Origin of the sequence: Flavobacterium jejuense, from assembly GCF_006491595.2 — a bacterium.
GTDB lineage: Bacteria > Bacteroidota > Bacteroidia > Flavobacteriales > Flavobacteriaceae > Flavobacterium > Flavobacterium jejuense.
In genome coordinates, this window is sequence record NZ_VEVQ02000007.1 from 115,344 (window position 1) to 173,014 (window position 57,671).

Here is a 57,671-nt window from a genome sequence, read left to right on the forward strand (position 1 = left end):
CCGAATTAGTGAAATGGAATTTTGATTTTATTATAAGTAGAGCAGTAACAAATATGCCAGATTTTGTGAACTGGGTTTCAGATAGAACAATTAAAGAGTCGAGACACGAGCTCAAAAATGGAATTTTATATTTAAAAGGTGGTGACTTGACCGATGAATTAGCTTCTTTTCCAAATGCAACGCAATATAATTTATCTGATTTTTTTGCTGAAGAATTTTTTGAAACAAAAAAAGTGGTGCATTTGCCATTGAAGTATAAGAAATAGCCTCAAAAAAGAAGTTGTTACTATGTAAAATATATTTCAAAATCAAATAAAGCAATTTAGGATTGTTTTTAAGGAGCATAAAAAATATTATTTCGAAGAAAATAACACCTGCTATCCGTTATATCTTTTCTTTTTTTTCAAAAAAAGAAAAGGATGTCACTACTATCAGGGCTAAAAATGAAGTTTTAATTTTTCAGACACCATTCCAATTGAAATAAATTGGACATAGAATCATGAATAGAAAAACGCTATCAAGTAAATTTTGATAGCGTTTTTATTACTAATTTCGTATTTCTATCTTCTATTCTCCTAAGAAAGGATATCTGTAATCTTCAGGAGTTACAAAAGTTTCTTTTATGGTTCTTGGAGAAACCCAACGCAATAAATTTAAAATTGAACCTGCTTTGTCATTTGTTCCAGATGCTCTTGCTCCTCCAAATGGTTGGCAACCAACTACAGCACCTGTAGGTTTGTCGTTGATATAGAAATTACCAGCACAGTTTTGTAATGCTACTGTTGCTTCTTCAATAGCATATCTATCTTGGCTAAATACAGCACCTGTTAAAGCGTATTCTGATGTTTCATCTACTAGTTTTAATGTATCAGCCCATTTGGCATCTTCGTACACATATATAGTTACTACTGGACCAAATAATTCGGTTTCCATAGTAGTGTATTTTGGGTTCGTAGTTAAGATAACTGTCGGTTCAATAAAGTATCCTTTTGATTTGTCATAGTCTCCACCAAAAATTACTTCAGCATCAGTATCTTTTTTAGCTTGATCTATAAAAGAAGCTAATTTGTCAAATGAACCTTCATGAATTACAGCAGTAATAAAGTTAGACATGTCTTCAGGAGAGCCCATCTTCATTGATTTTAAATCAATTTCTAATTGGTTTTTAACAGCAGGCCATAAACTTTGAGGAATATAAACTCTTGAAGCAGCACTACATTTTTGTCCTTGGAATTCAAAAGCTCCTCTGGTTATTCCAGTTGTAACTTGTTTAGCATTTGCAGATGGATGAGCAATGATAAAGTCTTTTCCACCAGTTTCTCCTACAATTCTAGGATATGTTTTGTATTTATTAATATTGTTTCCAATTTTCGACCATAAATCTTTGAAAACATGAGTTGAACCTGTAAAGTGTATTCCTGCGAAATCTGGACTAGCTAAAATTGTATCTGTAATCATAATAGCATCTCCAAAAACTACATTAATAACACCATTTGGTAAACCTGCTTCTTTGAAAATATCAATAATTACTTTGGCAGAAAATACTTGACTGTCACTTGGTTTCCAAACCACAACATTACCCATCATAGCTGCACTTGCTGGTAAATTTGCAGCAATAGCAGTAAAATTAAATGGTGTTACAGCATATACAAAACCTTCTAGAGGTCTATGTTCTAAACGATTCCAAGTAGAAGAATCTGATCCTGGTTGTTCGCTATATATTTGAGTCATATATTCTACGTTGAAACGTAAAAAGTCAATCAACTCACAAGAAGCATCAATTTCTGCTTGATGAATTGTTTTTGATTGTGCAATCATGGTTGCAGCGTTTATTTTTGCTCTGTATGGTCCAGCAATAAGTTCAGCAGCTTTTAAAAAAATAGCAGCTCTACTTTCCCAAGTCATTGAAGCCCATTTTTTTCTGCTTTCTAAAGCGTTTTCAATAGCTTGAGTAACGTGAGTTTTTTCAGCAAGATGATATGTTCCTACAATGTGATTGTGATCGTGTGGAGCAGTCATGTTACGGGTGTTGCCAGTTTTTATTTCTTGATCACCTATGTATAATGGAACGTCAATTTTTGAATTCCACATCTCTTTATAAGCGCTTGCTACTAAATCTCTTTCTTTAGAACCAGGAGCATAAGTTTTTACGGGTTCATTTACCGCTTTTGGAACGTTAAAAAATCCTTTTAACATAGTATTGTTTTTTAATGAATTATTAAATGTTGTTTGGCAAATTTAAGAAAAAAATAATGGATAAGGAGCAACAATTGTTGTAGAATAATTGTGCTAAAATATTAATTTAGAGCAAAAGGGGCACTAAATTTGAAAGTTGGTATAATAACTCTAAAGCTTTTCGTAGTAGTAAAATTGACCATGCTGTAAAAACCTTTCATGGCTCCAATAGGTGAAGATAATAAACAACCAGAAGTGTAAGTGTGTATCTCTCCAGGTTTTAAAACTGGTTTTTTACCAACAACTCCTTCTCCATCAACAATTTCTTTATTGTTTAAGGCGTCATAAATTTCCCAATGACGAGTGTTTAACTGAACGGAATCTTTACTGTGGTTTTCAATTTTGATCTCATAACTAAAGGCAAAGTGAATCTTGTAGTTTTTGAAGTAAGTTCCTTCAAAACTAGTTAAGACTGAAATTTTAATTCCTTTTGTTATTTGTGTTACCATAAATCTAAAACAAAATTATTCCTAAGAATATCATTACTAGCATAGAAATGAATAAAAATATCCCAAATAATGGATTCAAAAGTATGAATTTTAAAATAGTTTTCCAACGATTTTGCTCATAAAAATTCCTTAAGGATTTGTAAAAATAAATTGGTAATATGAATACAAAATAAATAAAAGTAGTTGTTTCAAATAAATTCTCTGAAATTTCTCCAATGATATTGAACAAAATCATGCACAAAAATAAAAAAGTAAAGTAGGTGTAAGTAAAAACTAAATGTTCTGTATAGTTTAATTTTTTTGAATAAAAGACAAGCCAAAATATGATGGTGATGATAGGGAGTGATAAGAAAATTAAAAAAGGTAGTTTTTGATAAAAATATTCTGTTAATTCATTTTTGATATCGTTTGTTTTAAAAAGAATGGATTTATTGAATAAAAAACGATTGAATTGTGTGTTTTCGTATTCTAATTCCTTAAGGGCTTCACCAGCTGTTTTGTTAGGATGTTTTTTGTTGAAATTTCTAAAAGAACTGAATTCATAATAAAAACCTATTTTACTTTTCTTTAATTGAGATTTGGTATAGATGGAGTCTTTGTTTAGATTTCTGAAAGCATTAATTTGGTCCTTTATGTCTAACTTATTTACATTTGGGATACTGTCGTTTATTTGTTCTAAGCCTTTATTTAATTTATCTGAATTAATAAAATTAGTGCTGTTGATTTCTTGAGTATTGCTTGAATTTTTTTCACTTAGACTAAAGGTAAGAAATAGTATGATGGAGATGCTTAAGAATAAACGGAATGGATTGGCGTATTTTTGTCTTTTACCTGCATTGAACTCCTTGGCTAAAACACCTGGTTTGGTTACCATGGAAATTATAGAATTTCTTAAACGTGAGTCATAGGCATAGAAGTTGGATAAAAATTCTTCTATAAAATCACTAATGGTTATTTTTTTTGTAGAATTTAATTGGCCACAATGATGACAATATTTTTCACTAATATCTATTGGTGTTTCACAGTTTAAACATTCAATACCTCTATACTGTTTGAATTTTCTTTTAATCATTAGTTTCTAATTCCTTCACTATTTGTGTTTGTTATGCCAATTACTCTATCATAACGATCGCTATTTCCTCTGTAATACACTATAATAGTATAGTTGTTTTCAGTTTGATAGAAGTTCCCATCTAAAGCTTCTTTGTAGTCTATGTTTTTATTTTTATCCAATAAAGTATAGTGGTAATTAGTGTATCCTTGTTTTATTAGTATTGCTTTCTCGTAAAATCCAGATTCTTTATTGTATGTCATTTTGTTTTCTTCATTAGTAGCGTAATTATTAAACATACCTGTTACGTATATGGTTTCATTGTTGAATAGATTTGGTGCATTTAAAGTAAAATAAACCCATGAATAATCAGCTTCTACCTCGGAGTTTTCTGAGTTGCTATTTAATACTATGAAATTTCCATTGAAATCTGGGAAATATGTATAAATGCCATTTTTTCTAGCATTATTGGTATATAAGTGTGAATTGTAAATGTCTCCAGATGTAACCCTTGAAACGCTATTGTTGGTCACTCTTATTTGAGAATTGTCTAGTGTGTAAAATTCATTCCCAGCCCAAAATTGGGTTTCTTTGTTGTATTTATATATTAATTCTGTACCAATAGTGTATTGAGGTTTTATGTTTGAAATTTGTTCTTTCCAATTTCCGTTTTTGAAAATAGATATTTTTACGTTTTTTATTGGATTTTGTAGTATTAAATCTCCATAATTAATTGAAAGTTCTATGTTTTGTTTTTCATTTAGACTTTCAAAGTCTCTAGCACGTCTTACTTCAGAAGCTACACTTACTGATTCATTGTAGATTATGAATTTTCTTGAAAAAACAATCTCTTGTTCATCATTAAAAATTTTCAAAACATAATTTCCTGTTTTTGTTATTCTGTTGTATTTGTTTGGAAATTGCTGTTTGTAATGAGAGTATAGTTGAAGTGTATTAAATGAATTTTCATATGTAATGATTCTTTGGTTATCTATTCCATTTAGATACTCCACTTTCGCTAGATTTGTTGGTGTCCAATCGTAGTTATATTGAGTTATGGTGTAGTAATAATCAGCTTCGTTGCCATATAAATCATCAAATTGTAATTCAAAAGATTCTCCTAATTTAAAAAAAGGTAATACATTTTTATTGTTTTGTACAAATGATATTGTTTTTATGTTATAAGGAGGCTCTACTTCGTTTTCAATTTGAGCGTAAACTATTGAAATTGAGAGTATAATTAATGTTAAAAATGTATTTTTAATCATGGTGTTTTCCATTGTTTTTGTAAAAATAGTAATTCTATAAATAGTTATGCAAATTTTGTGCAGCAAAGGTTGTTTTTTTGTAATTTAGAATCGGTATAAATAATAAAAATCAGTTGCTATATTTTTGGAGTAGTGTTGCTTAATTAATTAAATTTGCACGTTTTGTAAAATAGTACTAACCATATCTTCAATAAACATGTCAAAAGACATTCGAATTAAAAAAGGTTTAGACCTTAAGTTGAAGGGTGAAGCAGAAAAACAACTTTCTGATGTTGCCCGATCGAAAGTCTATGCTATTAAACCTTCTGATTTTCACGGGGTTGTCCCAAAAATGATTTTAAAAGAAGGGACTACTGTAAAAGCAGGTGAAACGATTTTCTTTTCGAAGAAAGACGAAGCTGTAAAGTTTGTATCACCAGTGAGTGGAACCATTCAAGAAATTATTCGTGGAGAGAAAAGAGTGATTCTAGAGATTAGAATTCTAGCAGATTCTCAAGATGTCCATTTAGAGCATAGCAAGAAAAATCCAAAAACTTTATCTAGTTCTGAAGTGAGAGAACATTTATTAGCTTCTGGTTGTTGGCCATTTATAAAGCAACGTCCTTATGATGTTGTGGCAAATTCGGTAGATGAACCAAGGGCTATTTTTGTTTCGGGTATTAATTCAGCACCTCTTGAAGGAGATTTAGACTTTGTTTTAAAAGAAAAGAAAGAAGTGTTAGAAGCTGGTTTTTCTGCACTAACAAAATTAACATCGGGTAAAGTACATGTAACTGTTTCTCCTAAGTCTGATTTTATGCCTTCTGTTGAAGGTGTAGTGATACATAAAGGGAAAGGAGTTCATCCTGTTGGATTGGTTTCTACTCAGATTGCTAAAATTGATCCAATTAACAAAGGAGAAAAAGTTTGGACTGTCCAAATAGAAGACGTTGCTATCATAGGAGAATTGTTTTTAACGGGTAAATTTAATCCAGAAAGAATAATTGCTTTAACTGGAAGTGGTTTCGAAAAACCGTCTTATGTAAAAGCCTTGATAAATGCTCAAATCAATGATGTAGTTGCTGGAAACTTGAAAGAAGGTAATTATAGGATAATAAGTGGAAATGTGTTAACGGGAGATAAAAAATCAAAAGAAGATTCTTTAGGTTTTTACCACAACCAAGTAACTGTTATTCCAGAAGGAGATGATTATGATTTCTTTGGTTGGAATATTCCAAGACCAAATAAGTTTAGTGTATATAGAGCTAATATGTTTTCTTTCTTAACACCAAAGAAAAAATATGATTTAAATACTAATACGAATGGTGAGCATAGAGGATTCGTTTTAACGGGAGAATATGAAAAAGTTTGTCCTTTAGATATTTATCCAATGCAGTTGTTGAAAGCGATTTTAGTAAAAGATATAGATCAAATGGAAGCTTTAGGAATTTATGAAGTAGCTCCAGAAGATTTTGCTTTAACTGAATATGTTTGTGTTTCTAAACAAGATCATCAAAAAATCGTAAGAGAAGGATTAGATATAATGATCAAAGAAGTTGGATAATCTTTCAAAGAAATTTTAAAATCACAAAAAATGGGATTAAAACAAAATTTACATAATTTAAAAGAAAAGTATAGAGGAACTAAGTTTGAGCAAGGTTTCAATGCTTTACATACTTTTCTTTATTTGCCTAACATTACGACTCATTCTGGGGCGCATGTTAGAGATGCTGCCGATTTGAAGCGTGTAATGAATACAGTAATCATGGCAATGGTACCTGTATTGATTTTCGGTATGTTTAATGCTGGTTACCAACATAATTTAGCTATCAATGGAGTAGCTGAATTTTTAACAATGGATAACTTTGTTGTTGGTTTAAAAAAGATTCTTCCTTTGTTGGTTGTTTCTTATGGTGTTGGTCTTGGTATTGAATTTATTTTCGCTACAGTTAAAAAACATGAAGTGGAAGAAGGATATTTAGTAACAGGTATGCTTGTGCCATTAATTGTGCCAATCGATTTACCATTATGGATGCTTGCAGTTGCTGTAGCATTTGGAGTAATTATTGCTAAAGAACTATTTGGTGGAACTGGAATGAATGTATTAAATCCAGCTTTAACAATACGTGCTTTCTTATTCTTTAACTGGGCAGCTTGGATGTCTGGAGATAAAGTTTGGGTTCATGGCGCAGTAGATGGAATTACCAAAATGAATGGAGTTGATGCTATTTCAGGAGAAACTATTCTAGGAACTTTAGCAGCAAATAGACCAGTCACATATTCTCTACAAGATATGTTTTTTGGGTTTATTCCAGGTTCAGTAGGAGAAACATCAACTTTTTTGATTTTATTAGGAGGAGCTTTCTTAATATTTACTGGAATAGGAAGTGCTAGAATTATGATTTCTTCCATAGTAGGAGCTATTGTAATGGGTATTATTTTTAATAGTCTTGCTGGAACTTTAATGCCAGCTTTAGGAATGGGGGAAGCTGTTAGTGGAGTTATTGGTACTGGAAGTAAATTCTTTGGATTAATGTCATTTCCTTTTTGGCAACATTTAATGGTAGGAGGATTAGCTTTTGGTATTGTTTATATGGCTACTGATCCTGTTTCTGCTTCACAAACTAATAGAGGTAAAATTATATATGGTTTTTTAATAGGATTTTTAAGTATTTTAATACGTGTATTTAATCCTGCTTATCCTGAAGGTGTTATGATGGCTATTCTTTTAATGAATGTGTTTGCACCAACTATTGATCATTATGTAGTTCAAGCTAATGTGAAGAGAAGAATGAAACGTTTAAAAACTCAAACTGCTTAATTATGTCAACAAAACGTACAGATAAAGCCTCTTATACTATAATCTTTTCTATTATTCTTGTGGTAGTAGTAGGGTCATTATTGGCATTTTTTGCTAATGCAACTAAAGAATTGCGTGTTAACAACGATAAAGTAAAGTCTCAAATGGATATTTTATCTTCAATGGGTATAGAGTCTACAAGAGCGAATGCTACTGAAATGTTTAACAAATACATCACAAAACAATATGTAATTGAAGGTGTAAATGCAACAGAAAACCCTGAGGCTTATTTAATAGATATTAAAAAAGAGCAGAATAAAGCTAAAGAAGGTGGTGTTCAAAGATTGCCATTATTCGTTGGTGAAAAAGAAGGTGAAAAAATTTATATTGTTCCTGTAAGAGGAAATGGATTATGGGATGCTATTTGGGGTTATGTAGCTTTAAATGGTGATTTAAAAAGTATTTATGGAGTTTTCTTTGATCATAAAGGAGAAACACCAGGACTTGGGGCTAATATTACAGAACCATTTTTCAAAGATGATTTTAAAGGAGAAATGTTATACGATGCTTCTGGAGATTTTAAATCAGTTGAGATTTCAAAGTCAAATGGAGATCCAAATAATGTAGATAAAACAGATAATCAAGTTGATGCAATTTCTGGTGCAACTATTACCGGTAACGGAGTAGGGACTATGCTTAAAAAAGATATCAGATTGTATTTGCCTTATTTCGAAACATTAAAAAAATAAACTATGGCAGATAATAAAAACATAGAAAAAGAACCTTTATTCTCCAAAAAGAATATTGGTTTAGTGATGGATCCTTTAACTGATAGTAATCCAATTACTGTTCAGGTATTAGGAATTTGTTCTGCACTTGCAATTACAGCAGAATTAAAAGCTTCTGTAATTATGGCATTATCAGTAATGTTTGTTTTAGCAGCTGGTAACGTAGTCATTTCTTTATTAAGGAATGTTATTCCATCTTCAATACGAATTATTGCACAACTTGTAGTTGTTGCAGCTTTAGTAATTATTGTAGATTTAACTTTGAAAGCGTATGTACCAGATTTAGCTAAAAAATTATCCGTATTTGTAGGTTTAATAATAACCAACTGTATTATTATGGGACGTTTTGAAGCTTTTGCTTTAGGTAATGGTCCATGGAAATCATTCTTGGATGGAATTGGTAATGCAGCTGGATACGGTTTAATACTAGTAATTGTTGGATTCTTTAGAGAATTATTAGGTTCTGGAAAATTATTTGGTTTCCAAATTTTTGGAGACCCAGTAGAGAAAACAGGCTTATATGCTTTAGGATATGAAAATAATGGTTTTATGTTATTAGCACCTATGGCTCTAATCACGTTGGGATTAATTATTGGGTTCCAACGTTCAAGAAATAAAAGTTTAATCGAAACAAACTAAGAAATGGAATTATTACAATTATTTTTAAAGTCAATTTTTATTGATAATATGGTATTCGCTACCTTCTTAGGAATGTGTTCGTACTTAGCGGTTTCTAAAAAGGTGTCTACGGCTGTTGGACTTGGTGCTGCAGTTATTTTCGTAATGCTAGTTACAGTACCATTAAATTATTTATTAGATCAATATTTACTTCGTCCAGGAGCATTAGTTTGGTTAGGAGAAGAATATGCAGAATATGATTTAAGTTTCTTAACATTTATTTTATTTATTGCAACTATTGCAACAATGGTTCAACTAGTAGAAATGATAGTGGAGAAGTTTGCTCCAGCATTATATAATTCGTTAGGTATATTCTTACCGCTTATTGCTGTAAACTGTGCAATACTTGGAGGATCATTGTTTATGCAACAAAAAGAGTTTAATAATATTACTGAAGCAACTGTTTACGGTGTAGGTTCTGGAATAGGATGGTTTTTAGCAATTTTAGCAATTGGTGCTATTCGTGAAAAAATTAAATATTCAAATGTACCACCAGCTTTTCGTGGTTTAGGAATCACATTTATATTAACAGGTTTAATGGCTATTGGTTTTATGTCTTTTGGAGGAATGTTAACTGGTGGTGATGAAGCTCCTAAGAAAGAGGTAGTTGAAAACATTGTTCCTGCGGAAGTTAAAGAAGAGGAAATGCAAGAAGAAGTTTTAGATTCAACTTCGGTTGAAATAGTAAATGATTCATTAACCGAAATAGTACAAAATTAATATGATAGCATTAGAAGTAACTACTACTGGTTTAATCAGTACGACAGTAATAGCCTTTTTAATTTTATTACTGGTCTTAGTAGCTATTATTTTGTTTGCAAAGGCAAAATTAGTTCCTTCTGGACCTGTAAAAATTAAAATTAATGGAGAGAGTGAAATTGAAGTTAGTTCGGGAAATACTTTATTATCAACATTAGGATCAAGCAAAATATTTTTGCCTTCTGCATGTGGTGGAGGTGGAACATGTATCCAATGTAAATGTATTGTAACAGAAGGTGGAGGTGAAGCTTTACCAACTGAAGTTCCTCATTTTAGTAGAAAAGAACTTGCTGAAGGTTGGAGACTGGGATGCCAAGTGAAAGTAAAAAACAATATGGTTATCGAAGTTCCAGAAGAAGTATTTGGAATCAAGAAATTTGAAGCAAAAGTATATTCTAATTATAATGTGGCTTCTTTTATAAAGGAGTTTATTGTTGAATTACCAGATGATATGCATTATGAAGCAGGTGGGTATATTCAAATTGAAATTCCTAAATGTGAAATCAAATATTCGGACATTGATATTACTGCTCATCCTGAAGAACATCCAGGTGAACCAGAAAAGTTCAAAGCAGAATGGGATAAATTTAATTTATGGCCATTAGTAATGAAGAATAGTGAATTGGTTGAAAGAGCTTATTCTATGGCCTCTTATCCAGCTGAAGGTAGAAAAATAATGTTGAATGTGCGTGTTGCTACTCCACCATGGGATAGAAATATTAATGGTTGGGCAAAAGTAAATCCAGGTATTGCATCTTCCTATATATTTTCAAGAAAAACTGGAGATCCAGTTGTGGTTTCTGGACCTTATGGTGAGTTTTTTATTAATGAATCTGAAGCGGAAATGTTGTATGTAGGTGGAGGAGCTGGTATGGCACCAATGCGATCTCATTTATATCATTTATTCCGTACCGTAAAAACTGGAAGAAAAGTGACTTATTGGTATGGTGGTCGTTCTAAAAGAGAATTGTTTTATACGGAGCACTTTAGAGCATTAGAGAAAGATTTTCCTAACTTTAAATTTTATTTAGCATTATCTGAACCACAACCTGAAGATAATTGGAAAATAAAAGAGGGAATTGAAGGTGAAGGTGATGGATTCGTTGGATTTATTCATAATGTTGTAATTGATAATTATTTATCTAAACATGAAAATCCAGAAGATATTGAATTGTATTTCTGTGGCCCACCAATGATGAATAAAGCAGTACAAAAAATGGGAGAAGACTTTGGTTTAGATCCTGAAAACATAAGATTTGATGACTTTGGAGGATAATCTATAGTTTATAAAAATAAGTAAAAACCGATTCAGAAATGAATCGGTTTTTTTATTTCTATTAAATCAATTCGTACTTTTGTATTATGGAAGAACTAACGGAGCAAGAATTGCATCAAATTGCTATGAATCATGTGGGAAAAGATTTAGAAAATAAAGGATTTGAATTCATAGCTATTAATAGTCAACTACGAAAACATCCTCAATTTGTTTGTGTTGATAAAAAAACAAATACTTTACATTTTGTAATGGTTCAAGCTGTTCCATATCCAATAAATCCTGACGAGCCCAATATTTTATTTGTAGAAACTTTCATCAATCACGCAAAATCTAAAAAAGCAAAAGTACTTTTTGCTGGTGTTGGTATTGCTAATGCAGATGATTTTGAAAAACCTGTTAATAAATCATCAGATTATATAATTAATTACAATGGATACAAAACACTTTTATAGCCTTCTCTTTTTTTTTGTACTTACTATCTCGTGTCAAAAAAAGGAGAGCCAATTTTACACAATACAAGGAGAAGCTCAAGGAAGTACTTATAGCATAAAATATATTAGCAGTCAAGAACTGGTTGCCAAAAATCAAATAGATTCGTTGTTGACTAGTTTTGATTTATCGCTATCAACTTACAGAACTGATTCCAAAATATCGAAAATTAATGCAGGTGATTCAACTATCACAGTTGACGATTTTTTTATAAAGACATATGAAGTTTCAAATAAAATTTATAAAGAAACCAATGGCCTTTTTGACCCAACTATTGGTGTTTTAATAAATGCTTACGGGTTTGGTCCTTCAAAGAAACACAATAAGCTTTCTCAAGTTGAAATTGATAGTCTCTTGCAGTTTGTGGGTTTTAATAAAGTGAAATTAAACTCCAACTTGACAATTTCAAAAGAGTATCCAGAAACTTTTTTTGATTTTAATGCCATTGCACAAGGGTATTCTGTCGATGTTGTGGTTGATTATTTAAAGAGTAAAGGAATTGAAAATGGTATCGTTGAAATTGGAGGAGAATTAGTTGGCTTTGGAAAAAATAGTATAGATGATAAAAGTTGGGTAGTAGGAATTGATGATCCTTTACAGAAACCAGATGAGAGAAAGTTAATAGCTACAATTGAACTTGAAAATTTAGGAATGGCTACATCGGGTAATTATAGGAAAGTGATAATTGACTCTCTAACAGGAGAGAAGTTTGTTCATATTATTAATCCTAAAACTGGAAAGAGAGAGAAAAATACAATACTTAGTGTTACGGTTTTAGCTCCAACTTGTGTTTTGGCTGATGGATATGCAACGGCTTTTATGTTAATGCCTTTGGAGGAGGTAAAGCAATTTCTAGAAGTTCATAAAGAGTTAAAAGTAATGTTGTTGTATATGGATGGAAAAAATGAAATGCAACGCTTTACTTCGGGTAATTTTAAAGCATTAATTTTGTGAAAAAGTTAATTAATTTATAATAATTATTCTTTTTCGTTGTTATATTTTAGATTTGAAAAAAATATAACTTCATGAGAAAAATTAAACAATTACTTTGTTTCTTGATTGCAACACCTGCTTTTTTAGTTGCTCAAGAGCTAAAAATGGACAATCCTATTCCAATGGATCCTTCTGTTAAAACAGGAACATTAAAAAATGGATTAACATATTACATTAAGAAAAATGGAAAACCTGAAAACAAGGTTGTTCTAAGATTAATGGTAAATGCAGGTTCAATTCTAGAAACAGATGAGCAACAAGGGTTAGCTCATTTTATGGAACACATGTGTTTTAATGGTACAAAACGATTTCCAAAGAATAAATTAGTGGACTACCTTCAAAGTATTGGTGTGAAATTTGGGCAACATTTAAATGCTTATACTAGTTTTGACGAAACCGTTTATTTTTTGCCAATTCCATCTGATGATAAAGAAAAAGTAGAAAAAGGTTTTCAAATCATAGAAGATTGGGCTTTCAATACGACACTTACTTCAGAAGAAATTGATAAAGAAAGAGGAGTTGTTTTAGAAGAATATCGTCTAGGATTAGGTGCTGATAAAAGAATGATGGGGCGTTATATGCCAAAAATGATGTATAATTCGCATTATGCTAAACGTTTGCCAATAGGTCAAAAAGAAATTCTGGAAAATTTTACTTACGATAAATTAACTAGTTTTTACAAAGACTGGTATCGTCCAAATTTAATGAGTGTTGTTGTTGTAGGTGATATTGATGTAGCTGAAATGGAGAAAAAAATTAAAGAACATTTCTCAAGTTATAAAAATCCAAAAAATGAAAAACCTAGAAAAGTTTTTGATGTACCGAATCATAAAGAAACTTTTGTAGCAATTGAAAGTGATAAGGAAGCTGCTTTTACACAAGTTCAATTACTATATAAAGATGATGTATCACCTAAAAAAGTGATAACAATAGGAGACTATAGAGATGAAATTGTTGAAGGTTTGTTTACTACGATGTTAAACAATAGATTAGAAGAAAAACAAAATTCATCTACACCACCATTTACTTTTGGTTATACGTATCACGGAGGAACATTTGCAAGAACTAAAGAAGCCTTTCAATCTTTTGCTATGGTTGCTCAAGACAAACAATTAGATGCTTTAAAAGTATTAGTAGAGGAAAATGAGAGAGTAAAGAAATTTGGTTTTACTGAAGGTGAGTTAGAAAGAGCAAAATCAGAATTTTTAAACCAAATCGAAAGACAATATAATGAAAGAGATAAGACAGAATCGGATCGATTTGTAGGGGCTTTGCAAAGTAATTTCTTGGAACAAGAGCCTGCTCCAAGTATTGAATGGGAATTTAAAACAATGAAAGCACTTCTTCCTAATATTTCTTTAAAAGAAACAAATGAATTGATTTCAAAGTATATTAAGGAAGAAAATAGAGTGGTTATTTTAACAGGCCCTGAAAAAGAAGGTTTGGTATTGCCAACAGAAAAAGAAGTTCTTGCTGCTATTGAAGTTGATGAGAGTACTTTAAAGCCTTATGAAGATACTGAAATGGCAACTAGTTTATTGAGAAATACACCTAAAAAAGGAAAAGTAGTCAAAACAGAAAAAAATGAAAAATTAGATGTCACTACTTTAACACTTTCAAATGGCGCAAAGGTAATTTATAAGAAAACAGATTTCAAAAATGATGAGATTCAGTTTCAAGCGATGAGTTTTGGTGGAACCAATTTAGTTTCTAACGAAGAGTATTTAAAAGCATCTCTAGCCATGAGCGGTTTAACAGAAGCTGGTTTTTCTGGAATGAACAAAAACGATATTAATAAATTCATGACAGGGAAAATTGTTAGAGTATATCCTTATGTAAGTTCAACATCTGAGGGAATGCAAGGTTCTTCTACACCAAAAGATTTTGAATATTTGATGCAAATGATTCATGCCTATTTCACAGATTTGAATATGGATAAAGAAGCCTTTACTGGTTTTGTAACTAAGCAAAAAGGTTTTATGACTAATTTATTATCGCAACCTGCAACTTATTTCTCTAATGAGTTTTATACTTTTTTAAATAAAGAAAATCCAAGATACAGAGGCTTTCCTAAACCTGAGGATTATGATAATGCGGATTATGAATTGGCTTATAAAATTTTTAAAGAACGTTTTGCTAATGCAGCTGATTTTAATTTTTACTTTATTGGAAATGTAGATGATGCCAAACTGATAGAATATTCAGAATTATATTTAGCTTCTTTGCCTTCTACTAAAGAAAAAGAGAAAATGGTTGATTTAGGATATCGAATGATAAAAGGAGGACATAAAAAAGTAGTTAATAAAGGGAAAGATCCTAAAAGTACTGTAAATATTATGTTTTATGGAGATTGTAAATATGATAGTGATGAGGCTTTTGCTTTAAAAGCTTTGGGAGATGTACTAACAATTAAATTGGTTGAAGAATTAAGAGAAAATGAAAGCGGTGTTTATGGAGTAGGCGCTAGAGGTAGTATGAATAAAGTACCTTACGGAAGTTATTCTTTTTCTATTAGTTTTCCTTGTGGACCAGAAAATGCGGAAACTTTAACTGCTTCGGCTTTAAGAGAGTTAAATAAAATTATAGAAAAAGGTCCAGAGCAAAAAGATGTAGATAAATTCATGGAAGCTGAGAAGTTAGATTACAAAGAAAAAATGAAAGAAAACCGTTATTGGATGACTAATTTAACTCGTGCTTACATGAATGACTCAAATCCTGAAGAAATGTTGAACTATGTAGAGAAAGTAAAACAAATTACTCCAAAAGAAATTCAAGCAGTGGCTAAGAAATACCTTTCTAAAGATAAAGTAATTGGTATGTTAATGCCAGAAGAATAAAATGAAAAATGTAATTCTTATTAAAAAAAATCTCGCTTTTGCGGGATTTTTTTATTCTAAAATATAATCAATACGATTTAAAACTTCTTCTGGTATTGAGTTTTCTATAATACTATCTGAAATGTCTTTTTTAGTTTGTTGTAATTGATTGATTTTTTCTTCAATAGTATCTTTAGCAATGAAACGAATTACATTGACCTGGTTTTCTTGCCCAATGCGATGTGCTCTTCCTATCGCTTGTAATTCTGCAAAAGGATTCCACCAAGGATCTAATAATATCACATAAGAAGCTTTTGTTAAGTTAAGACCAACTCCACCAGCTTTCAATGAAATAAAAAATAATAACTTGGAATCGTCTTTCTGAAAATTATTGACTTGGCTTTCTCTATCTTTTACATTAGTATTTCCTGTTAGTAAACTATAAGGAGTATTATTGGCATCACACCAATCTGTGTAAATTTTTAAATGTGATGTGTAGGAGCTAAACACTAATATTTTTTGTTTTGCTTGTAATAAGGTTTCCACATAAGCCGAAACGTCCGTGAATTTCCCTGAAGGAATTTCTTCTCCTATCATTACTGGATGATTGGCTAATTGTCTCAGTTTTGAAAGAGCATTTAAAATGGATATTTTTGAATTTTGCTCTATCCTATTAATCTGTTTGTCTATTAAATAATTTCTAATTATAGATTTTTCATTTTCATAAAGTTTAGCTTGTTCTTCAGCCATTTCTGAATAAAATATTTGTTCTGAAATTTCGGGTAAATCTTTTGCAACTTCACTTTTTGTTCTTCTTAGCAAATAAGGATTAATCAATGATTTTAACTCTTTTACCTTCTGGGTATCAAATAGTTTTTCAATAGGTTTTTTAAAATGGGATTCAAAAAAAGAATATGTACTCAGTAAATTCGGGTTTATGAATTGCATTTGGCTCCATAGATCACTTAATGAGTTTTCAATAGGTGTTCCACTCAAAGATACTTTATGCTCAGCATTAATAGTATTTATAGCTTTGTAAATCTTAGAATTCCGATTTTTAATTTGCTGACTTTCATCTATAATTAAAAAATTGAAATGCAATATTTTTAATAGATTAATATCCTTTAAAAGAGAACTATAAGATGTGAATACCAAATCCACTTTCTCTAATTTCTTACGTTTTATTTTTCGATCAATACCTGTATAATTTAAACGAGTAAAATGAGGAGCAAATCTTTTTGTTTCATTAAACCAATTATAGGTTAACGAACTAGGAGCAACAACTAAAGCTTTAAGTCTCTTTGTCGTTGTAGGTTGATTGCTACTAAATAAATCTAATGAATCAGTTGATTCTTCTGTTATTATAAAATTATTTTCAAAATGTGTATATACAAAATCTAAGTAAGCTAAAGACTGAATGGTTTTACCTAAGCCCATATCATCTGCCAAACATGATCCTAATCCTAATTGGTAATTTTTAACCAACCAATTAACTCCTTCTTCTTGATAATTTCTTAATGTCGCTTTTATATTTCCTGTAGTTTTGTATGGAATAATTTCTTTATTGAAAGAACTATTTTCAGTTGCAATACCAGTTTCCTCTAAAAGTGTAAACTGATTTTTTTGAATTTGAATGGTGTTATTTTGGGTTTTCCCAAAAGCAGCCAATGACTTATAACGACTGAACCATTCTATTGGAATTAGAAAAAGACTTCCATCTGGTAATTCATAAACCCTATTTCCTGATTTTAAATGAGGAATAATAGTTGAAAAAGGAAATTTAAAAGTGCCAATTTCAATAATCATTTCAACGTCAAACCAATCTTTTTTCTCAATAAAGTTGGATGAAATAGTCGAGTTAAGCGTATTGATTGTTTTGTCATTTAACTGTAAATCAATAGTTATAGAAAGTTCTTTGATCTTTTCTTGAAGATTAATAAGTTCAGTTATGTTGAAATACTCATCGATTTCAGATAAGTTACTGTTAAATGTAGCTAATTTATTATTCAAAAATTCAAAACCGATACTTTCAAGTGTTTTGATAATGTTTTTTTCTACTTTTGAATCTCTTATGGTTTGAAGAACGGTAAATTCATCTAAATCATTATGATTAAGGCTAATGTGTTTTGTTTTTATATCAGTAATAGAAAAAGTATATGCTTCATAAATAAAATGAACTTCTAAAAGGTACACTTCTTTTAAAATAGATAATGTAGGTTTAATTAGGCAACCTTTGCAATTGCTGTCTGTAACAACACTAAACCCTTCCGCTTCTATAGGAACTTTTCTAACAACATTTTTAATGAACTTATTAAAATATTCAATGCTATTTTTATTAGGTATTATAACTTCTTTTTTACTAAGAAAAGGCTTTGTTTTGTTTGCATTTATATGATTAATAGAATATATAGTAGCATCGAAATAAATCCAAGAAGGCTTATCTAGTAAGATTTTAAAATTATGTTCAAAAGGGAATAATTCCTTTTCTTCATTGAAAAGACTTAATCGGTAAATTATGTTTTCAGCTGTTTTTGAAAAATGTAGCCTCGGTTCTAATTCTATATTGGAAAAAGAAACTTGCTGTTTGTGAAAAACATCTTTTTTATTTAGATCAACTGAAAGTGGAATACTTGTTTTTGAAATTATTTTAAAAAAGGATTCTAGAGAAAAATCGATAAAATGGGTGACTACTTTTTTTATTTTGCTATCGCTTAAAAGTAACTCTAAGCTTTTAGCTACTTTATTTTTTATTTTATACTTTGTAAGTATACTTTTTGTATTTAGCTTTTCACAAATGGTAAGCAGTTGTTGTTCATTTGAATCGAGTTCAATTTGAAACTCTTCAATAGTTTTTGAATTAGCTATTTTTGTTATATAGTATAACGTGCTATCACTTTGCTCTACAATGAAAGCATTAGGCAAGTAAGTATCTAAGATGTTGTCATAAGATAAATCAAAAACTAATGCTTGGTTAGCATCTTTTGAAACAGGCATAATTAAAATTATTTATAGCAAACAGGAATGATTTCATCTTTGGCTAAACAGTATTTTTCCACTAAATCATTAGAAATTGTATTAGTATAATCTACCTCTTCAACTTTGAAACCGATACTTCTCAATTTATCAAAATAATCACGCCCATAAACTCTTACATGATCATATTGGCCAAATATTTTAGCACGTTCTTTAGCATCTGTTATAGTGTTATCTGAAAAAGTAGTCGCTCTTGATAAATCTTGCGGAATTTGAAAAATTCCCATTCCACCAAGCTTTAAAATACGATATAATTCTTGCATAGCTTTAGTATCATCAGGAATGTGCTCCAAAACATGATTGCAAAAAACAATATCATATGTATTATCCTTAAAAGGAAGGTTGCAAATATCAGCTTTCACATCTGCTAACGGAGAAAGTAAATCAGTTGTTGTATAATTGATGTTTTTTTGTTTCTTAAACCTTTTGTAAAATTCTTGCTCGGGAGCAAAGTGTAATACATCTAATTGGGTTTCAGAAGTAAAAAAATCAGTCTCATTTTGTAAGTAAAGCCATAATAAACGATGTCTTTCTAATGACAGAGTACTAGGAGAAAGTACATTGTTTCTTTGGTTACCATAACCATAAGGTAGGAACATACTAAAACTTTTCCCATCAATAGGATCGGTAAATTTATTGCCTTTTAAAAAAAAAGCTAGTACAGGACGAACTACAATACTTAAACGGATAAGAATTGGTCTTGGTATGGTATTTAGGATGAATTTGAATATGGATTTCATTAAATTGATTTTACACAGATTTTACTAATTAGCACAGATTATATTTATAGAATAATACATTTGTTTTTTAGATTTGTCTTCTCCAAAATCAGCAGAATATTTTCTTGGTTAAAAAAATCTTTATATTCAATTTTATAAATCTGTTCTCTTTCAAAATGGATATTGTTTATTTTAAATTCATATTCTAATGCATCTTTATAAACTACTCCACTATGACCTTTGCCTAATATTTTAGGAACTTCCATACAAATCCTTATAATTTTATAGGTTTCATCTTTTAAATAAAAACCATCCATAATTAATCTGTGCTAATTAGTAAAATCTGTGTGAAATTATAAAACTAAAGCATTCTGTCTTAGTCCATCTTCTTCATTACTCACAATTCCTAAAGCGTCATAAATATAAGCAAAAGTAGAAAGTAGTTCAGGTTTGCCATCTACAATAGCTACATCGTGTTCAAAATGAGCACTTGGTTTGCCGTCAGCAGTTGTTATGGTCCAGCCATCTTTATGTTGAACTATATTTTTAGTACCCATATTAATCATTGGTTCAATGGCTAAAACCATTCCATTAGCTAATTTTTTTCCACGACCTCTTTTTCCATAATTAGGAACTTCAGGGTCTTCATGCATTTTTCTTCCTAAACCATGACCACATAGTTCACGTACTACTCCATAACCTTGTTTTTCACAATACTGTTGAATAGCAAATCCAATATCTTCTACACGGTTTCCAACTTTAGTAGCACGAATTCCTTCATATAAGGATTCTTTTGTGATTTGTAATAATTTTTTTGTAGCAGCATCTACTTCACCTACTTGAAAAGTATAAGCATGATCTCCATAAAAACCATTTTTATAGGCACCACAATCGACAGAAATGATATCACCTTCTTTTAAAGGAGTTTCATTTGGAATACCATGAACTACTTGAGTATTTGGACTCATGCAAAGTGAATTGGGGAAACCATACATGCCTAAGAAACCAGGTTCTGCATCATGATCACGAATATATTCTTCTGCAATTTTATCTAAATGTAAGGTAGTTACACCAGGTTTTATCTCTTTTGCAATAATTCCTAATGTTTTTGAAACGATTAGCGCACTTTCACGCATTAATTCAATTTCTTCTCTTGTTTTTATAATAATCATAATAATAATTGAATTCAAAAAAACAAAAATACAATTTTAAACGGAATAAAAGGAGTACTAGAAAGCTACTTTTAAAGATAAAGCTGTTATGATTATAAGTTTTTTTAAAATTATTTAGCCGAATGAGATTTATCATATTTTAGTTCTTTGAGACACTGTAAATTTGTACAAAAATCATGGTATGAGTAAATATGTTTCAGCTACGGAAGCTGTTAAAGTAGTAAAATCAGGAGATAGAATATATGTTCAAGCTGCAGCGGCTACACCAACATTGTTAACAAAAGCCTTGGCAGAAAGAGCTTCTGAATTAAAGAATGTAGAAATTTGTCATTTGCATACAGAAGGAGATGCTCCTTATGCAAATCCAGAGTTAGCAAAAAGTTTTCATGTAAATTCTTTTTTTATTGGTAAGAATGTTAGACATACATTAAAAGCAGGAAATGGTTCATATACACCTGTTTTTTTGAGTGAGCTTCCTTTTCTTTTTAAGAAGAAAGTACTAAAATTAGATGTGGTTTTTATCCATGTTTCACCACCAGATAAACATGGGTATTGTTCATTAGGAGTTTCAGTTGAAGCTTCTATTGCAGCTATTGAAAATGCAAAAACGGTGATTGCACAAGTAAATCCACAAATGCCAAGAACCTTTGGTGATGGTGTTCTTCATCTTTCCGAAATAGATTATCTTGTAGATGTTAATTTGCCTATTTATGGACATGAAGTTGTTCCGTTTACAGAAGCTGAGGAGAAAATAGGTGCTTATATTGCTTCTTTAATAGAAGATAAGAGTACCTTACAAATGGGAATAGGTTCAATACCAAATGCAGCCTTATCTAAATTAACGAATCATAAAGATTTAGGATTGCATACTGAAATGTTCTCAGATGGTGTTATTGATTTAATTGAAAAAGAGGTTATAAATTGTAATTATAAAGGAACTTTTACAGGAAGAGCATTGGCTACTTTTTTAATAGGGTCAAAAAAGTTATATGATTTTATTGATGACAATCCATTTATAGAAATGAAAGAATCTTCAATTGTAAATGACACAGCTCGTATTCGGAAAAATCCCAAGATGGTAGCTATTAATTCCGCAATTGAAGTTGATGTTACAGGACAAGTTTGTGCAGATTCTATTGGGGCTAAAATGTATTCAGGTGTTGGTGGTCAAATGGATTTTATACGTGGAGCATCATTAAGTGATGGAGGAAAAGCTATTATTGCTTTGCCGTCAATCACCAAAAAAGGAGAAAGTAGAATTGTACCTTATTTAAAACAAGGAGCAGGAGTTGTTACTACTCGTTCTCATATACATTATATAATTACAGAAAATGGAATTGCAGATTTGTATGGAAAATCATTAAAACAACGCGTAAATGAGTTAGTTAAAATTGCACATCCTATGCATCAAGAATGGATTGATAAAGCCTATTTTGATTTAGCAAATAGTTTGTAAACCAGTATTTTGCCATTTTATACGTTATTTTTGTGTAAACATTTGAAAATAAATAAAATAAAATAAATTTGTATTCATTAAAAGATTACCTTTGTTGTAATTATAATATATATTTATGAACATTTTTGTAGGAAGTCTTCCATTCAGTATTGAGGAAGCAGATTTAAGAGGTTTTTTTGAAGAGTATGGAGCTGTTGATTCAGTTAAAATTATCTCTGACAAATTTACTGGAAGAAGTAAAGGATTTGGATTCGTTGAGATGCCAAATGACGAAGAAGCTCAAAAAGCTATCGACGAGTTAAACGGTGGTACTGTTGAAGGTAGAACTATCGTTGTAAACAAATCTGAACCAAAACCAGAAGGTGAAAGAAGATCTTTCAACCGTAATGGTAATGGTGGAGGAGGAAGAGGAAACTTTTCTAACAACAGAGATAACAATAGAGGTGGTCGTTACTAATTATCTGTAGTGTTATAAAAACAGAATCCCGATTTTTATCGGGATTTTTTTATGTTTGTACTTTTCTACTCTGGATTAGCAACAGTTTTGAATAGTCCTAAAGTGGCATTTAAAAACGAATTTTCAAGAGCAATATTTGTTAATTGAGTGCTTACTAATTTATTTTCTCTTGAATTTATTAAAAATAGGGAACTTTCACCCATTTGAAATAAACGCTCCTCGGCAGCTAGCATTAAATTATAATCATTGACTAATTCGTTATTGATAACTCTTTGTTTTTTATAAGATTCAATTTCTTGTTTTTGAGCTTCTATTTTATTACTGATGTTCTTTCTCTCAAAGTTTAAACTCAATTCAGTATCTTGTACTTTTAGTTTCGCTAATTTTAAATTGGCTCTTTCTTTTCTTAAAAAAATTGGAAACGAAAAATTGACACCTATTTTATAATCTTCAAATCTATAATTGTCAAATGCACTTGGCTCAGAAAGATAATTATAATTGACATTTAATTTAGGTAAAAGACTATTGGCATTTAATTGTCTTTCTATATTTAAAATGTCAATTTTTGATTGTAAAGCATTTAGTTTAGGATGATTTTCTATGTTTACTAAAGAGAAGTCATCAATATTTAAACTCGTTAAAATTGTTTTTTCAATGTTTTTATCAGGAAATAAAGAGTCATCAAGCTCTAAAGGAACATTGCTTTCAGTCCAAATGAAATTAGATAATTCTAGTTTGCTTTTAGTTAATTTTAATTGTGCATTTTCTAAATTAAGTTTTCTTGTTTTTACGGTAATTCCAGCTTCAATACTGTCTATTCCAGCTTTGTCACCTTGTTCTATTAATTTTATAACGCCACCGTATCTAATAGTGGCATTTTTTAAATAATTGTTATATAATTGAACTTCATCATAACTTCTTTTCCAGTTGATATAACTCAAAGCAGCTTCATAAATTATAGTTGTTGCCGCTAAATCTCTTTCAGCTTTATTTAATTTTTGATAGAATTTTGCTTTTCTTAAATCAGACATTCTTTCATTTATCCAAAGACCTTGTCCTATTGGAACACTAATTCCTAATGAAGTTAAACCTCCATTTGGAACTGTGTTTTCAGGATTTACATAAATACCTTCATTATTATCAAAAGCGGCTTTTATTTCAATACCATACCATGTAGGAATTTTAAAGCTTCCATTAAAAAGTGAATAATAATTTTTATCTGTATATTCTTTCTTAGAAAAATCAGCTTCAATTTTAGGATCGAAAGCACCTCTCGCTTTCATTAGTTTAGCTTGTGCTTCAGAAATTTTTAAATCAGCTTGTTTTACTAAAGGATGGTATTTTTTTACGTATCCTAAATACTCTTCGAAAGTAAATTCTTTTGAAGAATTTTGTGAGTAAATGGTACTTCCAAAAAACAATAAGAAAAAAATAATTTGATTCTTCATGCTGTTTTATTTTTTCTCAGATTTAGATTTAGATCCTTCAGGTTGGTAGAAATTAGGTGGAAATCCGTTTAAAGTTCGCCATATTTCAAACCAAATAGGTACATCTTCTAATAATGCTACAGATTGTGTTCCTGCTCCAATACTTAATTGTTCTGGCCATTTTTTATCTTTAGGATCTGGAGCAATTAACACACGATATTTTCCGTTTTCACTAATGAAATTTTCTTTAGCCATAACAATACCTCCAAAAGTCCCATAAGAAGCACCTGGCCAACCGCTAAAAACTATTGTAGGCCAACCGTCAAACCATACTCTTATTTTGGCACCTTTGTTAATTAAAGGAAAATCAACAGGGTCAATATAGGTTTCTACAGCTATTTCAAAATTGGAAGGCATAATGCTAACGATTGATGTGCCTTCTTTTATCGTTTCTCCAATTCCAGATTGAATGGCTCTATTGATGTACCCATCTTGTGGAGCTGTTATATAATATAATCCATTCCTTATTTGATAATTAGCATATTGGTTTTTTAATTTATTTACCTGAGCTTCAGTATTATATTGCGTGCTCAAAGCGGTTTGTTTGTCGCTACTTGCTTTGGCACTTTTTTCGGCATATTCTGCTGAGATACGATTTAACTCCATTGTAGCATTCAGGATTTCATTTTGGCTTGCTAAATATTTATTTTCTTGTGTAATTATTTTGGCTTGCATTTCTTGTAATTTTACTTTTTTCTCTTCTACGTCCGTTAAAGGTTTCAGACCTTCGTTATTTAAATTAACAGCACGATTGAATTGTGTTTCTGCAATTTTTAATTGTGTTTTTATAGCCTGTAAATCAATACTGTCACTTTTTACTTTTAAGTAGGCTTGTTTTAGTTTATTTTGTGCTTGCTTGTACTTTAAGTTTTTTTCGTTTTCAATAGCACCCATTTGAGACTCTAAGGCTCTAACTTTTGAGGCATACGAAGTAACTGCATTCTCTTTGGCTTTTACTTGATTTCCAGTGTTTTCAACTAAATTAGGATCTAAATAATTTTCTTTGATTTCAGATATGAATAAAATAGTATCACCTTTTTTTACGAAATCACCTTCATTTACAAACCATTTTTCTATTCGTCCTGCAATGGCAGATTGAATTTTTTGAGGCCTTTGGTTTGGTTTTAATGTGGTTACAAAGCCAGAGCCAGAAATGTTTTGTGTCCATGGTAGAAAAAGAAAAATAAGCACTAAAATAGCCATAGCTCCAATTAGTCTTTTTATAAAAAGATATCCTTTGTTTTCTGCAAAAACTATATTTGATTTGTATTTTGATAAATCTATTGAATCATCAACTCTGTTTTTTGTTATGTTTAGCATTGTATGAAATTAAGAGTTAAACAATTTGACCATTTTTTAAAGTAATTGTGGATGAAGCATGTTTTTCCCAATTATCATTTCCAGCTGAAACTACTAGTGTCCAAGGGTTGTTTTTATCCATTAAAAACTCAATTATTTTTACAGACTGTTTTGCATCAATTTTATTTATTGGATCTTCTAATAATATAATTTCCGGTTTTGATAAGATGCATCTAGTAAGAATTATTTTTTGAACAACAGAGGCGTTAATTTGTTTTCCACCTGGAAATAAAGGTGTATCTAAACCTAAAGGTAATGTTTTTATGAAATCTATTAATTGCATTTTTTCTAAAGCATGATTAATTTCATTCATTGTAATATTTTTATTTTGGCATGTAATGTTGTCTAATATAGAGCCTTCAAATGTAGAGTCGTCTCTCGTAATTAAGCCTATTTTTGACCTATAGTTGCTAATGTTTATTTTATTGATATTAATATTGTTTATAAATAAAATACCAGAGCTAGGTTCCACAATTTTTGCTAATAATCGAATTAAAGTGCTTTTTCCAGAACCATTTTCTCCTTTTATTACAAGTCTTTCTTTTGGTCTTATTATTAAATTGATTCGATTTAAAATTGGAGTTTCACTTTCTGGATATTTATAGGTTATATTTTTTGCCTCTAATGTTATGGCTTCATTATCAATTAAAAAATTTTGAAGCTTGTCTTCTTTTTCTACTTCTAAGTCAGCTACAGCTCCTAGTTTTTCTAATGAGGTTAATACATCATAGAATAGTTCTAAACCGCTAAATAGTTTTTCTACTGCTGTAATTATAGTTAAAATAATAATTTCAGCTGCAACAAATTGACCAATATTCATTTGTTCGCTTAAAACCAAAATACCACCAATTATTAATAGTCCAGCTGTAATAATGGTTTTAAAACCTACTAATTGAATAAATTGTCTTTTTAATATTTTAAAATGTTTTTCTCTATAGTTTAAATAATCACTTACAAGATTGTCGTTTTTTTCAAGTGAAAATTCAAATAAATTTTGATTTTTAAAACTCAAATGGTTTCTTGCTATTTCTTGGATCCAATGCGCTACTTTATATTTGTATTTTGATTCTTTTAAACTAGTATCCAACCCAGTTTTAAAATTGGCTTTAAAAATAATGTACAATAACCCTAAAAGAATAATTCCAAAAAGTATAAAGAAAGGATGATATAAAGAAAGTAGAATCATTCCAAACACAATTTGTAAAATAGCTGTTGAGATATCTAATAATAATTTTGAAAATCCTTTTTGTACAGATAAGGTATCAAAAAAGCGATTAGCTAATTCTGGAGGATATTGATTGTATAATTGATTAAATTTAATTTTCGGAAAACGATAAGCAAAATCAAATGAAGAACGGACAAATATTTTTTGCTGTAAATTCTCCGTAATTCGGTATTGCATTATTTTGAAGACACCAACTAAAATTACACCAATTACCACAACAATTACTAAAATCCCCCAAGAAGTTGATACTTTTCCTGCTTGAATGAAATTAACGATGGATTGAATTCCTAATGGCAGTGTTAAACTGATTAGTCCACCAAATATAGAATACAAGAATATTTGATAGATGTCTTTTTTATCTATCAGAATTAAATTTTTAAAACGCTCTAATGGAGTCATAACAATGTTTTTTTAATTAAATCGATATAAAAATCAGAAATGGAATTTGATTCAGATAAATTGGTAATGGTTTTGAAATGTTCTTTTAAATAATGTTGATGGAGAGAGCCTTCCACAATTGATGAGGCTAACGTTTTAGCATACTTATAATTTGGATTAACATCTTCAATCATCAAAGTAATTCTATTTATAATGCTTTTATAAACTAAAAAGAAACCTTTCTTGTTTTCTTCATCTACTTCTTTTGTTAAAAATGTTTTAGTAAACTCGCAAATAATAATTTTGTTCAAAATAGATTCGTCTATATGTCTAATAGAAACATCTTCTTTAATTTCTTCTGTAACTATTATAATCGCTTTTGATAATTTTTCAAGAGGATTAGAAATGTTATTAGTCTCAAATACTAGTTTGTATTGTATCCAAGACCAATACCATGATGATAAATAAAGTAACAATTTGTGTTTGCTTTCAAAATATCTATAAATTGAACTCTCATTAGATTGGATTCTTTCTCCTAGTTTCTTAAAAGTAAAAGCTTCAAAACCAATTTCATGAATTAAAATAATGCTGTTTTCTATGATTTTTTTTCCTAAATCGGATGTTTCAGGATTTTTTACATATAATTTTTCATTAACACTAATAGTTAGATTTGCAAGTAAATTATCCATAATTAAAATTTATACTTACAAATATAATAGTATTACTATCAATTACAGAAAGTTTAACTTTTAATTTAGAATTGATTAAAAAAAAATCCCAAATGCATCAGAATCCGGGATTTTTTATATGTAACTTTTATCTTTTTAAAGTAAAATGACTCTTGTATTCTTTAGTGATATTGTCTTTTGTATAGATGAGTTTAAACCAGTAGTCATCAGAAGGAAGCTGTTTACCATTAAACGTACCATCCCAACCTATGCTGTCAGGAGCAATTTGTTTTAACAATTTCCCGTACCTATCAAAGATGTAAATAGTAACCACTTCTAGGGCTTCACTTCCTTTAATATTCCAAGTGTCATTAAATCCGTCTCCATTTGGTGTAAAGAAACTAGGAAAGTCTGCGATGATAAAACTTGTACTAACCTCTCCGCAACCAAACTTGTTTCTTGCGTTAAGAATGTATTGTCCTGGTAATACATTTGTAAAAAGTGGACTTTCTTGCCAATAGATACCATCAATACTATATAAATAATCGTTTGAAAGAGGTAATGCGCTTCCTGTTATAGTATTATCAATACCGAAAGCAATTAATTCAGAAGGGTTACTTGAAACTGAATTAGGAACTAAGGAGTTTTCAGTTGTGAAATTAAAAACACTAGAACAAATTGCTACATTAGAAACATTGGTAACAAAAACTGAATATTCCCCAGCTGTTGAAGTAATAAATGAATTGCTATTTTGGCCATTAATTTCATTTCCAGCAATGGCATTATAACCAGTGAACCAAACAAAAGTATAATCTGTAGTATTTAATAATGTTTTTATTTCTACAGGTGTAATAGTATTTGTTTCTTGGTCAACACAAATAATATAAGCTGTATTTGATAAATGATTTTCTGGGTATGGTCTAACGTATAAATCTAATTCTAAAATTCTAAAGCATGCAATATTAGTTTCACTATCTCTGTTTGTTTTACTATTTAATCGGACATATATGGTTTGTAAAGAAGCTATTGTATTGGTAAATTGAGTTGGATTAGAAATATAATTAGTATTGTTATTTAAAGCATCATTTAAATCAATATAATATCTATATGAAATATCTGTAACTGGTGTTGCTCCTGCCATTTCAGTTTCACTTGTAGTGATATCAAATACTTCAAATCCAGAATCATTACATGTTTCTAAAGGAGATGGATTGCTTAAAGCTCCTGGTTGTGTTAAAACTTCTAAATCAAGTGTAGTTGTTGCGTTACAATTATTATTTGATAGATCTACAACGTTTATATAAATTGTAGTTGTAGTGCTTGTATAGTTTGTAGGATTTGCTATACTATTTCCATTATTTAAATCAGTAAGTGTTTCGTAAAAACTAACTTGATAATTGGTGTTTCCATCAGTGATATCATTTATCCTTACTTCTAAATCAAATTCAGTAGTTCCATCGCCACAATGTTTAATAGGGTTAGGTTGTGTTATTGTTGGATTTGGAAATACATTTAAATCAAAATTTATAATAGAAATACATTGTGTTACTGTGTCAAATAGTCTAATGTAATAGGTTTTTGTTCCTAATGTTAATGGGAGAACAGTATTTTTATTTATTGGACTAGTATTAGAAACAGCATTATTAAAAGATTCAAAATAAGAAGTAACTACACTAGGATTTTGTCCAGTTAAGGCTTCTGCATCTTTAGTGTTTAATAAAAAAGAATCTAGAAGACATATGTTTGCATTATTCATTACTGTTTGTAATGGTGGATTGTTTACTGTTACATTAAATGTACCTACACTTTGACAACTTGCGGTGGTAGCCGATATAATTCTTGCGTAAATTGTAGTCACGCCAACAGGGATTTGACTAGTATTGGTTAAACCATTTAAACCAGTAGAAGCGTCTGAAGTGTTATCGTGAAATGATATTATAACATTAGATGAAGGAAAGTAGGTGTTTTTTATAAGTATGCGTTGCATATCAAAATTAACAAAACCATAAGTTTCATTAACTTCTGGACATACTGGAGTTGTATCTGGATAGTTGGATAAGTTTGTTGGGTTAACTTGTAAATTAATAATGGAAGTTCCTAACGACGTACAATTTGGCGTTGTATTTTCATTAACTGCTTTTACATAAATGCTTTGATTAAAAGGAGAAGAAGTATTTATATAATTGGTTGGATTGTTTATAGGAGTTGTTAAACCAATGTCTTCATAGTAATATAAAGTTAGTCCGGGTGTAGTATTGGTAATTACATCATACAGGCTAGTTAGATTTATTTCAGCTACTCCATCTAATGTGGAGGGAATATAATCACATTGTTCGAAAAGAATAGGAGTAGTGTTTATAACTGGAAGAGCATTTAATGTTACTGATATTGTGTTTGATCTATTAATACAAATTCCTTGTTCTGTTGTAACTAAGTAATAGGTTGATGTTGTATTTACAGCTTGATTAGATGAGTTTACAGTGTAGCTTGCAGTTGTTATCCCAGTTGAATTTCCATCTTTAAACCATTCATAAGTCGCATTACTATTAATTGAACTATTTGCATTATTAGAAGTTATGGTGTAACTATCACCTTCACAAATAGTTTGATTATCTTGAATAGTAATATTTGGATTTGCGATAATTCGTATAGTATTGGACTGAATATCATTACAAGAATTATTTGAAACTACTACATGGTAATCACCAGGTTGAGTAGGTGTAAAACTTGAGTTTGTTTGTCCTGAGATTGGATTTGTGTTTAAATACCATTGGTAACTTAAAACATCAACTATTGGGTTTAAGAGTGCTGTGTTTACAACTGTTGTGTTTAAAATAGGAGAGGTATTTAAACAAACTGAATTAGAGTTCTGAATGGAAATATCAGGAATGACATGAAAATTTAAATCAATACTTATATCACTGTCTTGGACAACACCTGGATTGGTAATGTCATAAGCAGTAGTTTCGACTCGATAAGTTCCTGTTTCGTTTACGTTTATTGTGTTAGTAGAAGAATTTGAATCAACTACAGGCGTTCCAATTTGCACACCGTCTTTGTACCATGTATAGCTAAATCTTAAATTTGATGCAGAACCGCTAAAGTTAGTAACATCTATGGTAGCTGTTAAATCTTTTGAAGCTGGTTTGCAATAATCGGTTTGCGTTATGTCACTTCCATCTGTATTTGTGATTTTTGTTAAAGACAAAAAATCACAATTAGTAGAACCACTTCCACCAGGTAGTTGAGTCACGGTAATGTTTCCAGGAACATTAGAGTAATTATCAATTAGCATTACATATAATTCTCCAGAAACTCCATTAGGAATATTTATATTTTCAATACTTGCACTAGACCAACTACAATCTACTTCAGTTGAAGTGTTTAATTGACTGCAAATGTTAGTCAGGTTATTAAAAGGCCCCCAAAGTACAAAATCAACATCGGTACCATTTCCTGATAGATTAGTTTGACTAATTTGTAAGTTTAAAGACCCTGAATTTTGAATTCGAATAAAGAACCAAGTGGGTCCATGAAGAGGTTCACCGATACATGAAGTGTTAAAGTTCTCGCCATTTTGACCAACTGAATTAGAAAAAGGAATGTTGGTAGCACATGACTGATAAGCTTCTGGGTTTGCTGCCAATTCAGCACAGGAAGAAGCTCCTCCTTGACTAAAAATTGAAAAGCTAAATAATAAACTGAATATCAGTGTGAATTGTAATGATTTCATAGCAATAATAATCTTGGCCACAAAAGTATAAAAAACGAACTGTTATTCTTTAAGAAACTTATATTTAACAGCTATTTACTCTGCATAAATATTTTTATAAGGTTTTTTAGAAAGAATAGTAAGCATGTCTAGTTCTAAATTCCCTATTGGAGACTCTACAATTCTATTTATTTCTTTTCCATCTTTGTAAAAAATGAAAGTTGGAACATTAGTTATATCCAAATCTTTTTCAAATAGTTCTGGAGTAGTTTTGTCCCTTTTCATTGTTATTAAATTTATCTTCTTTTCAGGAAAATTAATTTCATTAAGAATTTTATAAAATTTAGGTATTTGATTTTGACTGTCTTCACACCAAGTTCCCATGAAAATGGTTATAGAATAATCTAAAGGTAGTTTTTTTATATCATTAATAGTTTCTTTGTTAGGTTGGTAACTGTTATAACCGCTTTCAAACCAATCTCTAAAAGGATCTTGCTGTAAGTCAGATTTTTTTGTTAAACCAACAAGAATGCCATCAGTAATTTCTTTCTGTTGTTTTTTCTTTGTAAAGTTGAAACCAATTGTAAGGTTCCCATCTTTTCCATCTTCACCATTTTTTCCATTTACACCTTCTTTTCCTGGTTCTCCTGACTTTCCATCTTCACCTTTTGTATGTGATGAACAACTTATTAATAAAGCAAGAATACCAATAATACTAAATTTTTTCATAATCTTATTTATTATTTGTGACTCCTATAAGTACTCCAAAATTTCCATCAGTTTGTATCCAATTTTCTTCAGGAAGATAGGTTCGGGATACATAACCATCTAAATATAAAGCATTTTTACAACCTAATTGTTTGAAATAGGTAGCAAAATCATAAAAATTAATTTCTTTTTTAGACATTACAAATACTAAATTACCATTATCTAATACACTAACACCATTTCTAATATTTAAATTTTTTGAACCTTCTTTAAAAGCAGGATGAATTTTGTTCTCAATAACAAGCATAGGACCAGATTGAGTAGCAAATTTTATATTTTTATTAACTGCAAATTTTTCAGTTGTGCAAATGATTCCTTCATTCTCATTGGTAATATAAAAGATCCCATTTGGTTTTAGATAAAAATTACCTTTCCCATTATTTGTATCTAATTGATTTTTGATTTCAAAATTTTCAATATATAAGCCTTGAGGAGAAAGGTCTTTTTTATACATGCCACCATTTGTAGCAAATGCTAATTCGTAGTCATTATTTTTAAGCCAGTTTTTTAAATTTTCAATACTTCTGAAATTAATGTTATTTTCATCTTTCCAATAGAACTTTACTTTTTTTTCATTTAAATTTACGATGTAAGTAATGAACCTTATGTCTTCATTAAAGTTTTTAAACAATATGAAACTACTCGAAAGTAGTAATAAACCAATTAGTATTAAAAATATTTTTTTCAACTTACGGGATGTCATTAAATAAGTTCATAGCTATTAGTTTGTTTTCTTTAAAAATCATTTCAATTCTATGTCCAAAACTATTTTTAGCTATTATTTTATTATTATTTAAGGTGATTTCTTCAGTATATTCTTTTAGATACTCATCACCATAATATTCCCATTTTAAAATTTCAAAATCATCTTTTTTATCTTGAATATCAGGTTCCTTATAAATAGATTGAGCAAATTCTTTAGAGATGCCTAATTTTACTTTCTTATTGGATTCAAAAAAAGAAACATCAAGTTCTGTTGCTTTTTCAATAAAACTATATAAAAATTTCTTTTTTTCTTCTAAAGGAGCCAAATCACCATTTTTTCTATTAAAATGAATATAACTTAAAATACTATCATTTATATTCCCAACATCAAAAAGAAGTATGTTTATCTTATGAAAATCTGTGTAGAGATTGTAAATTAATATTTGACTTGAGTTTTTACTTTTAAACCAAACCTGATCAAAAGCAATTAGATTATTGTTTTCTAATACAGTAGGTTCTTTTCTTATTACTTCTTTACTTACTGGAAAATCATCAACGACAAATGTTTTAACATTATCGAGATTGTTGGTTGTTGAAATTTCATGCTTATGTATTTCATTTGTAATTTTAAAAGCATCAGTGTTTTCTTTTTTACAAGAAAAATAAATAAATGTTATCCCAACTATTAGTAAGTGTTTCCTCATTTATAACAAAGATTTACAACTCATTGCCTTTGGTTGTTCAATGCCTATTAATTCTAAAATAGTAGGAGCTAAGTCTCCTAAAACTCCATCATGTATTGTTTTTAATTCTTTGTCAATTAAAATTAAAGGAACTGGATTTGTAGTATGAGCTGTATTTGGACTTCCATCTGGATTTATCATTGTTTCGCAGTTACCGTGATCAGCAATTAAAAGTGTAGTGTAGCCATTTTCCAATGCCGTTTCTACCACTTCTTTTACACAAATATCAACGGCTTCACAAGCTTTTATTGCTGCTTCCATAACTCCTGTATGTCCTACCATGTCTCCATTAGCAAAATTTAAACATACAAAATCTACGTCTCCTTTTTTTAGTTCTGGTACTAAAGCATCTTTTAATTCGAATGCACTCATTTCTGGTTGTAAATCATATGTAGCTACTTTTGGAGAGTTTTTTAAAATTCGACTTTCACCTACAAAAGGTTCTTCTCTTCCTCCTGAGAAAAAGAAAGTTACGTGAGGATACTTCTCTGTTTCTGCGATACGAATTTGTTTTTTACCTGCTTTTTCTAAAACTTCTCCTAAAGTTTCTGTAATATTATCTTTGTCATAAATAACATGAACATTTTTATAAGTTTCGTCATAATTTGTCATGGTAACATAATACAAATTTAATTTATGCATGTTTTGTTCATGAAAATCTTTTTGTGATAAAGCTTCTGTTAATTCTCGACCTCTATCGGTTCTGAAATTGAAGAAAATAACAACATCATCATTTTTTATAGTTGAAATTGGGTTTTCATTTTCATCTGTTATAATGATGGGTTTAATGAATTCATCAGTTACATTATTGGCATAACTTTCTAAAACGCTAAGTGATCCTTTTTTTGATTTTGTTCCAATGCCATTAACCACTAAATCATAAGCTAATTTTACTCGTTCCCAGCGCTTGTCTCTATCCATTGCATAATATCTACCTATGATAGATGCTAATTTAGCATTCGTGTTTGCTAGATAACCTTCTAAGTCTTCAATGTATTTTGCTCCAGATTTTGGATCAACATCTCTTCCATCAGTAAAAGCATGAACAAACATGTTTTGAATACCATTTTCTTGTGCAACATCGATTAGACCTCTTAAGTGAGAAGTGTGACTATGAACTCCACCATCAGAAACTAAGCCAAGAAAATGAACCGCTTTATTATTCTTTTTTGCATAATTAAAAGCATCCATCAATGGTTTTTCCTGATTCATTGTTTTATTGGCCACAGCCAAATTAATCTTTGCTAAATCTTGATAAACAATTCGACCAGCTCCAAGATTCATATGTCCTACTTCGCTATTTCCCATTTGTCCTTCAGGTAAACCTACGTTTAAACCATCAGTTCGAAGTTGTGCATTCGGGTATTTAGTATATAAACTATCTATAAAAGGAGTGTTTGCATTATCAATAGCGGAAACTTTTGGATCAGGAGATTTACCCCAACCGTCTAATATCATTAAAATTACTTTCTTATTCATCGTGATGTGTTTCTACAAATATAACTATTTGACAAAAGTATTTTGTATAAAAAAACCTGAATTTAGATATAAATTACGAAAACGATTTAGTGATTTAGGAAAATTTTTAGCCTTTTTTTACCCAATTTTTAGCTTGATTGTAATCAATAAAGTAACGAATACTTATTGAAAAAGCATGATTTAGATTGTCAGTAAATAAAGTGTCAAAGTTATTTTTAAAGTTTCTGTCAATATCATTAGAGTAGATTGCCGCATTATTTCTATATAGAACTGTGGCTTGGCTTCCAGGTGCAAACCACCAAGAATAAGATAAATCTAAGTTCCAAGTGCTAAAATTTGAATCTTTATTTTCAGTATAATCTAATTTTTCAACAAGCCTTCCATTATCTTGTAATGCAAAGAAAGCATTGTTTTCTGCAATTGACCAATAATGCCTTACGGAAAGATTAAAATTCATTTGACTATTAATTGAAAATTTACTAGTTAATGAATTGTTGATGGTGTTTCTGTCTCTTTGTGCTATAATTGTCTCTCCTGAATTGCTTAAATAATCGACAAAACCAATATTGTTTTTTTGAATATATGGATTTATAGAATAAATCAAAGAGAATTTGTCATTAAAACGGTATCTTGGACTTATTGTGATATCTAAATCAGATCTGTCTTTTTGGTCATAAAACAAATTTGAAACCTGGAAGTCTAAAGCTAATTTATAGTTGTAGTTAGAAGAAAAACTTAACCAATAGCTTTGAAGTTTTGGTAAAATTAAGAATTCACCATCTTTTCTTGGTTCATAATAATCGTATCTTTCGAAAGGTTTTATTCTATAACCAAAACCGAAATAATGATTGCCTTTTGAAGTAGTGTTAACATCAAGACTGAAATTGTTCTGTTGGATTTCATTAGTGTTGTTATTGTATTCCATATAGGTGTATAATCCTATATTAAAGGAATTAAATTTTTTTGTAGGAGCCAAGATTCTATAACTAGCATTGCAGAAATAGCTATAATAATTATTTTGGAAGATAATACCTAAATCATTTTTGTCAAAATCTTTGGATACATATTCACCACCAATACCATAACGATATTTACCTGAGGTTTCTCCAATTGAAAGAGATGATTCAATTCCATTAGTGTTCTTGGTGTCAAATGTATTGCTGAGATTTGCTTTACCTGATAGATTATAGGTGTTTTTTTTGGTGTTTAAGTCGAAAACAAGACCTGTAACATTGGCATCTCTAAAGTCTCCATTTCTAGTTACATTAGTATTTATGAAGGTTACAGAAGAGTTTTGATTGAATCTCTGATCAAAAACAGTTACGTTATAATTGGTTAATGGAGAGGCAACCTCGGATCGAGTAGTGCCATCAGAATTATTTTTTATGGTTACACTAGTTTCTTCTGTTATAGCATTTAGAAAACCTATACCAAGACCATCATTATTTCGTCCAGATACTTTAACGGCATTAAGAAGGTTTGTAGTAGTTGGATACTTCTCAATAGTTTCGTCATCATGTAATTCTGGATAAAACAGTGGTTTAGCTCCAATTCTTCTAGTGTATAGTAGATTTCCTTTATTAAATAAATCGGTGCCCTCAGTAAAAAAAGGTCTGTTTTCATTAAATTGTTGTTCAAAAGGACCTAAGTTCAATTCTACATTATCAAATTTGGTTTGGCCAAAATCTGGAATTAGAATAGCATCCAAAGTAAAAGCATCATTAATTCCGTATTTAATATCTAATCCTCCTTTTAGAGTGGTTTCTGTTGCTTCTTTGTTAGAATTTATATAAGCAGAAGTATAAGGTATAAGAAATAAGCGAGTAGGTGGTTTGATATTTTGAATACCAGTTAAAATTCCAGCTTGTTGAGAAAAGGCTCCTGTGTTGTTATATACAGGTGACCATGTGTATTTTTGCCTTGTCCTTCTTATTTCTCTAAAAAAATTAATTCCCCAAGTTTGTATGTCTTTTCTAGGGAAACGTAATGCTGCATAAGGTATTTTCATTTCTACAACCCATCCAATATCTGTAATTTTGGCTTTACTTGACCATATAGCATTCCAAGAGTAATCTTCTCCATCTTGTGAGGTAAAATTACAATCAGCTTGACCGTTTGCAGCAGTTACATAGAACTGAAAATCTTGTTGACCGTCATTGTAACCATTAATAAAAACACCAAAAGAATCAGAAGTACCAAAATTGTCTCTTTCTTTTATTTCTTTTAAAATTTTGGTGGGTTCGTTATCATATAATAAGGCTCCAATATATACTGCGTCGTCGTCATATAATATTTTTACTTCTGTTCTGAGTTCTTTAGTTTCAGGGTTTCCATTATCAGGAGAAAATGTAAAAAAATTTTTCGCAGGTAAAGCTTTTGACCAATCATCTTCATCAAGTTGTCCATCAATTGAAATTATAGAAGTCTTTTTCTCAGCTTTTATGTTTTTTTTAACGTTTTTTATTGGTAATGTTGCTTGTCCAAATAAAATTTTTGAGAAAAAAAGCAATAAAACACAGAAAATAAAGTTATTATGCATGAAATCTTTTTTACAAATTTAGGATTATTCATTTTTGAAGGAAACAAATTATAAAATCTTTAACTTTTCCCTACCGAATCGATTAAATGCATTTTTTTTCGACAAAAAGCACTAAAAAGTTTGTTTGGTTGAATTTTTTAAATATATTTGGAATCTCAAATCTAATGAATAACTATTACAACGACAATGAATTACAAATTATTATCTCTTTTTGCCCTTAGTTTTCTTTGTTTAAGCTTTACTTCAATTAGTAATGTAAAGGAAATTAAAAATAATAATACGGATCCAAAGTTATTAGCTGCAAATGCAAAAGTAGCTTTTGAAGCAAAGTGTAAAACTTTCTATAGTTCAATTGAATCAAATGAATTATCATTGCCTAATTATGAAAGTTTTTCAAAAGCATTTGAAGGATATGATGAATTAAAGAAACAAGGAGTAATAGAGAAAGATTATTTAACAATTGTTGACTTTAGTCTTTCTTCTAATGATGAGAGAATGTGGGTAATAAATATGGATACTAAAGAAGTTGTGTTTCGTTCTTTAGTGGCTCATGGGAAAAATTCTGGTGAATTATTTGCTAATGATTTTTCAAACAAATCAGAATCTTATCAAAGTAGTTTAGGTTTTTATACAACAGGTGAAACTTATGTAGGAAAACACGGTCTTTCTTTACGATTAGATGGTTTGGAATATGGAATTAATGATAATGCTAGAGAACGTGCTGTAGTAATTCATGGGGCTGATTATGTTTCTGAAGAATTTGTTAAGTCAAATGGTCGTTTAGGAAGAAGTCTAGGTTGTCCTGCAGTTCCTAACGAACTTTCAAAAGAATTGATTGAGTTAATAAAAGATAAATCTTGTTTGTTTATTTATCATCCTTCACGAAATTATATTACAAAATCAAAATTAGTTTCTTAAAGCGGTGTATAAATTTTTATCGAGATTATAAATGTCTTCTCGAAATTGTAAACCGTCTTTGTCAAGCCAATTAGTCCAATATAATAAATAAACATTAATATTATTCTTAACAGGGATAGTTTTAATGTTTTTTTTGCTTATTAGACTATCAATTTCTTTAGTAGACCAACCCTCATCTTGGTTAAAAAGTATTTTTTCTGCTAGTATTAATGGGTTTTCTACTCTTACGCAGCCAGAACTTAAAGCTCTGTATTCTCTTGAGAAATAATCTCTATGATTAGTATCATGCAAATATACAGAATGTCTGTTGGGAAAATTAAATTTAACTAATCCAAGAGAGTTATTATAGCCTGAAACTTGAACGTATCGATACGATTTAGAATTGTCTGAATCCCATTCTTCAGGAGCTACAACAGTACCAGTCGAATCGTAAATGGTCATTCTAGTTCTTGTGAAATAATCCAAATTCTTTTTTGCTGAAGGAGTAAGGTCTTCCTTAATAATAGTAGGAGGAACAGTCCATGTAGGATTAAAAACCAAATTAGATAATTTAGAAATAAGAATTGGAGTGTTTCTTTTAGGTGTTCCTACTACAATATTGTGTTCTGCTATAGTATCGTTTTTGGATACATATACAATGTTGTAGTTGGGTAAATTAACTAATAAATATTGTTTTCCTAAATCTTCTGGAAACCATTTCCATCTCTCTAAATTGGCAATTATTTGTTGTTTTCTTTGTTCTTTAGTGAAATTAAGGGCTTGAATGGTTCCTTTTCCTATAACTCCATCAGGTTTTAATCCATGTCTAGATTGGAATTTTTTTACAGCAATAAAAGTAATAGTATCATAAACAGCAGTCGTTATACTATCTTTTCTTGTATAATCTTTCCAATAGGCTAGTGTTTTTTTAATTGCTATAATTTCATTAATAGTATCATGTAATTGAATTTTGTTTTTTATGTCAATTTTACCCAATTTATAATCAGGGTATTTATCAATTACAACTAAACTTTCTTTTATTTTAGTATAAACATAATGTTTAGGTTTTAACTCATCGAAAGTTGTAGAAATAGTTTTGTTTTTAATTCCTTTTTCTAAATAAGTAGAAAGAGCTATTGGTTTAGGGTTTAAATCCCAATCTTTATATAATTTTTTAGGATTTAACTTTCCTCTGTATAAGTGAAGAGATAGTTTTTCAAAAGATTCAGTTAACAAAATGTCATATTTAATGATAGCTTCATCGTCTAGTTTTTTTCTTTTTTCTTCAAGATCTAAAATAGCTTTTAAATTATAGTCGTTAGGGTTAAGTCCGTCTTTATAGCAATTTTTAATTTCATTAATCAATTCAGTTCTATTTTTTAAGCTATACCAAATTTCATAATTATTTAGTTTGCTGTAATAAATTTTAATACTGTCTTTTAATGTTTCAATATGTTCTGGAAGTAATGGTCTTACAACTTCTTGAGTAGTAGAATCTTTAATCAAGCTATCATCCGCAACAATTTCATTAGAATTGTTTTTACAACCTAATAAAAGAAGACTAAGGAAAATATAATGTATTGTTTTTATCATAAAAAGCATAATAATTTTAAAATTTAAATCTAAAGGAGATAGCTAGTTTGTCTTTTGTCTTTCGAATTCTACACTGCAAAAATAATGACATTATTCATTCTATTGCTCATTATAAATAGTGATTTTTAGAATTAAATTTTATTTAACTAAATATATTAATTTTTTCATATATAATATAATGCTATTTAATGGCTTTCATCAATAATTTTAGACATTTAATCGTAGAAATAGAATAATTGTAAAAATGAGTAGTCATTTTTTGACTATTTAAATGAAAAAAAATGATTTTTTCAAGAATATAATAATTAGTAATTTCTTTTCCTTTGTGAATACTATTAGTTTAATGTTTTTAAATCATACAAATAAAAGGTTTCTCATAAATCTATTATCCATAAACATGCCAAAGTAAGTTGGTTGTAGTGATTTTGCGTAAAAAAAGTATAATTTTGGTAGCTTTAAGTCGATTGTGATTTAAAATAATTATTATATGAATTTTATTTAGAAATATTTTGGGTTATAAAATATTCATTTCTAGAATCTTATAAGGGGAGTTTTTTTTATTGTTTAGTATTTATGAAATAAAGTGAAAAATTTTTCAAAAAAATTTGCAACTAAAAAAACTTTTAGAGTATATTTGCACCCACAAAAGTAGTTCATCTAACGCTTTGTAATTAAGTGTTTTTTTTGAATTAAATGCGGAAGTAGCTCAGTTGGTAGAGCTCCAGCCTTCCAAGCTGGTTGTCGCGAGTTCGAGCCTCGTCTTCCGCTCAAAAACTTTAATGAAAGTTTAAAAAATTCATTGCGGAAGTAGCTCAGTTGGTAGAGCTCCAGCCTTCCAAGCTGGTTGTCGCGAGTTCGAGCCTCGTCTTCCGCTCTTAAAAAAAAGCCTCAAAATATTTGAGGCTTTTTTATTGCTTTTATTTTAAGTCTTTCAGTTCAGTATCTGGATTAATTTCTTCAGGAGAATGATTTTTTCTAAATAAACGAGCTGTTAAATCTCCTTTAAGTTTGATGGAGTTTCCTTTTACTTCTAGCCAACTGCCTTCTCGTAAGCCAAGTACAGGTTGTGGGTTGAAAGAATGAAATTCATTAATTCTTGTTTCTCTCGTTTCTCCCATATGAGTAGAATTTAAATCAGGATCAAGATAATGTGGATTAATATTAAAGGAAACAAATCCTAAAGTTCTAAAACTTGGAGGATATACAATAGGCATATCATTAGTTGTATTCATTGTTAAGCCACAAATATTACTTCCTGCACTAGTTCCAAGGTAAGGTGTTCCTTTGTTTACAGCATTTTCCAAACTGTCAATTATATTGTTTCTGTATAATTCATTGACTAATACAAACGTATTTCCTCCTCCTGTAAAAATTCCTTCTGCATTTTCAATAGCTTCAGTAGGATTGTCAAATTCATGAATGCCTTTTGTTTTTTTGTTAATAGTTGAGAAAACTTGTCTAACTTTATCAGTGTAAGAATCATGTGAAATACCTCCTGGTCTTGCATAAGGAATAAAAAGAATTGTAGAAACTTTTTTAAAATGATTTTCTAAAAGAGGTAATAGATATTCAAGATAACTTCCATTATGTAATGTTGAAGTACTCGCTATAATTATGTTTTTCATTTCTTATTTTTTTTCAAAATTAGTATTTTCAATTAACAAAAGTTTATAATCTTATTAGTATTTAATTAGTAACAATCTCTGTTAATTTTACAAAATACTTTTATATGAAGTAATTATGATAAAAAAAATACTATTCTTTCTTATTCTTTTTCCTCTTATGTTGTGGTCTCAAAAGGATTCAATTTTTAATGGTAAAATTGTCTCTGAGTCTAGCTCTTTGGATGAAATTCATATTATAAATATTACTAAAAATAGCGGTGTTTTATCAGAACGTGGTGGTTATTTTAAGATTAGAGCTAGTGTAAATGATACTTTGATGTTTAGTGCAGTGCATTTGAAAGGATATCAAAGAGTTGTTCTAAAACAAGATTTTGAAAATGATTTGGTATTTATACCTATGGAAGTCTTCGAAAATCAGTTAACTGGAATTACTCTTACTAAGTATAAGAATATTAATGCTGAATCTTTAGGAATCGTTCCCAAAGGACAAAAGAGGTATTCACCAGCAGAAAGAAAGTTGGTAACGGCAGGTGATTTTAGATGGTACAGTCCTTTGTTAATTCCTGTTGGGGGAATGAGTGTTGATGGACTTATTAACGCTATAAGCGGAAGAACCAATATGTTGAAAAAAGAATTAGTAGTGGAACGTAAAGAGTTGTTACAAGAAAAAACGTCCAATTTTTTTACAAAAGAATACATTACAAATACTTTGAAAATCCCTGAAGAATATGTTGAAGGTTTTCTTTTTTATATAGTTGAAGATAAAAGATTTACCAATGAAATGAAAAATGAAAATAAAGCAATGGCTACTTTTATTTTAGGAGAGTTGGCAGATGAATACTTAAAATTGAAAGAATTGGATGTAAAAAAGAATAAGGATGAGAATGAGGAATAGTAAAGTAATTTTATTTTTTTTTCTGATGACACGTCTCTTGTATTCTCAAGGTATTGAAAGAGAAATTTTAAATGGTAGAATTATTGCAGATTCAGTAGAAGTTGAAAATATAACGATTTTTAATATTTCTACCAATATTGGAGCTGTTTCAGATTCGAATGGAAAATTTTCAATAAAAGCAAGAGTTGCTGATACTTTATATTTTCAAGGATTGTCTTTTGTTTCTAAAAAATATGCACTCACTGAAAAAGATTTTTTTGTAAAGGAATTGGAAATACGATTGAAAGTGAATATAAATGAACTAAATGAAGTAGTAATTACACCTTTTACATTAACAGGAAATTTAATAGAAGATACAAAAAAAATCAAAACCTATGAACTCTCACCAGTAAATATAGATGAAGTTAAATACTATGATGACAAACGATTTTCTTCTGATAATAAAGTCACTACTAATACAGACCATTTCGCGTCAAATGGTTCTAGTTTTAATTTTAAATTAATAGGGAAGCAAATTGGTAAATGGCTTGGTATTAAAGGTGATTCAAAGAAAAATGCTAGAGAAGTGATGGAAGAAAGAAGGTTGCGTGATATTCAATCAAAATCCTATGCTGAACATATTAAAGAACGATTTTCACATCACTTTTTTGTAGATATATTGAAAATTGAGAATAAAGATATTACTGCATTTCTTGCTTATTCAGAAATGCCAAGTTATGAATTGGTAAGGTTTTTGAAACCAGAAAACGAACTCCAGTTAATTGAGTATTTGGTTGAAAAAGCCAAAACATTTAAAATGAAAAATAAAGAAGAATCAATACCTTTGCTGAATGAAAAATAATATTAAGATAACCATTATCTTGGTTCTGTTTGTTTTAGTTTCGTCATTTAATTTCCATAAATTTTATGTGTCTGTTACGCAAGTAGATTATGTGAAAGCAAAAAATAGAATTGAAATTACTTCTAGAATTTTTATTGATGATTTTAATAAGGTTCTTGAAAAGAAATATAATAAGAAAATTTATTTGGCTTCTAATAGAGAAATTAAAGATGCTGATAAATTGGTTGAAAGTTACTTAAAAGAAAAAATGAGAGTTATAATTAACAAAAAACCTTACGATTTACAATTTTTAGCAACAGAAATTGATAATGATGTGTTAATTTGTTACTTAAAAGTTAATTTTTCTGAAAAAATTACTACTTTCGGAATCGAAAATTCGGTTTTAACGGAAATGTTTAACGAACAACAAAACCTATTACATACTAACATCAATAACGAAAAGAGTAGTTTTTTGCTGACACGTTCAGATAATGTTGCTTTTTTAGAATTTTAAATTAACCAAATCCATCATGAAAAAAAGAATTTTATTTTCTTCGGTTTTAGTTGTTGTAGCTTCATTTTTTGCTACAGCACAAGGTGTAAAAACAGAAGATAAACAAAAAGAACCAGGACATTATAACGAAAATAAGTTTCGTCAAATGTATGATTTAATGGCTACTCCAAATATGTTTCGTACTGCATCTGGAGCGCCTGGACCTGCTTATTATCAACAACAAGCAGATTATAAAATGAATCTTGAGCTAGATGATAAGAATAAAAAACTGTATGGTTCAGAAACGATTACTTATTATAATAATGCACCTGAACCATTAGAATATCTTTGGGTGCAATTAGATCAAAATATTCGTGCAGCGGATTCAAAGACACCTCTTGTAGAAAGCCAAAGAATGGATCCAGCATTAGCTCCGGATAATTTTGCTAAGAAATTTATGGAAGAGCCTTTTCAAGGAGGATTCCATATTGAATATGTGAAAGATAAATCAGGAAAAGATATGAGTTATACGATTAATCAAACGATGATGCGTATTAACTTAGATAAACCATTACAATCAAAGCAAAAGATAACTTTTTCTATAAAATGGTGGTATAATATTAATAATTACCAAGTTGATGGAGGTCGTTCAGGTTACGAGGAGTTTGAAGATGGCAATCGTTTGTATGTAATTGCACAGTTTTATCCTAGAATGGCTGTTTATAGTGATGTGGAAGGATGGCAAAACATGCAGTTCTGGGGAAGAGGAGAATTTGCACTGACTTTTGGTAATTATGATGTAAACATTACTGTTCCTGCAGATCACATTATGGAAGGAACTGGAGTTAACACAAATAGAAAAGATGTATTTACATCTGAACAAATGAAAAGATGGGCACAAGCTGAAAATACTTTTGATAAACCAGTTGTAATTGTAACACAAGAAGAAGCCGAAAAAAGAGAGAAAGGTTTCTCAGAAGCGAAGAAAACTTGGAAATTTAAAGCAGAAAATGTACGTGATTTTGGTTTTTCAACTTCAAGAAAATTCATGTTAGATGCTATGTCTGTTCAATTGGATACTAAAAAACCAATGGCAATTTCTATTTACCCTAAAGAAGCAAATCCGCTTTGGGGTGAATACTCAACTAGAGCAGTAGCACAAACATTAAAGACATATTCAAAGCATACATTTGATTACCCTTATCCAAAAGCAGTATCAGTTTCTGCTCAAGATCAAGGAATGGAATACCCTATGATTTGCTGGAACTTTGGTCGTCCTGATAAAGACGGTAAATATTCTGATAGAGTAAAATATGGAATGTTAGGTGTAATTATTCACGAAGTAGGTCATAATTTCTTTCCAATGATTGTAAATTCAGATGAAAGACAATGGACTTGGATGGATGAAGGTTTAAATACATTTTTAGAGTACTTAACAGAATTAGAATTTGATCCTAATTTCCCTACAGATAGAGGCCCAGCTGCAAAAATTGTTCCTTACATGAAAGGAAATCAGAAGTTTATTGCTCCAATTATGTCTAATTCTGAAAATATTTTTCAGTTTGGTTCAAATGCTTATGGAAAACCAGCAACAGGTTTAAATATTCTTCGTGAAACTATCATGGGAAGAGAATTATTTGACCATGCTTTCAAAACATATGCACAAAGATGGATGTTTAAACACCCTACACCAGAAGATTTATTTAGAACTATGGAAGATGCATCCGCTGTAGATTTAGATTGGTTTTGGAGAGGATGGTTTTATTCAACGGACTATGTCGATTTAGGAATAAAAGAAGTAAAGCAATATTATGTTTCTTTAGAGCCAACTCAAGAAATGAAGGATTTTGTAGCACGTAGAGGAAGATTTTTACGTGATTCTGGACCATTTATCTATTTAGTAGACGAAGAACATAAAGAATTTAACCCAAGTACTAAAAAAGCATTTGAAGTTAAAGATGTTCAAATTTTAGAAGATTATGTTTCTAAAAACTATAGTACAGATGAAAAACAAAAATTAGCAAATCCTAAATATTTTTACGAAGTAGAATTTAATAAACCTGGAGGTTTAATGATGCCAATTATAGTAGAGCTTCAGTTTGAAGATGGAACAAAAGAAATGCATAAATTCCCTGTGCAAATCTGGAGAAGAAATAATGATACTGCTAAACGTGTTTTTGCTACTGATAAAAAAATTGTAAAAATACAATTGGATCCAAAATTAGAAACAGCAGATATTGATACTTCAAATAATGTTTGGCCAGCGCAAGCAGCTACTTCAAAGTTTGATGAATTAGATAAATAATTTTTGTTCTTATAATAAAAAATAGTTAAAACCTATATCAAAATTTAAAACTTTGGTATAGGTTCTTTTTTTCTTTGTAACTTTGTCTAAAATAATTAAAAAAACAAATGTTTGGTATCGGTTTTTCAGAACTTTTATTTGTGCTAGTAGCAGTTTTAATGCTTTTCGGTTCCAAAGAGATTCCTCAAATGGCTAAATTTCTTGGTAAGACTATGGCACAATTAAAAAATGCTACAAATGAAATTAAAAATGAAATTCACAGTAGTGCAAAAGATACTGGTTTAGATATGAATTCTTTAACTGGAGGCATCTCGGACGAAATTAAAAAAGCTAAAGAAGGAATAACTAATTCGATAAACCCTTTGAAAGACATGTCTAATGAAATTGTTGATGATATTAAAAAACCTATACAAGAAGTTAAAGAAGATATCGAGAATTTATCTGGACCTATTAAAAGACAATTTTAATGTTAGAGCACATTATTTCGTTAGATAAAGAACTATTAGTTTTTCTTAATGGATTAGGCTCAGAAAAATTTGATCCTTTTTGGTTACTAATAACGAAACAGCTTAATTGGATTCCTTATTTTTTAATTTTATTATTTATTCTTCAAAAGAAAATTGGATGGAGAAATTTAGGAATTGCGCTTTTATTTATTGCACTTTTAATCACTTTTACGGACCAGGTAACTAATCTTTTTAAAAATCACTTCCAAAGATTAAGACCATGTAAAGATTTGGAAATAAATACTATTATAAGATTAGTAAAATGTAGTGATACTTATAGCTTTTTCTCTGGTCATGCATCAAACTCTTCTGCTTCAATGACTTTTATCTTTCTTGTCCTTAGAAAATATTATAAATTTGCTTTTGTAGTTTTTTTATTTCCTTTGATTTTTGCTTACAGTAGGATATATTTAGGTTTGCATTTTCCTGGTGATATTTTAACAGGTTATTGTTTTGGAGTAAGTTTTGGAATAGTTTTTTACAAATTATATGCTTTTGTGCTTAGAAAATATTTTAAAGTTCTATTATAAAAGTCTTTTTTAAGTACATTTAAACTACATATCTTTAAATTACTCTGCTAACTGTTAACCCATCGCGAATAGGTAATAAAACCGTTTCTACTCTAGGGTCATTTTTTAATAATTCATTGTATTCAACTAATACTTTTGTACTAGTGTCTTTTGGATCTAATTCTTCAATAACTTTTCCACTCCATAGTACATTATCCGATAAAATTATTCCTCCTTTACTCATCATTGGAACAATCAAATGAAAGTAATTGATGTAATTCTCTTTATCAGCATCTATGAAAACCAAATCAAATTTTTTATTTAAATTAGGAATGATATCCATAGCATCACCTATATGTTGAATAATTTGTTTTCCCCATACAGAAGCATCAAAATATTTTTTTTGAAAATCAGTCAATTCTTCATTAATATCTATAGTGTCAATTGTTCCTTCTTTGTCTAATCCTTCAGCTAAACATAAAGTAGCATATCCTGTATAAGTGCCAATTTCTAAAATGTGCATTGGATGAATTATTTTTGAAAGCATACTCAAAACTCTACCTTGAAAATGACCACTAAGCATTCTTGGTTGTAATACTTTTTGATAAGTTTCTCTGTTTAGCTTTGCTAATAATTCAGGTTCTTCTTGACTATGGTTGGCAACATAATTTTCTAAATTTTCAGAGATGAAATGCATGATTATTTTGAGTTTAAAATTTTATACAAAGTTATCAAATTATTTTTTGTAGTTTTCGATAAATTATCAAAAATAAGGCATTGATGACTAAACCTATTTATATTCTAGGAACAGGATTATCTCATAATGGTTCAGCGGTTTTATTAAAAGATGGATGTATTTGTGTAGCAATTGAGAAAGAAAGATTAACACGAATTAAGCATGATGGAGGGAATGATTCTATTGCTATTCAATATTGTTTGGATGCAGAAGGAATTCAATTAAAAGATATTGTTCTTGTGGTGCAATGCGAAAATTTTGTAATTCCAAAAAGAGAAATTTTTAAAGGGAAAAGACTTTTTGCTGGCACATTAGAGCCTAAAATTATTACTATTTCGCATCATTTAGCTCATGCTTATAGTGCTGTTGGAACAAGTCCTTTTGCAACTTGTAATGTAATGGTTGTTGACGGTTGTGGAAGTCCATTAGACCAATTTTTAGCATTGCATCCCGAACAAAAGGAGTTAATCGATGAAGCTATTCTTTCAGAAGTACAAATGCAATGTGAAAAAGATAGTTTTTATTATTTCGATGGTCAAAATATGACTCCTTTGGTTAAAGATTTTAGTATAATGTCTCAAAATTCTACAAATTCATTATCATTGCCAACGACTCAACATTCAATAGGTGGGTTTTATGCAACTATCAGTAATTATGTTTTTGGGAACATGGATGATGTGGGTAAATTAATGGGTTTAGCACCTTATGGAAAATCGGGTGTATATGATTTTGAAGTTTTTAGATTTGATGAAAAAAGATTGTTTGTTAATGAAGATTGGAAAAGACATTTTAGTAATCCTTCAAAAGGATATTCTTATTTTAAGGAACATTTTAATTACTATGCTAATGTAGCCAAATGGGCACAAGAACAAGTAGAAAAATCCGTTTTGAAACTCATTTCAATTCGTGCGAATCAATTTTCAAATGAAAATTTATGTTATAGTGGAGGAGTAGCTTTAAATGCTGTTGCCAATGCAAAGCTGGAAGATAGTAGAGTAGCAGAAAATGTTTATTTTGAACCAGCAGCAAGCGATAACGGATTGGCTTTAGGTTGTGCTTATTATGGTTGGTTAGAATATATGAAATTACCTAAAGTTCTTCATAACGGAAGCACTTGCTTTGGCAAACAGTATAGTTTAGAAGAAATTAACAAAGTGTTGAAAAATGAAAATGTAGAGGAATACCAAATTTCCAAATTTCATCAAGAAAATGAGTTGTTTGAATATTGTGCCAAAGAACTCAATCAAGGAAAAACAATAGCTTGGTTTCAATCGGGTTCTGAATTTGGACCACGCTCATTAGGTAGGAGAAGTATTTTAGCTCATCCAGGAATTGAGAACATGAAAAATCACATTAATACAAATATTAAATTTCGAGAAGATTTCCGTCCTTTTGCTCCCGCTATTTTAAAGGATAAAGTAAAAGATTATTTTGAAGAGGGAAGAGAAAGCCCTTATATGATTTTGGTTGATAAAACTAAAGAAGAACATTTAAAAACATTAAAGAATGTAACGCATTGTGATGGTTCTGCTAGAGTACAAACAGTTGATGTTTTGCGGAACCCTAAATTTCATAAACTAATTGAGGCTTTTTACAAAGAAAGTGGTATTCCTGTTTTATTGAATACTAGTTTGAATAGAAAAGGAATGCCTATAGTAGAAACTCCAAAGCATGCTATCGATTTGTTTAAGGAAACAGCATTAGATATTTTAGTTTTGGAAAATATTGTATTGAAAAAAAACTAATTTAGAATTTCTAAATCTTCTACATTCTAATATGGGAATTCTAATTTCTAAATTCATTACTTTTGCACCATGCAAACGACAAAAAAAGACATAAGAGCACTCACAAAAGAACAGTTAAGAGATTTTTTTGTAGCCAATGGAGATAAATCATTCAGAGGTAATCAAGTGTACGAATGGTTGTGGAGTAAAAGAGCGCATTCTTTTGAAGACATGACAAATGTTTCCAAAGAAACAAGGGCTATGTTAGAAGCAAACTTTGTAATCAACCACATCAAAGTTGATACCATGCAACGTAGCGAAGATGGAACGGTGAAAAATGCGGTTCGTTTGCATGATGATTTAATCGTGGAATCGGTTTTAATCCCAACCAAAACGAGAACCACAGCTTGTGTGTCAAGTCAAGTAGGTTGCAGTTTAGACTGTAATTTTTGTGCCACAGCTCGTTTAAAGCGGATGAGGAATTTGGAACCAGGAGAAATCTATGACCAAGTGGCTGCTATTGATAATGAAAGTCGTTTGTATTTTGATCGACCTTTATCAAATATTGTTTTCATGGGAATGGGAGAACCTTTAATGAATTATCCAAATGTCATTAAAGCTATCGATATGATTACTTCACCTGAAGGTTTAGGAATGTCTCCAAAGCGAATTACCGTTTCTACTTCTGGAGTTTCTAAAATGATAAAAAAAATGGCTGATGATGAAGTCAAATTTAAGTTGGCAGTTTCTTTGCATTCTGCCATTGAAGAAACCAGAAACCATATTATGCCTTTTACCAAAAGTTTTCCTTTAGAAGATTTGCGAGAAGCGTTGGAATATTGGTACAAAAAAACGAAAAGTAAAGTAACTTATGAATATGTGGTTTGGAAAGGAATTAATGATGATAAAGCGTCTATCAATGCTTTAGTTAAGTTTTGCAAATATGTACCTTGTAAAGTAAATCTTATCGAATATAATCCTATAGACGATGGTGAATTTCAGCAAGCCTCTGAAAAAGCTACTGAAGATTATATTAAAGCTTTAGAAAAAAACAACATAATTGTCAAGGTAAGAAGAAGTAGAGGAAAAGACATCGATGCTGCATGTGGACAATTAGCAAATAAATCTTAAATGGATTTTATTTTACAATTTTTAAATTTAGAAGCAATTCCAGCTATACATTTCAAGTTTTTACTAAAGAATATTTTTTTGCAAGTCCTAAAAAGAGCTTCCTTTGGTCGCTTTTTTAAAACAACAAAAAATAATATTCTTTAGCAAAAAGCTTTTCATTTCTATCTAGGCTATAAAATCTATTATTGCTTTGTTACAAAGTATGTTTTAGTTACTTTTGTTGTCGCAATGAAAATCGTCGAACAAATAAAGCTGCCTATAGCCAAGGAAATGGAACTTTTTGAAAAGAAGTTTCGAGAATCAATGTCTTCTAAAGTTGCGTTATTAAATAGAATTACCCATTATATTGTCAATCGAAAAGGAAAACAAATGCGTCCTATGTTTGTTTTTTTAACTGCAAAAATGGTTGCTAATAGTAATGGAGTAAATGAACGTACATATAGAGGAGCATCAGTAATTGAATTAATACACACGGCAACTTTGGTGCATGATGATGTGGTTGATGACAGTAATAAACGTCGAGGTTTTTTCTCCATTAATGCTCTTTGGAAAAATAAAATTGCCGTTTTAGTAGGCGATTATTTATTATCAAAAGGATTGTTACTTTCTATAGATAATAATGATTTCGATTTATTGAAAATAATTTCTGTGGCTGTTCGTGAAATGAGCGAAGGAGAATTATTACAAATTGAAAAAGCAAGAAGATTAGATATCACAGAAGATATCTACTACGAGATTATCCGTCAAAAAACTGCTACTCTTATTGCTGCTTGTTGTTCACTTGGTGCTTGTTCAGTAGTTCCAGAAGATAAAGAAACGGTAGAAAAAATGCGTAAATTTGGTGAACTAATAGGAATGGCTTTCCAAATAAAAGATGATTTGTTTGATTACACTGATGATGCTATTGGTAAACCAACAGGAATAGATATCAAAGAACAAAAAATGACGCTCCCTTTAATTTATGCTTTGAATCATTGTTCTAAAAAAGAAAAAAATTGGGTAATCAATTCAGTAAAAAATTACAACAAAGACAAAAAAAGAGTAGGAGAAGTAATCCAATTTGTAAAAGACAAAAACGGATTAGTTTATGCTGAAAAAATGATGATTCAGTTTCAACAAGAAGCACTTTCTCTAATTCAAGACTTTCCTTCATCTACTTATAAAGATTCTCTAGAATTAATGGTAAATTACGTTATTGAACGTAAAAAATAGTGTTCGTTTTTAAAGATATTCTGTAATTCTGTACTTAAAAAGGACTGTAATTTCAGTATCTAATACTATTTATTTTAATTTCATACAACCTTTTCAAAAACCAACTCGTCTATATAAATAGAAAGCGTAACAATCAATTTTAAATTTGGTACAACCATTGTGAAAACAATCTTGTCTATATAAATAGAAACAAATAGTAATTATAAATTGATATTGATTTTGTAATTAATATTGAAATTTAAGAATGAAAGTAATTAACTTACATAGAGACGAAAAACAAGTAATAGAGCAAGCTGTTTTAAATAACAGACAAGCCCAACATCAATTGTACTCTAAATTCTCTCCCAAGATGTTAGGTGTGTGTCGTCAATATATAAAGGACATCCATCACGCAGAAGATGTAATGATTACCGCTTTTATGAAAGTATTTACTAATTTAAATAAGTTTGAACACAAAGGGAGTTTTGAAGGTTGGATAAGAAGAATAATGGTTAATGAATGTATCGATTTTGTTCGAGTCAAGAAAAATGTGTTCAATTACCAAGAAATAGAGAATATTGTTTTATCAGAAAGCGAAGATAGTTTCGAAATAAATACTTTTTCTGTAGATGATATTCAATTATTGATAGATAATTTACCCGAAGGTTACCGGATGATATTTAACCTTTATGCAATAGAAGGATATAAGCATAACGAGATTGCAAAAATGCTCAAGATAAGTGAAGGGACCTCAAAATCGCAATTGTCACATGCAAGAAAAATGCTCCAACAACAAGTTAACCTATTAAAGAGAAGAGAAAATGGCACCAAATAAAATGGATACTAAAATAAGACAGCAGTTGGCTTCAAGAGAAATAAAGCCATCTGAACAAGCTTGGGATCGATTAGATGCAATGCTTTCTGTAGGAGAAATTAAGAAGAAAAAAAACTATTCTTGGATGTATATCGCAGCCTCTTTTATTCTTTTTTCAAGTGTAGGATTTTGGTTTTATAATCAAGACGATTCTAAAATTAATATTGATAAAAATAAAGTGGTTACAACAGAGGAAAAGGCTGATACTTTACAGTTTCATAATATAATAAAAAAAACAGAAAGTAATTATATTGAAAAGGAAACTGTAATTGTAGATAATTCAGAATTTATTCAACCTATAAAAGAGAGTAAGACTATAAAAATAGAAAAAGAATTAAACCCATTAGTTAATGAAAAGCAAAGTCAGAAATCAGTTGTTCAAAATATAGAGGTTGAGAATATAGAGCCATCAATTGAAAAAACGACAAAGAATAGATATATTACAGGAGAAACTTTGTTAGCAGCTATTGAGAATAGACCAATAGAAAAGAAACAAGTTTTAAATAATGAGGTTTCATCGAAAGTTCGAGTGAATACATCATCACTATTAACTTCTGTAGAAAAAGAATTGGATGAAGACCATAAAGAAACAACTATAGATAGGTTGACTAGAAATTTTAAACAAGTAAAATCGGCTTTAGCCAATAGGAATTACGAAGAATAAATCATCATCAAATCAATTAATCATTAATTAAAAAACGAACAGTTATGCAGAAAATTATTTTTTACACAACAATATTATTACTCACTTTAATTAGTAAGGTAAGCGCTCAAGAGAATTCATTCGAAGGTAGAGCTAAGCAAATTTCCAAACGTATTGATTCTATTGTAAGGTTGGAAAAACAGGCTTTAAAAGAACAAGTTTATGTAATCGATAAAAATCTTGAAGAAGGTATCATTACAAAAAGTGAAGCTATGAATTTAAAACAGAAAGCAGCAGATGAGTCTGCAAAATCTATTGAAGCTAAGGTTGTTGTAGAACAACAAAAGATAGAGTATTTAATCCAAGATAAGATAAATGGGTTGGTTCAATATGATACTATTAAAAAAAGGAGAGGAACTACAATTATTATAGGCAGTAGTTCTAATGATTCTATAAATGATGTTACAGAAATTAATTTAGGGTCTTTTAAAATTTATAATGGAGAAAAAAACAAAATTAGAAGAAGATCTAAGAGAACTACTTCACAATTCGTTTTTGCTGCGGGTTTGAATAACCTTATTACGGAAGGAGAAAATTTTGAAAACTCAGATTATCGTGTTTGGGGTTCTCATTTTTACGAATGGGGAACTACTTACAATACAAGAATTTTTAAGAATAACAATTTACTTCATGCAAAATACGGACTGTCTGTTATGTATAATAATCTAAGACCTACTGAAAACAGATATTTTGTTAAAAATGGAGAGCAGACAGAGTTGCAAACAGGTTCGGTAAATTTTGATGAATCTAGATTTAGAAATGTATATTTGGTAGCGCCTCTACATTTAGAATTTGATTTTACTCCTAAGAAATTCAATAAAGAAGGAGAAGCTTATTTTAGAACGCATGAGTCACTTCGTTTAGGAATTGGTGGCTATGGAGGAGTTCGAATTAAATCAAAACAAATTCTAAAATATGAAGTAGATGATACAAGAATAAAGGACAAGCAAAAAGGAGATTTCAATGTGTCTAATTTTATATATGGATTAAGTGCTTATATAGGATATAAACAAACTAGTTTTTATGTAAAATATGACTTAAATCCAATGTTTAAAAATAATACAGTAGATCAAAATAATGTATCATTGGGAATTCGTTTCGATTTCAATTAGAATAAGACATGGATAAAATAATAGTAATATTAATACTATTTGTTTTTACAAGTTGTGGATTTCAGCATATAAATTCAAATTCAGAAAAAGCAAAAACTAAAAGTATTATAGCTGGGAATTAATATTATCAAGAACAAAAAATAAAGGAAATATAAAGAGTTATGAAGTAGTTTCTGTTCAGGATGCAAAGTTGTATGTTACTAAAAATAAAGATACTGTTAAAGAAGTGTATAAGTTGATTTATAAAGTACAACAAAAGGAAGCTTTTGAAAATCAACTACTAGAAATAAAGAAAACTAAAAACAGATTAGACGTAAGGTCTACAATTGTAAATTAAAATTTGGGTTAGGGTTTTATACTAAAAGATGTCTTATGAAAATAGGGCATCTTTTTAATTTAATGATTATTTCACATGAGTTAATTATCATAACAAAAGCATAAAGTAGACTGAAGATTATGATAAAGGTTTGCAACTAGTTTTGGAGTACAAAACAAGTCACCTTTATTATCATGAAAACAAATTTATTTTTATTAGTATTTATATGTAATTGCTATATTTCTATTTATTCACAGTCTGGATTAGGTATTAGTGAAAAAGAAAACTGGTTGGAATATTGGACAGAGTTTGATCCTAAAAAAGTAGAATACAGAGAAGCAAAAAAGATAATAGCAGGCTATATTTCAGAAAATACTACCTTATATAGTAGAGATACCTATTTACTTCAAGGAGTTGTTTATGTTACAAATAATGCAATATTAACAATTGAACCAGGTACAATCATAAGAGGTGATTATAAGACATGTGGAACTTTAGTTATAACTAAAGGAGCAAAAATAATAGCGAAAGGTACAGAAAGCTTTCCTATCGTATTTACTACAAATAATGATACCTATTCTAGAAAACCAGGAGATTGGGGAGGAATTATTATTATGGGTGATGCTCCAGTGAATAATTTTGGAGGTATTGGAGTTTTAAATTTTGATTTAGATCCAAAATATAATAGATATGGAGGAGATAACTCAGAAAGTTCATCAGGAGTTTTAAAATATGTAAGGATAGAGTATTCAGGGAGAAAATTAAGTGCTAAAAAAGAACTAAATGGAATTTCTTTTGCAGGTGTTGGTAATGAAACTAAAATAGAAAATATTCAAGTCAGTTTCTCTAATGATGATTCTTTTGAGTTTTACGGTGGAAATGTAAAATTAGAAAGACTAATATCTTACAGAGCTTCTGATGATGATTTTGATTTTACACAAGGAGCACAGGTTGATTTTAATAATAGTATCGCAATAAGACATCCGTTTTCTTCAGATGCTGAAAAATCAAGATGTATAGAAATTGACTCCTATGATACTGTTGAAAAGTTTGATTCCCAAAGAAATAAAACTAATGTTAAAGCTACTAATTTAACATTGGTAAATACTGAAGATAATCATCAAGGGTTAATAAAAGAAGCTGTTTTTGTTTCTAATGAAAGTTTTTTTAGTATGGATAATAGTGTAATTTATGGATTTAAAGATTTTTTAATGGTGAAAGATATTGTTACTATTGATGATTTTGAAGAATATATAAGACTTAAAAATTTAATTGTAGGACATTGTGAAAACACTTTTACAACAATGAAAGGAGATGGGACAATAGCTATGAATGATAATTTCTTTTTTAAGAAGAATTATATTAATGTTTCAGACGGATTAATAAATGAATTTTTCATGAATCCTAATTTTTCCGATACTCCAGATTTCAGATATTTAAAAATCGAAAAAAACAATAATAATGTGGTAAATAAATAATTGATTAGGCCTTAAAAACAGTTACTAAAAAGAACACTTTTTTAAGAACGTCTTTTCTCTTTGAACAGCATTATTTACCGTTTAAAAGCAGTTTGTTGAAAAACTAGCATTTATTTTTAACATAAATTTTATTGTTTTTAAGAATGTGAGAACACATAAAATATGAGTAAATACGTTGCTTTATGTGTTTTTTGTAATGTTTTATAGGTTAATTTTATCTGTCAATAAACTTTAACATTAATTGCGTTTTTCTTGTAAAATTTAATGAATTGTAATTCCTTAATTTGTTATAGCTTTAGATACATAGCTTTAAGTGTTTTTAGTAAATAAATCGCCCAAACTTAGAGTTATAATAAAGTTTTTTTAAAGATGTAAAAAATCACAAACTATAAAAAAAATCTACTATGAAAACTAACCTACTATTATTATTAACCATTTCTAGTCTCTGTTCTTCAATTTATGCTCAATCTGGTTTGGGTGTAAACGAAAAAGAAAACATGTTAGAATATTGGACAGAGTTTGATCCAAAAAAGAAAGAATATAGAGAACCTAAGAAAATTATTGCGGGTTATATTTCAGAAAACACTACTTTATACAGTAGAGATACCTACTTGCTAGAGGGTATAGTTTATGTCATAAATAATGCTGTATTAACTATAGAACAAGGCACAGTGATTAGAGGTGACTCTAAGACGTGCGGTACTTTGGTTATAACTAAAGGGGCAAAAATAGTTGCGGAAGGTACAGAAAGCTTTCCTATCGTTTTTACTACCAATAAAGACTCTTTCTCAAGAAAATCAGGAGACTGGGGAGGAATAGTTATTATGGGAGATGCTCCAATAAATAATTTTGGAGGAGTTGGAATTTTAAATTTCGATTTAGACTCTTCATATAATAGATATGGTGGAGATAATGCAGCAGGTTCATCAGGTGTTTTAAAATACGTAAGAGTGGAATATGCAGGAAGAAAATTAAAATCCAAAAAAGAACTAAATGGAATCTCTTTTGCGGGTGTTGGTAGTGGAACTAAAATAGAAAATATTCAAGTAAGCTTTTCTGATGATGATTCTTTTGAGTTTTATGGAGGTAATGTTAAGTTGAAAAATCTTATCTCTTACAGAGCATCAGATGATGATTTTGATTTTACACAAGGAGTACAAGCTAATTTTACTAATAGTATTGCAATTAGAAACCCATATTCTTCGGATTTAGAAAATTCTAGATGTTTGGAGATAAATTCTAATGATGATATTGAGAAATTTGATCCTTTGAGAAATAAAAC

The 57,671-nt window shown here is 29.7% G+C and carries 48 protein-coding genes and 2 tRNA genes (2 of these 50 cut by a window edge); 29 read left to right on the top strand and 21 right to left on the bottom strand.

Translation table 11 applies throughout. The annotated features are described in order from the left end of the window. A protein-coding gene (rsmG, locus tag FIA58_RS12050) for a 16S rRNA (guanine(527)-N(7))-methyltransferase RsmG (RefSeq protein ID WP_140962866.1) crosses the window boundary here: on the top strand, window positions 1–266 show its 3' end. It extends 364 nt beyond the left edge of the window; 266 of the gene's 630 nt are visible here — the last part of the coding sequence; its start codon lies off the left edge, out of view; the stop codon is at window positions 264–266. A gap of 301 nt (window positions 267–567) precedes the next feature. Here the strand turns inward: rsmG and pruA are convergent, their stop codons facing one another. From pruA to FIA58_RS12070, 4 genes are all read right to left on the bottom strand, one after another. Then, entirely contained in the window at window positions 568–2,196 is a 1,629-nt protein-coding gene (gene pruA, locus FIA58_RS12055; protein ID WP_140962737.1) for an L-glutamate gamma-semialdehyde dehydrogenase, read from the bottom strand. Between the two features lie 101 nt (window positions 2,197–2,297). Beyond that, window positions 2,298–2,684 carry a Co2+/Mg2+ efflux protein ApaG gene (gene apaG / locus FIA58_RS12060; RefSeq protein WP_140962738.1) on the bottom strand — a complete coding sequence of 129 codons (387 nt, stop codon included), beginning with the start codon at window positions 2,682–2,684 and terminating at the stop codon, window positions 2,298–2,300. A gap of 4 nt (window positions 2,685–2,688) precedes the next feature. Next, window positions 2,689–3,756 carry a DUF3667 domain-containing protein gene (locus FIA58_RS12065; protein ID WP_140962739.1) on the bottom strand — a complete coding sequence of 356 codons (1,068 nt, stop codon included), beginning with the start codon at window positions 3,754–3,756 and terminating at the stop codon, window positions 2,689–2,691. Further along, window positions 3,756–5,003 carry a type IX secretion system plug protein gene (locus FIA58_RS12070; RefSeq protein WP_140962867.1) on the bottom strand — a complete coding sequence of 416 codons (1,248 nt, stop codon included), beginning with the start codon at window positions 5,001–5,003 and terminating at the stop codon, window positions 3,756–3,758. Before FIA58_RS12070 ends, FIA58_RS12065 begins: the two co-directional genes overlap by 1 nt. Window positions 5,004–5,199: 196 nt before the next feature. Between FIA58_RS12070 and FIA58_RS12075 the strand changes: the two genes are divergently transcribed. The 9 genes from FIA58_RS12075 to FIA58_RS12115 all read left to right on the top strand — a co-directional run bounded on the left by FIA58_RS12075 (window position 5,200) and on the right by FIA58_RS12115 (window position 15,602). Beyond that, complete coding sequence (locus FIA58_RS12075; protein ID WP_140962740.1) at window positions 5,200–6,546, top strand: Na(+)-translocating NADH-quinone reductase subunit A; 1,347 nt, start codon at window positions 5,200–5,202, stop codon at window positions 6,544–6,546. A gap of 30 nt (window positions 6,547–6,576) precedes the next feature. Next, window positions 6,577–7,803 (top strand): NADH:ubiquinone reductase (Na(+)-transporting) subunit B, encoded by a 1,227-nt coding sequence (locus tag FIA58_RS12080; protein WP_140962741.1) that lies wholly within the window; start codon window positions 6,577–6,579, stop codon window positions 7,801–7,803. 2 nt (window positions 7,804–7,805) lie between these two features. Continuing rightward, the gene (gene nqrC / locus FIA58_RS12085; protein ID WP_140962742.1) at window positions 7,806–8,531 is read left to right on the top strand and encodes an NADH:ubiquinone reductase (Na(+)-transporting) subunit C; all 726 of its coding nucleotides are present in this window, start codon (window positions 7,806–7,808) and stop codon (window positions 8,529–8,531) included. A 3-nt stretch (window positions 8,532–8,534) separates the two neighbouring features. Beyond that, the gene (locus FIA58_RS12090; RefSeq protein WP_140962743.1) at window positions 8,535–9,209 is read left to right on the top strand and encodes an NADH:ubiquinone reductase (Na(+)-transporting) subunit D; all 675 of its coding nucleotides are present in this window, start codon (window positions 8,535–8,537) and stop codon (window positions 9,207–9,209) included. A 3-nt stretch (window positions 9,210–9,212) separates the two neighbouring features. Beyond that, window positions 9,213–9,968 carry an NADH:ubiquinone reductase (Na(+)-transporting) subunit E gene (nqrE, locus tag FIA58_RS12095; protein ID WP_140962744.1) on the top strand — a complete coding sequence of 252 codons (756 nt, stop codon included), beginning with the start codon at window positions 9,213–9,215 and terminating at the stop codon, window positions 9,966–9,968. A gap of 1 nt (window position 9,969) precedes the next feature. Continuing rightward, window positions 9,970–11,283 carry an NADH:ubiquinone reductase (Na(+)-transporting) subunit F gene (gene nqrF / locus FIA58_RS12100; protein WP_140962745.1) on the top strand — a complete coding sequence of 438 codons (1,314 nt, stop codon included), beginning with the start codon at window positions 9,970–9,972 and terminating at the stop codon, window positions 11,281–11,283. An 86-nt stretch (window positions 11,284–11,369) separates the two neighbouring features. Then, window positions 11,370–11,735, top strand: coding sequence for a Na(+)-translocating NADH-quinone reductase subunit F (locus FIA58_RS12105; RefSeq protein ID WP_140962746.1), 366 nt, complete (start codon window positions 11,370–11,372; stop codon window positions 11,733–11,735). Beyond that, the gene (locus FIA58_RS12110; protein WP_140962747.1) at window positions 11,713–12,726 is read left to right on the top strand and encodes an FAD:protein FMN transferase; all 1,014 of its coding nucleotides are present in this window, start codon (window positions 11,713–11,715) and stop codon (window positions 12,724–12,726) included. Before FIA58_RS12105 ends, FIA58_RS12110 begins: the two co-directional genes overlap by 23 nt. A gap of 71 nt (window positions 12,727–12,797) precedes the next feature. Continuing rightward, entirely contained in the window at window positions 12,798–15,602 is a 2,805-nt protein-coding gene (locus FIA58_RS12115; RefSeq protein ID WP_140962748.1) for a M16 family metallopeptidase, read from the top strand. Window positions 15,603–15,653: 51 nt separating this feature from the next. Here FIA58_RS12115 and FIA58_RS12120 read toward each other — a convergent pair whose 3' ends face one another. The 4 genes from FIA58_RS12120 to map are packed head-to-tail and all read right to left on the bottom strand — an operon-like array spanning window position 15,654 to window position 20,505. Next, window positions 15,654–18,575 (bottom strand): DEAD/DEAH box helicase, encoded by a 2,922-nt coding sequence (locus tag FIA58_RS12120; protein ID WP_140962749.1) that lies wholly within the window; start codon window positions 18,573–18,575, stop codon window positions 15,654–15,656. Between the two features lie 8 nt (window positions 18,576–18,583). Further along, window positions 18,584–19,354, bottom strand: a complete 771-nt coding sequence (locus tag FIA58_RS12125; RefSeq protein ID WP_140962750.1) for a class I SAM-dependent methyltransferase — start codon at window positions 19,352–19,354, stop codon at window positions 18,584–18,586. 44 nt (window positions 19,355–19,398) lie between these two features. Continuing rightward, window positions 19,399–19,650 (bottom strand): GxxExxY protein, encoded by a 252-nt coding sequence (locus FIA58_RS12130; RefSeq protein WP_140962751.1) that lies wholly within the window; start codon window positions 19,648–19,650, stop codon window positions 19,399–19,401. 36 nt (window positions 19,651–19,686) lie between these two features. After that, window positions 19,687–20,505: a type I methionyl aminopeptidase gene (gene map, locus FIA58_RS12135; RefSeq protein WP_140962752.1), complete on the bottom strand. Its 819-nt coding sequence runs from the start codon at window positions 20,503–20,505 to the stop codon at window positions 19,687–19,689. 181 nt (window positions 20,506–20,686) lie between these two features. On the opposite strand from map, the gene FIA58_RS12140 reads away from it, so the two are divergent. Continuing rightward, on the top strand, window positions 20,687–21,961 hold the full coding sequence (locus FIA58_RS12140; protein WP_140962753.1) for an acetyl-CoA hydrolase/transferase family protein: 1,275 nt from the start codon (window positions 20,687–20,689) through the stop codon (window positions 21,959–21,961). A gap of 115 nt (window positions 21,962–22,076) precedes the next feature. Then, the gene (locus FIA58_RS12145) at window positions 22,077–22,418 is read left to right on the top strand and encodes an RNA recognition motif domain-containing protein (RefSeq protein WP_140962754.1); all 342 of its coding nucleotides are present in this window, start codon (window positions 22,077–22,079) and stop codon (window positions 22,416–22,418) included. 65 nt (window positions 22,419–22,483) lie between these two features. On the opposite strand, the gene FIA58_RS12150 is transcribed toward FIA58_RS12145, so the two are convergent. From FIA58_RS12150 to FIA58_RS12195, 10 genes are all read right to left on the bottom strand, one after another. Next, window positions 22,484–23,866, bottom strand: a complete 1,383-nt coding sequence (locus tag FIA58_RS12150; protein ID WP_140962755.1) for a TolC family protein — start codon at window positions 23,864–23,866, stop codon at window positions 22,484–22,486. A gap of 6 nt (window positions 23,867–23,872) precedes the next feature. After that, window positions 23,873–25,225 (bottom strand): HlyD family secretion protein, encoded by a 1,353-nt coding sequence (locus FIA58_RS12155; protein ID WP_140962756.1) that lies wholly within the window; start codon window positions 25,223–25,225, stop codon window positions 23,873–23,875. A gap of 16 nt (window positions 25,226–25,241) precedes the next feature. Beyond that, on the bottom strand, window positions 25,242–26,888 hold the full coding sequence (locus FIA58_RS12160) for a peptidase domain-containing ABC transporter (RefSeq protein ID WP_140962757.1): 1,647 nt from the start codon (window positions 26,886–26,888) through the stop codon (window positions 25,242–25,244). Continuing rightward, window positions 26,885–27,556, bottom strand: a complete 672-nt coding sequence (locus tag FIA58_RS12165) for a TetR/AcrR family transcriptional regulator (protein ID WP_140962758.1) — start codon at window positions 27,554–27,556, stop codon at window positions 26,885–26,887. The genes FIA58_RS12160 and FIA58_RS12165 overlap by 4 nt, the downstream gene beginning before the upstream one ends. A gap of 127 nt (window positions 27,557–27,683) precedes the next feature. Continuing rightward, on the bottom strand, window positions 27,684–31,268 hold the full coding sequence (locus FIA58_RS12170) for a T9SS type B sorting domain-containing protein (RefSeq protein WP_140962759.1): 3,585 nt from the start codon (window positions 31,266–31,268) through the stop codon (window positions 27,684–27,686). A gap of 75 nt (window positions 31,269–31,343) precedes the next feature. Next, window positions 31,344–31,976: a thioredoxin family protein gene (locus FIA58_RS12175; RefSeq protein ID WP_140962760.1), complete on the bottom strand. Its 633-nt coding sequence runs from the start codon at window positions 31,974–31,976 to the stop codon at window positions 31,344–31,346. A 4-nt stretch (window positions 31,977–31,980) separates the two neighbouring features. Beyond that, window positions 31,981–32,703 carry a phosphodiester glycosidase family protein gene (locus FIA58_RS12180; protein WP_243754672.1) on the bottom strand — a complete coding sequence of 241 codons (723 nt, stop codon included), beginning with the start codon at window positions 32,701–32,703 and terminating at the stop codon, window positions 31,981–31,983. A gap of 1 nt (window position 32,704) precedes the next feature. Next, window positions 32,705–33,424, bottom strand: coding sequence for a hypothetical protein (locus FIA58_RS12185; RefSeq protein ID WP_140962762.1), 720 nt, complete (start codon window positions 33,422–33,424; stop codon window positions 32,705–32,707). Further along, the gene (gene gpmI, locus FIA58_RS12190) at window positions 33,425–34,942 is read right to left on the bottom strand and encodes a 2,3-bisphosphoglycerate-independent phosphoglycerate mutase (protein ID WP_140962763.1); all 1,518 of its coding nucleotides are present in this window, start codon (window positions 34,940–34,942) and stop codon (window positions 33,425–33,427) included. It lies immediately after the preceding gene. A 106-nt stretch (window positions 34,943–35,048) separates the two neighbouring features. Beyond that, window positions 35,049–37,481 carry a DUF5916 domain-containing protein gene (locus FIA58_RS12195; protein WP_140962764.1) on the bottom strand — a complete coding sequence of 811 codons (2,433 nt, stop codon included), beginning with the start codon at window positions 37,479–37,481 and terminating at the stop codon, window positions 35,049–35,051. Window positions 37,482–37,667: 186 nt separating this feature from the next. Here FIA58_RS12195 and FIA58_RS12200 point away from each other — a divergent pair, with 186 nt between their 5' ends. Further along, the gene (locus FIA58_RS12200) at window positions 37,668–38,399 is read left to right on the top strand and encodes a murein L,D-transpeptidase catalytic domain family protein (RefSeq protein ID WP_140962765.1); all 732 of its coding nucleotides are present in this window, start codon (window positions 37,668–37,670) and stop codon (window positions 38,397–38,399) included. Here FIA58_RS12200 and FIA58_RS12205 read toward each other — a convergent pair. Continuing rightward, complete coding sequence (locus FIA58_RS12205) at window positions 38,388–39,971, bottom strand: L,D-transpeptidase family protein (protein ID WP_165928913.1); 1,584 nt, start codon at window positions 39,969–39,971, stop codon at window positions 38,388–38,390. The two genes, FIA58_RS12200 and FIA58_RS12205, sit on opposite strands and share 12 nt — an antisense overlap. 695 nt (window positions 39,972–40,666) lie before the next feature. Between FIA58_RS12205 and FIA58_RS12210 the strand changes: the two genes are divergently transcribed. Both FIA58_RS12210 and FIA58_RS12215 read left to right on the top strand, forming a co-directional pair. After that, window positions 40,667–40,739, top strand: a tRNA-Gly gene (locus FIA58_RS12210). Between the two features lie 33 nt (window positions 40,740–40,772). Next, window positions 40,773–40,845: transfer RNA gene (locus FIA58_RS12215), tRNA-Gly, on the top strand. A 43-nt stretch (window positions 40,846–40,888) separates the two neighbouring features. Here the strand turns inward: FIA58_RS12215 and pepE are convergent. Further along, the gene (gene pepE / locus FIA58_RS12220; protein WP_140962767.1) at window positions 40,889–41,596 is read right to left on the bottom strand and encodes a dipeptidase PepE; all 708 of its coding nucleotides are present in this window, start codon (window positions 41,594–41,596) and stop codon (window positions 40,889–40,891) included. A gap of 115 nt (window positions 41,597–41,711) precedes the next feature. Here pepE and FIA58_RS12225 point away from each other — a divergent pair, with 115 nt between their 5' ends. The 6 genes from FIA58_RS12225 to FIA58_RS12250 all read left to right on the top strand — a co-directional run bounded on the left by FIA58_RS12225 (window position 41,712) and on the right by FIA58_RS12250 (window position 47,145). Next, complete coding sequence (locus FIA58_RS12225; RefSeq protein WP_140962768.1) at window positions 41,712–42,491, top strand: hypothetical protein; 780 nt, start codon at window positions 41,712–41,714, stop codon at window positions 42,489–42,491. A gap of 25 nt (window positions 42,492–42,516) precedes the next feature. Next, window positions 42,517–43,332 carry a carboxypeptidase-like regulatory domain-containing protein gene (locus FIA58_RS12230; RefSeq protein ID WP_165928914.1) on the top strand — a complete coding sequence of 272 codons (816 nt, stop codon included), beginning with the start codon at window positions 42,517–42,519 and terminating at the stop codon, window positions 43,330–43,332. Next, window positions 43,322–43,825, top strand: a complete 504-nt coding sequence (locus tag FIA58_RS12235) for a DUF6702 family protein (protein WP_140962770.1) — start codon at window positions 43,322–43,324, stop codon at window positions 43,823–43,825. Before FIA58_RS12230 ends, FIA58_RS12235 begins: the two co-directional genes overlap by 11 nt. A gap of 16 nt (window positions 43,826–43,841) precedes the next feature. Next, complete coding sequence (locus FIA58_RS12240; RefSeq protein ID WP_140962771.1) at window positions 43,842–46,109, top strand: M1 family metallopeptidase; 2,268 nt, start codon at window positions 43,842–43,844, stop codon at window positions 46,107–46,109. A gap of 107 nt (window positions 46,110–46,216) precedes the next feature. Further along, window positions 46,217–46,576, top strand: coding sequence for a Sec-independent protein translocase subunit TatA/TatB (locus FIA58_RS12245; protein ID WP_140962772.1), 360 nt, complete (start codon window positions 46,217–46,219; stop codon window positions 46,574–46,576). Next, a complete protein-coding gene (locus FIA58_RS12250; RefSeq protein WP_140962773.1) occupies window positions 46,576–47,145 on the top strand; it encodes a phosphatase PAP2 family protein in 570 nt (189 codons plus the stop codon). Before FIA58_RS12245 ends, FIA58_RS12250 begins: the two co-directional genes overlap by 1 nt. 34 nt (window positions 47,146–47,179) lie before the next feature. Here the strand turns inward: FIA58_RS12250 and FIA58_RS12255 are convergent, their stop codons facing one another. Further along, window positions 47,180–47,821, bottom strand: a complete 642-nt coding sequence (locus FIA58_RS12255) for an O-methyltransferase (protein ID WP_140962774.1) — start codon at window positions 47,819–47,821, stop codon at window positions 47,180–47,182. An 83-nt stretch (window positions 47,822–47,904) separates the two neighbouring features. Here FIA58_RS12255 and FIA58_RS12260 point away from each other — a divergent pair, with 83 nt between their 5' ends. The 8 genes from FIA58_RS12260 to FIA58_RS12295 form a co-directional block, all read left to right on the top strand. Next, a complete protein-coding gene (locus FIA58_RS12260) occupies window positions 47,905–49,605 on the top strand; it encodes a carbamoyltransferase C-terminal domain-containing protein (RefSeq protein WP_140962775.1) in 1,701 nt (566 codons plus the stop codon). 69 nt (window positions 49,606–49,674) lie between these two features. Beyond that, window positions 49,675–50,715, top strand: coding sequence for a 23S rRNA (adenine(2503)-C(2))-methyltransferase RlmN (gene rlmN, locus FIA58_RS12265; protein WP_140962776.1), 1,041 nt, complete (start codon window positions 49,675–49,677; stop codon window positions 50,713–50,715). A 228-nt stretch (window positions 50,716–50,943) separates the two neighbouring features. Then, the gene (locus tag FIA58_RS12270; RefSeq protein WP_140962777.1) at window positions 50,944–51,927 is read left to right on the top strand and encodes a polyprenyl synthetase family protein; all 984 of its coding nucleotides are present in this window, start codon (window positions 50,944–50,946) and stop codon (window positions 51,925–51,927) included. A gap of 244 nt (window positions 51,928–52,171) precedes the next feature. Then, window positions 52,172–52,741 (top strand): RNA polymerase sigma factor, encoded by a 570-nt coding sequence (locus tag FIA58_RS12275; RefSeq protein WP_140962778.1) that lies wholly within the window; start codon window positions 52,172–52,174, stop codon window positions 52,739–52,741. Next, window positions 52,728–53,444: a hypothetical protein gene (locus FIA58_RS12280; RefSeq protein ID WP_140962779.1), complete on the top strand. Its 717-nt coding sequence runs from the start codon at window positions 52,728–52,730 to the stop codon at window positions 53,442–53,444. The genes FIA58_RS12275 and FIA58_RS12280 overlap by 14 nt, the downstream gene beginning before the upstream one ends. A gap of 44 nt (window positions 53,445–53,488) precedes the next feature. Further along, a complete protein-coding gene (locus tag FIA58_RS12285; protein WP_140962780.1) occupies window positions 53,489–54,595 on the top strand; it encodes a hypothetical protein in 1,107 nt (368 codons plus the stop codon). Between the two features lie 510 nt (window positions 54,596–55,105). Continuing rightward, complete coding sequence (locus FIA58_RS12290) at window positions 55,106–56,389, top strand: hypothetical protein (protein WP_140962781.1); 1,284 nt, start codon at window positions 55,106–55,108, stop codon at window positions 56,387–56,389. A gap of 404 nt (window positions 56,390–56,793) precedes the next feature. Further along, window positions 56,794–57,671 carry the 5' portion of a hypothetical protein gene (locus tag FIA58_RS12295; protein WP_140962782.1) on the top strand. The gene runs 406 nt beyond the window's last position, so only the first 878 of its 1,284 coding nucleotides appear in the window; its start codon is at window positions 56,794–56,796; the stop codon falls past the right edge of the window.

Excerpts from the sequence above, each read along its gene's own strand:
- FIA58_RS12110 (WP_140962747.1), top strand. The coding sequence starts at position 11,713 with ATGGATACAAAACACTTTTATAGCCTTCTCTTTTTTTTTGTACTTACT.
- pepE (WP_140962767.1), bottom strand. The coding sequence starts at position 41,596 with ATGAAAAACATAATTATAGCGAGTACTTCAACATTACATAATGGAAGT.
- FIA58_RS12245 (WP_140962772.1), top strand. The coding sequence starts at position 46,217 with ATGTTTGGTATCGGTTTTTCAGAACTTTTATTTGTGCTAGTAGCAGTT.
- nqrF (WP_140962745.1), top strand. The coding sequence starts at position 9,970 with ATGATAGCATTAGAAGTAACTACTACTGGTTTAATCAGTACGACAGTA.
- FIA58_RS12160 (WP_140962757.1), bottom strand. The coding sequence starts at position 26,888 with ATGACTCCATTAGAGCGTTTTAAAAATTTAATTCTGATAGATAAAAAA.
- FIA58_RS12080 (WP_140962741.1), top strand. The coding sequence starts at position 6,577 with ATGGGATTAAAACAAAATTTACATAATTTAAAAGAAAAGTATAGAGGA.
- FIA58_RS12065 (WP_140962739.1), bottom strand. The coding sequence starts at position 3,756 with ATGATTAAAAGAAAATTCAAACAGTATAGAGGTATTGAATGTTTAAAC.
- rlmN (WP_140962776.1), top strand. The coding sequence starts at position 49,675 with ATGCAAACGACAAAAAAAGACATAAGAGCACTCACAAAAGAACAGTTA.
- FIA58_RS12075 (WP_140962740.1), top strand. The coding sequence starts at position 5,200 with ATGTCAAAAGACATTCGAATTAAAAAAGGTTTAGACCTTAAGTTGAAG.
- FIA58_RS12290 (WP_140962781.1), top strand. The coding sequence starts at position 55,106 with ATGAAAACAAATTTATTTTTATTAGTATTTATATGTAATTGCTATATT.
- FIA58_RS12195 (WP_140962764.1), bottom strand. The coding sequence starts at position 37,481 with ATGCATAATAACTTTATTTTCTGTGTTTTATTGCTTTTTTTCTCAAAA.
- FIA58_RS12150 (WP_140962755.1), bottom strand. The coding sequence starts at position 23,866 with ATGAAGAATCAAATTATTTTTTTCTTATTGTTTTTTGGAAGTACCATT.
- FIA58_RS12275 (WP_140962778.1), top strand. The coding sequence starts at position 52,172 with ATGAAAGTAATTAACTTACATAGAGACGAAAAACAAGTAATAGAGCAA.
- FIA58_RS12240 (WP_140962771.1), top strand. The coding sequence starts at position 43,842 with ATGAAAAAAAGAATTTTATTTTCTTCGGTTTTAGTTGTTGTAGCTTCA.
- gpmI (WP_140962763.1), bottom strand. The coding sequence starts at position 34,942 with ATGAATAAGAAAGTAATTTTAATGATATTAGACGGTTGGGGTAAATCT.
- FIA58_RS12115 (WP_140962748.1), top strand. The coding sequence starts at position 12,798 with ATGAGAAAAATTAAACAATTACTTTGTTTCTTGATTGCAACACCTGCT.
- FIA58_RS12170 (WP_140962759.1), bottom strand. The coding sequence starts at position 31,268 with ATGAAATCATTACAATTCACACTGATATTCAGTTTATTATTTAGCTTT.
- map (WP_140962752.1), bottom strand. The coding sequence starts at position 20,505 with ATGATTATTATAAAAACAAGAGAAGAAATTGAATTAATGCGTGAAAGT.
- FIA58_RS12225 (WP_140962768.1), top strand. The coding sequence starts at position 41,712 with ATGATAAAAAAAATACTATTCTTTCTTATTCTTTTTCCTCTTATGTTG.
- FIA58_RS12250 (WP_140962773.1), top strand. The coding sequence starts at position 46,576 with ATGTTAGAGCACATTATTTCGTTAGATAAAGAACTATTAGTTTTTCTT.
- FIA58_RS12260 (WP_140962775.1), top strand. The coding sequence starts at position 47,905 with ATGACTAAACCTATTTATATTCTAGGAACAGGATTATCTCATAATGGT.
- FIA58_RS12155 (WP_140962756.1), bottom strand. The coding sequence starts at position 25,225 with ATGCTAAACATAACAAAAAACAGAGTTGATGATTCAATAGATTTATCA.
- FIA58_RS12120 (WP_140962749.1), bottom strand. The coding sequence starts at position 18,575 with ATGCCTGTTTCAAAAGATGCTAACCAAGCATTAGTTTTTGATTTATCT.
- FIA58_RS12200 (WP_140962765.1), top strand. The coding sequence starts at position 37,668 with ATGAATTACAAATTATTATCTCTTTTTGCCCTTAGTTTTCTTTGTTTA.
- FIA58_RS12255 (WP_140962774.1), bottom strand. The coding sequence starts at position 47,821 with ATGCATTTCATCTCTGAAAATTTAGAAAATTATGTTGCCAACCATAGT.
- FIA58_RS12235 (WP_140962770.1), top strand. The coding sequence starts at position 43,322 with ATGAAAAATAATATTAAGATAACCATTATCTTGGTTCTGTTTGTTTTA.
- nqrE (WP_140962744.1), top strand. The coding sequence starts at position 9,213 with ATGGAATTATTACAATTATTTTTAAAGTCAATTTTTATTGATAATATG.
- FIA58_RS12140 (WP_140962753.1), top strand. The coding sequence starts at position 20,687 with ATGAGTAAATATGTTTCAGCTACGGAAGCTGTTAAAGTAGTAAAATCA.
- FIA58_RS12205 (WP_165928913.1), bottom strand. The coding sequence starts at position 39,971 with ATGATAAAAACAATACATTATATTTTCCTTAGTCTTCTTTTATTAGGT.
- FIA58_RS12130 (WP_140962751.1), bottom strand. The coding sequence starts at position 19,650 with ATGGATGGTTTTTATTTAAAAGATGAAACCTATAAAATTATAAGGATT.
- FIA58_RS12185 (WP_140962762.1), bottom strand. The coding sequence starts at position 33,424 with ATGAGGAAACACTTACTAATAGTTGGGATAACATTTATTTATTTTTCT.
- FIA58_RS12070 (WP_140962867.1), bottom strand. The coding sequence starts at position 5,003 with ATGATTAAAAATACATTTTTAACATTAATTATACTCTCAATTTCAATA.
- nqrC (WP_140962742.1), top strand. The coding sequence starts at position 7,806 with ATGTCAACAAAACGTACAGATAAAGCCTCTTATACTATAATCTTTTCT.
- pruA (WP_140962737.1), bottom strand. The coding sequence starts at position 2,196 with ATGTTAAAAGGATTTTTTAACGTTCCAAAAGCGGTAAATGAACCCGTA.
- FIA58_RS12105 (WP_140962746.1), top strand. The coding sequence starts at position 11,370 with ATGGAAGAACTAACGGAGCAAGAATTGCATCAAATTGCTATGAATCAT.
- apaG (WP_140962738.1), bottom strand. The coding sequence starts at position 2,684 with ATGGTAACACAAATAACAAAAGGAATTAAAATTTCAGTCTTAACTAGT.
- FIA58_RS12090 (WP_140962743.1), top strand. The coding sequence starts at position 8,535 with ATGGCAGATAATAAAAACATAGAAAAAGAACCTTTATTCTCCAAAAAG.
- FIA58_RS12270 (WP_140962777.1), top strand. The coding sequence starts at position 50,944 with ATGAAAATCGTCGAACAAATAAAGCTGCCTATAGCCAAGGAAATGGAA.
- FIA58_RS12125 (WP_140962750.1), bottom strand. The coding sequence starts at position 19,354 with ATGAAATCCATATTCAAATTCATCCTAAATACCATACCAAGACCAATT.
- FIA58_RS12280 (WP_140962779.1), top strand. The coding sequence starts at position 52,728 with ATGGCACCAAATAAAATGGATACTAAAATAAGACAGCAGTTGGCTTCA.
- FIA58_RS12285 (WP_140962780.1), top strand. The coding sequence starts at position 53,489 with ATGCAGAAAATTATTTTTTACACAACAATATTATTACTCACTTTAATT.
- FIA58_RS12165 (WP_140962758.1), bottom strand. The coding sequence starts at position 27,556 with ATGGATAATTTACTTGCAAATCTAACTATTAGTGTTAATGAAAAATTA.
- FIA58_RS12175 (WP_140962760.1), bottom strand. The coding sequence starts at position 31,976 with ATGAAAAAATTTAGTATTATTGGTATTCTTGCTTTATTAATAAGTTGT.
- FIA58_RS12145 (WP_140962754.1), top strand. The coding sequence starts at position 22,077 with ATGAACATTTTTGTAGGAAGTCTTCCATTCAGTATTGAGGAAGCAGAT.
- FIA58_RS12230 (WP_165928914.1), top strand. The coding sequence starts at position 42,517 with ATGACACGTCTCTTGTATTCTCAAGGTATTGAAAGAGAAATTTTAAAT.